The 54,139-nt window shown below is 62.3% G+C and carries 58 protein-coding genes, 4 tRNA genes and 1 pseudogene (2 of these 63 only partly in view); 41 read left to right on the top strand and 22 right to left on the bottom strand.

What is annotated here, in order from left to right; translation table 11 throughout:
- Window positions 1–67, top strand: the 3' end of a protein-coding gene (gene cysS, locus FHS78_RS02280) for a cysteine--tRNA ligase (protein ID WP_167089838.1). The gene continues 1,343 nt to the left of window position 1, outside the view; the window shows 67 of its 1,410 coding nt (coding positions 1,344–1,410); its start codon lies off the left edge, out of view; it ends in the stop codon at window positions 65–67.
- Between the two features lie 12 nt (window positions 68–79).
- On the top strand, window positions 80–532 hold the full coding sequence (locus FHS78_RS02275) for an iron-sulfur cluster assembly scaffold protein (RefSeq protein ID WP_167089836.1): 453 nt from the start codon (window positions 80–82) through the stop codon (window positions 530–532).
- Between the two features lie 40 nt (window positions 533–572).
- Here FHS78_RS02275 and FHS78_RS02270 read toward each other — a convergent pair whose 3' ends face one another.
- The 3 genes from FHS78_RS02270 to FHS78_RS02260 all read right to left on the bottom strand — a co-directional run bounded on the left by FHS78_RS02270 (window position 573) and on the right by FHS78_RS02260 (window position 3,809).
- A complete protein-coding gene (locus tag FHS78_RS02270) occupies window positions 573–1,379 on the bottom strand; it encodes a hypothetical protein (RefSeq protein WP_167089834.1) in 807 nt (268 codons plus the stop codon).
- Window positions 1,380–1,503: 124 nt separating this feature from the next.
- Window positions 1,504–2,592, bottom strand: a complete 1,089-nt coding sequence (locus FHS78_RS02265) for a hypothetical protein (protein WP_167089832.1) — start codon at window positions 2,590–2,592, stop codon at window positions 1,504–1,506.
- Between the two features lie 128 nt (window positions 2,593–2,720).
- A complete protein-coding gene (locus FHS78_RS02260; protein WP_167089829.1) occupies window positions 2,721–3,809 on the bottom strand; it encodes a hypothetical protein in 1,089 nt (362 codons plus the stop codon).
- Between the two features lie 517 nt (window positions 3,810–4,326).
- Between FHS78_RS02260 and yidD the strand changes: the two genes are divergently transcribed.
- Together yidD and thrS are read left to right on the top strand one after the other, a co-directional pair.
- Window positions 4,327–4,695, top strand: coding sequence for a membrane protein insertion efficiency factor YidD (yidD, locus tag FHS78_RS02255; RefSeq protein ID WP_167089827.1), 369 nt, complete (start codon window positions 4,327–4,329; stop codon window positions 4,693–4,695).
- 34 nt (window positions 4,696–4,729) lie between these two features.
- Window positions 4,730–6,715: a threonine--tRNA ligase gene (thrS, locus tag FHS78_RS02250; RefSeq protein ID WP_167089825.1), complete on the top strand. Its 1,986-nt coding sequence runs from the start codon at window positions 4,730–4,732 to the stop codon at window positions 6,713–6,715.
- An 88-nt stretch (window positions 6,716–6,803) separates the two neighbouring features.
- On the opposite strand, the gene FHS78_RS02245 is transcribed toward thrS, so the two are convergent.
- From FHS78_RS02245 to FHS78_RS02225, 5 genes and pseudogenes are all read right to left on the bottom strand, one after another.
- Entirely contained in the window at window positions 6,804–7,202 is a 399-nt protein-coding gene (locus FHS78_RS02245; protein ID WP_167089823.1) for a VOC family protein, read from the bottom strand.
- Window positions 7,203–7,216: 14 nt separating this feature from the next.
- Window positions 7,217–7,435: pseudogene (locus FHS78_RS19640) on the bottom strand (SRPBCC domain-containing protein); the annotation flags it as partial.
- 27 nt (window positions 7,436–7,462) lie between these two features.
- Window positions 7,463–7,762 carry an SRPBCC family protein gene (locus FHS78_RS19635; protein WP_167089821.1) on the bottom strand — a complete coding sequence of 100 codons (300 nt, stop codon included), beginning with the start codon at window positions 7,760–7,762 and terminating at the stop codon, window positions 7,463–7,465.
- A 5-nt stretch (window positions 7,763–7,767) separates the two neighbouring features.
- Entirely contained in the window at window positions 7,768–8,280 is a 513-nt protein-coding gene (locus tag FHS78_RS02230) for an SRPBCC domain-containing protein (RefSeq protein ID WP_167089819.1), read from the bottom strand.
- A complete protein-coding gene (locus FHS78_RS02225) occupies window positions 8,277–8,597 on the bottom strand; it encodes an ArsR/SmtB family transcription factor (RefSeq protein WP_167089817.1) in 321 nt (106 codons plus the stop codon). Before FHS78_RS02225 ends, FHS78_RS02230 begins: the two co-directional genes overlap by 4 nt.
- Before the next feature lie 129 nt (window positions 8,598–8,726).
- On the opposite strand from FHS78_RS02225, the gene FHS78_RS02220 reads away from it, so the two are divergent.
- A complete protein-coding gene (locus tag FHS78_RS02220; RefSeq protein ID WP_167089815.1) occupies window positions 8,727–10,508 on the top strand; it encodes a hypothetical protein in 1,782 nt (593 codons plus the stop codon).
- On the opposite strand, the gene FHS78_RS02215 is transcribed toward FHS78_RS02220, so the two are convergent.
- Window positions 10,480–11,238, bottom strand: coding sequence for a hypothetical protein (locus FHS78_RS02215; protein ID WP_167089813.1), 759 nt, complete (start codon window positions 11,236–11,238; stop codon window positions 10,480–10,482). The genes FHS78_RS02220 and FHS78_RS02215 overlap by 29 nt on opposite strands.
- A 167-nt stretch (window positions 11,239–11,405) precedes the next feature.
- On the opposite strand from FHS78_RS02215, the gene FHS78_RS02210 reads away from it, so the two are divergent.
- Window positions 11,406–12,035, top strand: coding sequence for a nitroreductase family protein (locus FHS78_RS02210; protein WP_281356545.1), 630 nt, complete (start codon window positions 11,406–11,408; stop codon window positions 12,033–12,035).
- 13 nt (window positions 12,036–12,048) lie between these two features.
- On the opposite strand, the gene FHS78_RS02205 is transcribed toward FHS78_RS02210, so the two are convergent.
- Entirely contained in the window at window positions 12,049–12,336 is a 288-nt protein-coding gene (locus tag FHS78_RS02205; RefSeq protein ID WP_167089811.1) for a hypothetical protein, read from the bottom strand.
- Between the two features lie 107 nt (window positions 12,337–12,443).
- On the opposite strand from FHS78_RS02205, the gene FHS78_RS02200 reads away from it, so the two are divergent.
- Window positions 12,444–13,046, top strand: a complete 603-nt coding sequence (locus FHS78_RS02200; protein WP_167089809.1) for a flavin reductase family protein — start codon at window positions 12,444–12,446, stop codon at window positions 13,044–13,046.
- Between the two features lie 8 nt (window positions 13,047–13,054).
- Window positions 13,055–13,774 carry an HAD family hydrolase gene (locus FHS78_RS02195; protein WP_167089807.1) on the top strand — a complete coding sequence of 240 codons (720 nt, stop codon included), beginning with the start codon at window positions 13,055–13,057 and terminating at the stop codon, window positions 13,772–13,774.
- Here the strand turns inward: FHS78_RS02195 and FHS78_RS02190 are convergent.
- Genes FHS78_RS02190 through FHS78_RS02180 form a run of 3 tightly spaced genes read right to left on the bottom strand, consistent with a single transcriptional unit; the run spans window position 13,771 to window position 16,546 of the window.
- Window positions 13,771–15,195 (bottom strand): tetratricopeptide repeat protein, encoded by a 1,425-nt coding sequence (locus FHS78_RS02190; protein ID WP_167089805.1) that lies wholly within the window; start codon window positions 15,193–15,195, stop codon window positions 13,771–13,773. The genes FHS78_RS02195 and FHS78_RS02190 overlap by 4 nt on opposite strands.
- 13 nt (window positions 15,196–15,208) lie before the next feature.
- Window positions 15,209–16,081, bottom strand: coding sequence for an HpcH/HpaI aldolase/citrate lyase family protein (locus FHS78_RS02185; RefSeq protein WP_167089803.1), 873 nt, complete (start codon window positions 16,079–16,081; stop codon window positions 15,209–15,211).
- 3 nt (window positions 16,082–16,084) lie between these two features.
- On the bottom strand, window positions 16,085–16,546 hold the full coding sequence (locus tag FHS78_RS02180; RefSeq protein WP_167089800.1) for a MaoC family dehydratase: 462 nt from the start codon (window positions 16,544–16,546) through the stop codon (window positions 16,085–16,087).
- A 99-nt stretch (window positions 16,547–16,645) separates the two neighbouring features.
- Here FHS78_RS02180 and FHS78_RS02175 point away from each other — a divergent pair, with 99 nt between their 5' ends.
- From FHS78_RS02175 to FHS78_RS02160, 4 genes are all read left to right on the top strand, one after another.
- Window positions 16,646–17,815, top strand: coding sequence for an acyl-CoA dehydrogenase family protein (locus FHS78_RS02175; protein WP_167089798.1), 1,170 nt, complete (start codon window positions 16,646–16,648; stop codon window positions 17,813–17,815).
- An 11-nt stretch (window positions 17,816–17,826) separates the two neighbouring features.
- A complete protein-coding gene (locus tag FHS78_RS02170) occupies window positions 17,827–18,078 on the top strand; it encodes a hypothetical protein (protein ID WP_167089796.1) in 252 nt (83 codons plus the stop codon).
- Window positions 18,075–18,488 (top strand): HIT domain-containing protein, encoded by a 414-nt coding sequence (locus tag FHS78_RS02165; protein ID WP_167089794.1) that lies wholly within the window; start codon window positions 18,075–18,077, stop codon window positions 18,486–18,488. Before FHS78_RS02170 ends, FHS78_RS02165 begins: the two co-directional genes overlap by 4 nt.
- A gap of 82 nt (window positions 18,489–18,570) precedes the next feature.
- Complete coding sequence (locus FHS78_RS02160) at window positions 18,571–18,915, top strand: response regulator (protein WP_167089792.1); 345 nt, start codon at window positions 18,571–18,573, stop codon at window positions 18,913–18,915.
- A gap of 43 nt (window positions 18,916–18,958) precedes the next feature.
- On the opposite strand, the gene FHS78_RS02155 is transcribed toward FHS78_RS02160, so the two are convergent.
- The gene (locus FHS78_RS02155) at window positions 18,959–20,377 is read right to left on the bottom strand and encodes a spinster family MFS transporter (protein ID WP_167089790.1); all 1,419 of its coding nucleotides are present in this window, start codon (window positions 20,375–20,377) and stop codon (window positions 18,959–18,961) included.
- Between the two features lie 161 nt (window positions 20,378–20,538).
- On the opposite strand from FHS78_RS02155, the gene FHS78_RS02150 reads away from it, so the two are divergent.
- Window positions 20,539–21,498: a hypothetical protein gene (locus FHS78_RS02150; protein ID WP_167089788.1), complete on the top strand. Its 960-nt coding sequence runs from the start codon at window positions 20,539–20,541 to the stop codon at window positions 21,496–21,498.
- 37 nt (window positions 21,499–21,535) lie between these two features.
- Here the strand turns inward: FHS78_RS02150 and FHS78_RS02145 are convergent, their stop codons facing one another.
- Complete coding sequence (locus tag FHS78_RS02145) at window positions 21,536–22,117, bottom strand: TetR/AcrR family transcriptional regulator (RefSeq protein WP_167089786.1); 582 nt, start codon at window positions 22,115–22,117, stop codon at window positions 21,536–21,538.
- A gap of 110 nt (window positions 22,118–22,227) precedes the next feature.
- Between FHS78_RS02145 and FHS78_RS19735 the strand changes: the two genes are divergently transcribed.
- Entirely contained in the window at window positions 22,228–22,347 is a 120-nt protein-coding gene (locus tag FHS78_RS19735) for a twin-arginine translocation signal domain-containing protein (RefSeq protein WP_167089784.1), read from the top strand.
- Between the two features lie 28 nt (window positions 22,348–22,375).
- The gene (locus FHS78_RS02135; RefSeq protein ID WP_167089782.1) at window positions 22,376–23,467 is read left to right on the top strand and encodes a saccharopine dehydrogenase family protein; all 1,092 of its coding nucleotides are present in this window, start codon (window positions 22,376–22,378) and stop codon (window positions 23,465–23,467) included.
- On the opposite strand, the gene FHS78_RS02130 is transcribed toward FHS78_RS02135, so the two are convergent.
- The gene (locus FHS78_RS02130) at window positions 23,464–24,663 is read right to left on the bottom strand and encodes a CaiB/BaiF CoA transferase family protein (RefSeq protein WP_167089780.1); all 1,200 of its coding nucleotides are present in this window, start codon (window positions 24,661–24,663) and stop codon (window positions 23,464–23,466) included. The genes FHS78_RS02135 and FHS78_RS02130 overlap by 4 nt on opposite strands.
- 258 nt (window positions 24,664–24,921) lie before the next feature.
- Between FHS78_RS02130 and FHS78_RS02125 the strand changes: the two genes are divergently transcribed.
- Together FHS78_RS02125 and pcaF are read left to right on the top strand one after the other, a co-directional pair.
- Window positions 24,922–26,067: a DUF2336 domain-containing protein gene (locus FHS78_RS02125; protein WP_167089778.1), complete on the top strand. Its 1,146-nt coding sequence runs from the start codon at window positions 24,922–24,924 to the stop codon at window positions 26,065–26,067.
- 97 nt (window positions 26,068–26,164) lie between these two features.
- Complete coding sequence (pcaF, locus tag FHS78_RS02120) at window positions 26,165–27,367, top strand: 3-oxoadipyl-CoA thiolase (protein WP_167089968.1); 1,203 nt, start codon at window positions 26,165–26,167, stop codon at window positions 27,365–27,367.
- A 10-nt stretch (window positions 27,368–27,377) separates the two neighbouring features.
- On the opposite strand, the gene FHS78_RS02115 is transcribed toward pcaF, so the two are convergent.
- Window positions 27,378–28,946 (bottom strand): EAL domain-containing protein, encoded by a 1,569-nt coding sequence (locus tag FHS78_RS02115; protein WP_167089776.1) that lies wholly within the window; start codon window positions 28,944–28,946, stop codon window positions 27,378–27,380.
- A 209-nt stretch (window positions 28,947–29,155) separates the two neighbouring features.
- Here FHS78_RS02115 and FHS78_RS02110 point away from each other — a divergent pair, with 209 nt between their 5' ends.
- Together FHS78_RS02110 and FHS78_RS02105 are read left to right on the top strand one after the other, a co-directional pair.
- Window positions 29,156–29,986, top strand: coding sequence for an NUDIX hydrolase (locus FHS78_RS02110; protein ID WP_167089774.1), 831 nt, complete (start codon window positions 29,156–29,158; stop codon window positions 29,984–29,986).
- A 5-nt stretch (window positions 29,987–29,991) separates the two neighbouring features.
- Complete coding sequence (locus FHS78_RS02105) at window positions 29,992–30,627, top strand: hypothetical protein (protein ID WP_167089772.1); 636 nt, start codon at window positions 29,992–29,994, stop codon at window positions 30,625–30,627.
- Window positions 30,628–30,639: 12 nt separating this feature from the next.
- Here the strand turns inward: FHS78_RS02105 and FHS78_RS02100 are convergent, their stop codons facing one another.
- Complete coding sequence (locus tag FHS78_RS02100; protein ID WP_167089770.1) at window positions 30,640–31,407, bottom strand: NAD kinase; 768 nt, start codon at window positions 31,405–31,407, stop codon at window positions 30,640–30,642.
- 63 nt (window positions 31,408–31,470) lie between these two features.
- On the opposite strand from FHS78_RS02100, the gene cutA reads away from it, so the two are divergent.
- Entirely contained in the window at window positions 31,471–31,815 is a 345-nt protein-coding gene (gene cutA, locus FHS78_RS02095) for a divalent-cation tolerance protein CutA (protein ID WP_167089768.1), read from the top strand.
- A gap of 9 nt (window positions 31,816–31,824) precedes the next feature.
- Here cutA and moaA read toward each other — a convergent pair whose 3' ends face one another.
- On the bottom strand, window positions 31,825–32,853 hold the full coding sequence (gene moaA, locus FHS78_RS02090) for a GTP 3',8-cyclase MoaA (protein WP_425500283.1): 1,029 nt from the start codon (window positions 32,851–32,853) through the stop codon (window positions 31,825–31,827).
- Window positions 32,854–32,996: 143 nt separating this feature from the next.
- Between moaA and FHS78_RS02085 the strand changes: the two genes are divergently transcribed.
- The 9 genes from FHS78_RS02085 to FHS78_RS02045 all read left to right on the top strand — a co-directional run bounded on the left by FHS78_RS02085 (window position 32,997) and on the right by FHS78_RS02045 (window position 43,820).
- Window positions 32,997–33,620, top strand: coding sequence for a DUF2628 domain-containing protein (locus FHS78_RS02085; protein WP_167089765.1), 624 nt, complete (start codon window positions 32,997–32,999; stop codon window positions 33,618–33,620).
- Between the two features lie 62 nt (window positions 33,621–33,682).
- On the top strand, window positions 33,683–35,188 hold the full coding sequence (glpK, locus tag FHS78_RS02080) for a glycerol kinase GlpK (RefSeq protein WP_167089762.1): 1,506 nt from the start codon (window positions 33,683–33,685) through the stop codon (window positions 35,186–35,188).
- A 177-nt stretch (window positions 35,189–35,365) separates the two neighbouring features.
- Window positions 35,366–36,781 carry an FAD-binding oxidoreductase gene (locus FHS78_RS02075; RefSeq protein ID WP_205305152.1) on the top strand — a complete coding sequence of 472 codons (1,416 nt, stop codon included), beginning with the start codon at window positions 35,366–35,368 and terminating at the stop codon, window positions 36,779–36,781.
- A gap of 121 nt (window positions 36,782–36,902) precedes the next feature.
- Window positions 36,903–37,679 (top strand): class II aldolase/adducin family protein, encoded by a 777-nt coding sequence (locus tag FHS78_RS02070; RefSeq protein ID WP_167089760.1) that lies wholly within the window; start codon window positions 36,903–36,905, stop codon window positions 37,677–37,679.
- 104 nt (window positions 37,680–37,783) lie between these two features.
- Window positions 37,784–40,126 carry a xanthine dehydrogenase family protein molybdopterin-binding subunit gene (locus FHS78_RS02065; RefSeq protein ID WP_167089758.1) on the top strand — a complete coding sequence of 781 codons (2,343 nt, stop codon included), beginning with the start codon at window positions 37,784–37,786 and terminating at the stop codon, window positions 40,124–40,126.
- 104 nt (window positions 40,127–40,230) lie between these two features.
- Window positions 40,231–40,905, top strand: a complete 675-nt coding sequence (locus tag FHS78_RS02060; protein WP_167089756.1) for a TetR/AcrR family transcriptional regulator — start codon at window positions 40,231–40,233, stop codon at window positions 40,903–40,905.
- 43 nt (window positions 40,906–40,948) lie between these two features.
- Entirely contained in the window at window positions 40,949–41,983 is a 1,035-nt protein-coding gene (locus tag FHS78_RS02055; protein ID WP_167089754.1) for a hypothetical protein, read from the top strand.
- Window positions 41,984–42,017: 34 nt separating this feature from the next.
- Window positions 42,018–43,283 carry an LLM class flavin-dependent oxidoreductase gene (locus FHS78_RS02050; RefSeq protein ID WP_167089752.1) on the top strand — a complete coding sequence of 422 codons (1,266 nt, stop codon included), beginning with the start codon at window positions 42,018–42,020 and terminating at the stop codon, window positions 43,281–43,283.
- Between the two features lie 105 nt (window positions 43,284–43,388).
- Window positions 43,389–43,820, top strand: coding sequence for a Rap1a/Tai family immunity protein (locus tag FHS78_RS02045; RefSeq protein ID WP_167089750.1), 432 nt, complete (start codon window positions 43,389–43,391; stop codon window positions 43,818–43,820).
- A 515-nt stretch (window positions 43,821–44,335) separates the two neighbouring features.
- Here the strand turns inward: FHS78_RS02045 and FHS78_RS02040 are convergent.
- Entirely contained in the window at window positions 44,336–44,488 is a 153-nt protein-coding gene (locus FHS78_RS02040) for a hypothetical protein (protein ID WP_167089748.1), read from the bottom strand.
- Between the two features lie 195 nt (window positions 44,489–44,683).
- Here FHS78_RS02040 and FHS78_RS02035 point away from each other — a divergent pair, with 195 nt between their 5' ends.
- Window positions 44,684–46,036: a glycosyltransferase family 4 protein gene (locus FHS78_RS02035; protein ID WP_167089746.1), complete on the top strand. Its 1,353-nt coding sequence runs from the start codon at window positions 44,684–44,686 to the stop codon at window positions 46,034–46,036.
- A gap of 18 nt (window positions 46,037–46,054) precedes the next feature.
- Here FHS78_RS02035 and FHS78_RS02030 read toward each other — a convergent pair.
- A tRNA-Thr gene (locus FHS78_RS02030) sits at window positions 46,055–46,130 on the bottom strand.
- Window positions 46,131–46,208: 78 nt separating this feature from the next.
- Window positions 46,209–46,889, bottom strand: a complete 681-nt coding sequence (locus FHS78_RS02025) for a TrmH family RNA methyltransferase (RefSeq protein ID WP_425500279.1) — start codon at window positions 46,887–46,889, stop codon at window positions 46,209–46,211.
- Between the two features lie 464 nt (window positions 46,890–47,353).
- Between FHS78_RS02025 and FHS78_RS02020 the strand changes: the two genes are divergently transcribed.
- The 11 genes from FHS78_RS02020 to rpoB form a co-directional block, all read left to right on the top strand.
- Window positions 47,354–47,438: transfer RNA gene (locus tag FHS78_RS02020), tRNA-Tyr, on the top strand.
- A 126-nt stretch (window positions 47,439–47,564) separates the two neighbouring features.
- Window positions 47,565–47,638, top strand: a tRNA-Gly gene (locus FHS78_RS02015).
- 111 nt (window positions 47,639–47,749) lie between these two features.
- On the top strand, window positions 47,750–48,940 hold the full coding sequence (tuf, locus tag FHS78_RS02010; RefSeq protein ID WP_167089719.1) for an elongation factor Tu: 1,191 nt from the start codon (window positions 47,750–47,752) through the stop codon (window positions 48,938–48,940).
- Between the two features lie 97 nt (window positions 48,941–49,037).
- Window positions 49,038–49,113: transfer RNA gene (locus tag FHS78_RS02005), tRNA-Trp, on the top strand.
- A gap of 107 nt (window positions 49,114–49,220) precedes the next feature.
- A complete protein-coding gene (gene secE, locus FHS78_RS02000; protein WP_167089742.1) occupies window positions 49,221–49,421 on the top strand; it encodes a preprotein translocase subunit SecE in 201 nt (66 codons plus the stop codon).
- Window positions 49,422–49,435: 14 nt separating this feature from the next.
- The gene (nusG, locus tag FHS78_RS01995) at window positions 49,436–49,966 is read left to right on the top strand and encodes a transcription termination/antitermination protein NusG (protein ID WP_167089740.1); all 531 of its coding nucleotides are present in this window, start codon (window positions 49,436–49,438) and stop codon (window positions 49,964–49,966) included.
- Between the two features lie 111 nt (window positions 49,967–50,077).
- Entirely contained in the window at window positions 50,078–50,506 is a 429-nt protein-coding gene (gene rplK / locus FHS78_RS01990; protein ID WP_167089738.1) for a 50S ribosomal protein L11, read from the top strand.
- Between the two features lie 4 nt (window positions 50,507–50,510).
- Complete coding sequence (rplA, locus tag FHS78_RS01985) at window positions 50,511–51,212, top strand: 50S ribosomal protein L1 (protein WP_167089736.1); 702 nt, start codon at window positions 50,511–50,513, stop codon at window positions 51,210–51,212.
- A gap of 391 nt (window positions 51,213–51,603) precedes the next feature.
- Complete coding sequence (gene rplJ, locus FHS78_RS01980) at window positions 51,604–52,122, top strand: 50S ribosomal protein L10 (RefSeq protein WP_167089734.1); 519 nt, start codon at window positions 51,604–51,606, stop codon at window positions 52,120–52,122.
- A 49-nt stretch (window positions 52,123–52,171) separates the two neighbouring features.
- Window positions 52,172–52,549: a 50S ribosomal protein L7/L12 gene (gene rplL, locus FHS78_RS01975; protein ID WP_167089732.1), complete on the top strand. Its 378-nt coding sequence runs from the start codon at window positions 52,172–52,174 to the stop codon at window positions 52,547–52,549.
- Window positions 52,550–52,746: 197 nt separating this feature from the next.
- A protein-coding gene (rpoB, locus tag FHS78_RS01970; RefSeq protein WP_167089730.1) for a DNA-directed RNA polymerase subunit beta crosses the window boundary here: on the top strand, window positions 52,747–54,139 show its 5' portion. The gene runs 2,696 nt beyond the window's last position; 1,393 of the gene's 4,089 nt are visible here — the first part of the coding sequence; the start codon lies at window positions 52,747–52,749; its stop codon lies beyond the right edge, outside the window.

Below are 54,139 nucleotides of genomic sequence, written 5' to 3'. Positions count from 1 at the left end.
GCTGGTGGAAAACGGTATCCAGATCGAGGATGGGCCGCAGGGCACGAGCTGGCGGGTCGCCGGCTGAGGTTTTAGACGCATGCTGAACGACATCTACAACAAGCGCATTCTGGAACTTGCGGCGGATATTCCGCTTTGCGAGCGTCTCGACGCGCCGGATGCGTCCTCGACGCAAGTGTCGAAGCTTTGCGGTTCCAAGGTGACGGTCGATGTGAAGATGGAGGGCGACAAGGTGGTCGCCTATGGCGCGGATGTGAAGGCCTGCGCGCTGGGGCAGGCTTCATCCTCCATCATGGCGCGGCATGTGATCGGCTCGACCGCCGAAGAACTCCACGAGGTCGGCGCGGCCATGCGGGCCATGCTGAAAGAGGGCGGTGAGCCGCCGCGCGAGATTTATGGCGGCAAGTGGAAGGATCTCGAAGTCCTCGAGCCCGTCCGCGACTACAAGGCCCGCCATGCCTCCACGCTTCTCGTCTTCGACGCGGTGGAAGATGCCGTGGACAAGGCGATGGCCGGGACGGAGAAGGTTTGAAAAGCTTTCCTATCGACTCATGATCATGGCCCGGCTGCGTCTATTTGTGTGGCCGGGAGCCGGTGTAGGTCTCGAGAAGATCGAAAACCGATTTTGGTTTCGATGAGAGGTAGGTCTTGTCCGTTTGGTCCGGAGGAATCCTGCTGAGTACCCAGCGTTCGATATTCTCGACCAGCAGGTTCCACTCCTGATATGGGGCGCGGGCTGCAAAAAACAGGGCTGAGATCCGAAGGTTTTTTGCTATCGGAATAAAGGCGACGCACCACTTGGTGGTGTCCCCTTTCACGTCCGACATGAAGTTGGACACTATGCGGCATTGAAACGCCGCCGGGCGTCCGAACAGTCCCGGTTTTTCCGTGGCATACCATTGCTCCCGGGATGCGCCTTTTGCTTTCTCCTTTGCCAGCAGGAGATTCTGAGCTTCTACAACCGGTTCCAGCCTGCCGCCCGACGCAAGGGCCAACTCGATGTTGTGAAGAAGGTAGGCATCGGATTCATCGGTGCTTTGATCGATGGAAATATAACCGAGGCGATAAAGGAGGTCGTTGTGTTTGAACGTCGGGTGAGGCCGTAGGTGAGCGGAAGATATGATGAATGGCGCTTCGCTTGTCCCTTGGCAGTAATCCGTAATAGCACCGGGTGCGCGATCTGGGGCCATCTCCCCGTGAAGGTCGATATTGCGGGGAGACGGGAAGTGAAATTCAACTCCGGCAATCGAAACGCGGAGGGACTCTGCTTTAGCGCAGGTTTCTTCTTTCAAAGCTGGCGGGTCCAGGACAAAAAGGAAGAGGCTCACAGCGCCCACGCCCAAAATGCCGCCCGCCCATTTTAAGCTTGTATCGATCATGGCTCCATCTCTCCGCTTGGGGAATTTTCAATCCAGAAACTTGGGCAATGAGATCGAGTAGACGATATCTTTGTTTCTCGGTTCTGCTCTGAATGCGCGCTCAAGCTTGCCTTTGTCATTTGGCCTAGTTTGACTTGAGAATTCTGTTCGATATGGCGCAAGCGCTGCCGATTTCGATCAGTAGTCCGGTGTTCGGATCGAATGCCATCCCACCGCCCTTAGGGATTTCTTTCGCCACCAGCTCTCCGTTCACCTCCAGAGCGTGCGGGGGCGAGAAATTGTAGTGTTTCTTGAAGTTTTCAGTCAGGCACAAGCCGGGCACCCCTTTGTAGTCGAGCCTGTCAGCACGTCTCAGCGTAATCCACCAGGGGGGCGTGTCGGACGAAAGACGGACCACACCATCCTCAGCGACCACATCAATCTTTCGCCAGTTTTTATATGAAGGGAGCCCCTTCATATTCAGGTGTCCGAACTTCTTGCGAATGTCCTCTTCCATGTTTGCGGAAGGGGTCGTCCTGCCCCGGAACACGTCCGGTATCTGTGCGACTTGCTCCCAGGTTTCTCGTGGGAGCACCGAGGCATATAATCCAATCCAAAGTTTTTCCGCCTTCACCTTTTTGTGGCGTTTTTCGTTCTCGTCGGGCCATTCCAGCCAGCCGACCTCTCGTGTTGGATCGGTAATTTTCGGGACTGAAGGCTTGCGGTATTCGACACTATGAACGACTAGCCGTGCGCCAGGTTGGTTGGGATAATGCGGCAGGATCGGCATTTCGATTGTTTGCGGCGCGTCGGCATCGTCCAGAAGCAGGAAATTGAATCCGCGTAGCGGATTACCCAACAGACGCTGCCAGGTATTCCCTTTGAGCCCTGCTAGTCCGAGGTAGCCACAAAACGAGCGTGGTACCACCACCAGCCCACGACCATCGGATAGCCGTTTGGCCAAGGCACCGCCTGTCAGGTAGAAACCTGTTTTCCCGTCGAACTGACCTTGAATGTTCGTGCCCTGCCGCCAACGACAGCGCCCAACGGCGCTGATTTCCATTCGCTCGCCATCAAGCGTGAGGTCGACTTTCGCTTCGATGTATTGGTAGTCGGGAACGACCGAGTACCAGATGGCTTTGTGACCATCGACAGCAAAGAAGACAAGGAAAAGTACGCTCGTTGCAAGCATTGCGGCGGTGACGCCAATCCATTTCAGAGACTTGCCGAACATCGCTGTCTCCTGTCAAAGGTCCCTAGTCGGACCGAACGCGGAAGGGGCGGGTGAAGCTTCGGCAGCATTGATGATCTTCCAGATTTGGTTCGATGTTCGAATGTCAATTTGACAGAATGCTGGGAGCTTTATTTCAGCAATCTCGTTGAAACCATGCAATAGCTTCCAATTTCTATGAGAAGCCCTGTGACAGGATCAAAAGCAGGTCCAGAAGAAGTTTTGAGTTTGTCGGCTGTCAGTCTTCCGTTCACCTGAAGCGATGGCAAGGGAGGCAGGTGGAATCCAAAATGCCGATTAAGCTGCGAACCGCACGCCCAGTCCGACTTCATGTAAGCAACTCGGTCTACTCGTTCGAGGTTTACCCACCACGGAACCGTTGCGGTAGACACCTCGACCACATTCCCAACGAAACTTGCAGATACTTTCTTCCAATCCTCAAAAAAAGGGAGGCCGTCAAAGTCGAGATTTTCATAGTGCTCGCGAACGGTTTCGTGGATATCGGCTGACGGTGTCTTACGGCTCCCGAGAACTTTTGAGATCTGTTCGACCTTCGACCACTCTTCCCTCGGCAAAAGGGATGCGAACAATCCAACCCACTTTTTTGTTCCACTGATGGGAGCAAATGGTCGGATGTCGTCATTCTCGGGCCATTCCAGCCATCCAACTTCCTTCGTCGGGTCTGTGGGGTCCGCCTTGGTCGGTTCCCGGTACCTGATTGATTGGATCTTTATCCTCGCGTCCGGCTCTTCGAGATATTGCGGTAGGATTGGATAGCCGATGACCTTTGGGTTATCGGCGTCGTCCAGCAGGTAGATATGGAAGTCTCGGAATGCATTGATCGTCAGCTCGTGCCAGCGGTCCTTTTCTCCGTAGAGAATGCCGAACCTCTGACAAATGGCGCCGGGCATGATCACCAAGCCGCGCCCGTCGGAAAGACGCTTGGCAAGCACTCCACGGCTCGGTCGAAATCCCGTTCTGAAGTTTACTGCCAGCGGACCATGCGGCTCGTAGTGATAACGGCAGCGCGTGACGGACCTCATTTCGACGGGTTCACCGTCCAGGGTGAGGTCGATCTTTACCTCCATGTAGCGGACATGGGGCACGACCGAATACCAGATCCACTTGTGGTATCCGAAGACGAACATGACGAAGAAGATCAGGCCCAGAACGGCCAGTCCAATTCCGGCGCCACCCCATCTGAAAAATCTCCCGAGCATCCGAATGCCCTTTTACTCCGCAAAATAGAGAGTTCACTTAAGGGAAGGCTGCGCTGATTTGATTAAGGTTCGGCCAACAAATCCAAAACAGCAGATCAAAGCCGGATTGACGGTGGGCTCCGCGCGGGAGCGGTTCCGTAACCCCTTCTCAACCATAAGTGCCTACGCTATATCCATTACATCGGCGGGCGATGCTGCCCGCGAAACGGATTAGCAGATACGTGTTTCAGGACGCGCAAATCATCGACCTGAGGAGTGGGACTGTCTCGCAGCCCGATACCCTCACTAGCACCGGCCCGGCGGACTGACCCCGGGCCCGGCCGCTCCTGCGCGCCTGACTGTCGTCCGGGCGGCTTCATTTTCCTGATTTTTCATCGTTTTCCGGAAGGTTCCGGCCTCACTCCGTCCGTGCGGAGCGCCGGTTGTGCCCCCCGGAAATTAGGGCTAACAAGGTCCGGTTCCGCCCGCATTTCGCGGGCGAATCGGGATTGGATGCCAAAGTACGCAAGAGTGGCGCATGACAGCCGACCGCCCGGTTGGAAAGGCCGTTTCCTGGCTGATGCGGGGCATGATCCGGGCTTACAGCCTGATCGTGTCACCGCTTCTGGGGTCGAATTGCCGGCATCTGCCGACCTGTTCGGCCTATACGGCGGAGGCGATCGACCGCTTCGGGCCGTGGCGCGGCTTCTGGCTCGGCCTGTCGCGCATCCTGCGGTGCAGGCCGGGCGGCAGCCATGGCTTCGACCCGGTGCCGCTGACGCTGGAGCCTGCGCCCTTCTGGGCCCCCTGGCGTTACGGCATCTGGACCGAGCGTGCGATGAAGAAGATGGCCGCCGAGACCATGAAGGCGCATGAGGCGGATAAGGACGCTGCACGGACTGTTTGAGAAACGACCCGCGTGACGGGCATGAGAGACGACAATGATTGCACTGAAAATGCCGGACGGCTCGGTCCGTGAAATCGAAAAACCGATGGATGGCTTCGCCTTCGCCGAAAGCATCTCCAAGTCGCTCGCCAAGAAGGCGGTTGCGCTGAAGATCGACGGCGAGATGAAGGACCTCTCTGCGACCATCGACAAGGATTGCGCCATCGAGGTGGTGGTGCGCGACAGCGACGACGGGGTGGACCTGCTGCGCCATGATGCTTCGCATGTGATGGCCGAAGCGGTGCAGGAACTGTTCCCCGGGACGCAGGTCACCATCGGGCCGGTCATCGAGAACGGCTTCTATTACGACTTTGCGCGCGAAGAGCCCTTCCGCATGGAAGACCTCGAGAAGATCGAGGCGCGGATGCGCGAGATCGTGGATCGCGACGAGAAGATCCAGCGCGAAGTCTGGGACCGCGACGAGGCCATCGAGCATTTCAAGAGCATCGGCGAGGTTTACAAGGCCGAGATCATTTCCGACCTGCCGAAGGACGAGGAAGTCTCCGTCTACCGGCAGGGGAACTGGAAAGACCTTTGCCGGGGGCCGCATCTGCCGTCCACGGGCATGCTGGGCAAGGCGTTCAAGCTCACCAAGCTCGCCGGTGCCTATTGGCGCGGCGACAGCCGCAACGAGATGCTCCAGCGCATTTATGGCACGGCCTGGGCGAACGAGAAGGACCTCAAGGCCTATCTGACGATGCTTGAGGAAGCGGAGAAACGCGACCACCGCAAGCTCGGCCAGGAAATGGATCTCTTTCATTTCCAGCCGGAAGCGCAAGGGTCCGTCTTCTGGCACCCCAAGGGCTTCCTCATCTGGCGGGAGCTCGAAGCCTATATCCGCCGCCGGCTCGATGCGGATGGCTATAACGAGGTGAAGACGCCGCAGCTGATCGACAACAAGCTGTGGGAGCAGTCCGGCCATTGGGGCAAGTTCCGCGAAAACATGTTCGTCGTGCCGGACGAGATTCCGTCCACGGAAGAAGAAGCTCCGGTCATTACGGGCGAGGCGAACCTGCTGGCGCTGAAGCCGATGAACTGTCCGGCGCATGTGCAGATCTTCAAGCAGGGCACGAAGTCCTATCGCGACCTGCCGCTGCGCATGGCCGAATTCGGCTGCTGCCACCGCAACGAGCCGCATGGCGCATTGCACGGGCTGATGCGCGTGCGCCAGATGACGCAGGACGATGCGCATATCTTCTGCCGGGAAGACCAGGTGACGGACGAAACGCGCCGGTTCCTCGATCTCTTCTCCCGCGTCTATAACGACATGGGGCTGACGAAGATCTCCTACAAACTTGCCACGCGGCCGGACGTGCGCGCAGGCGACGACGCGACATGGGACCGGGCGGAAAAGTCGCTCGCCGATGCGCTGACGTCGGCCGGGCTCGATTTCGACTTCGCGGAAGGCGAGGGCGCGTTTTACGGGCCGAAGCTCGAATTCCACCTGACGGATGCCATCGGTCGGACCTGGCAGGCGGGCACGTTGCAGCTCGATTATGTGCTGCCGGAACGGCTTGATGCGAGCTATGTGGGCGAAGACGGCAACCGCCATCGCCCAGTCATGCTGCATCGCGCTGTCTTCGGCACGTTCGAGCGCTTCATGGGCCTTCTGATCGAGCATTATGCGGGCCGCTTCCCGCTCTGGCTCGCGCCGGTGCAGGTGGTGGTCGCGACGATCACCTCCGAGGCGGACGAGTATGCCGGGGAAGCCGTGCGCCAGCTTCGCGAAGCGGGTGTGCGCGCCGAGCTCGACACGCGCAACGAGAAGATCAACTACAAGGTCCGCGAGCATTCGGTTGCCAAGGTGCCGGTGATCTTCGTGGCCGGCAAGCGCGAGGCGGAGGAGAAGACTTTCTCGATCCGCCGTCTCGGCACCAAGGAGCAGGTCTCCATGACGCTGGAAGATGCCATCCGCCACATGGTGGATGAAGGCACACCGCCGGACCTTCTGCCTGAGGCGAGGAAGGCGGCGGCGGAGTAGCGTCAACGAATGAGTTGTGAGCCGGTCAATCGGCTCACAACGTTTGATGTCGCCACAGCTTCGCGCAGCAATTCGCTACGGGCATCTTCTATGGCAGGTTCAGTTGCCAGGAGACGCCGAAGCGGTCATTGAGCCAGGTGAATTTCCGGCTGAAGCCGTAATTGTCGAGCGGCATGAGGACTGTTCCGCCTTCGCCGAGCGCCGCTGCGAGGGCAGAGAGCTCTTCTTCGGAAGCGACATCGACGAAGAAGGAAAAAGACGGCGTGAAGCCGAAATCATGCGACACATGGCTGTCGATGCACATGACAGGCTGGTCCGCCACGGTAAAGGCCGCGAGCTGTACCGAGCCTTCGGGGCCGGGGCCTTCCGGCCCGTAGCGGGTGATGCCGTCGACACGGGTGCCGGGGAAGAGGGACAGATAGAGGTTCATCGCTTCCTCGGCCTGTCCCTCGAACATCAGGAAGGGCCTTATCGTCGTTTCCGCCATGTTTCCCTCTCTCGCTATTTGTCCGCATAGCGGCGGCGATATTCGTCTTCCACGCCGTCGAACGCCGTCCAGAAGGGCGTTCCGGGGTTGCCTTCGAGCTGTTCGACAAGCATTCGCAGATGCGTGTGCCAGCCGCCCGACACATTGATCGCGCCGTCGACGTCCGACAGCCGGCGATGGGTGAGGACGAGACGGACCTTGTCGCCTTCCTCGGTCAGTTCGAATTCGACGACGCAGCCTTCCGGATCGAGATCGTCGCCCTAGGTGAAGCCGAGCCTGTGCGGCGGCTCGTAGATGGTAACCACATGTTTGCTCTCGAAACGGCCGCCATACTGCTTGAAGCGCTCGGGCGGTTCGGCGGGATGGGGGCCGAGATGGCTGTTGTCGAAGACGATGTCCATCTTTCCGCCCACGCGGGGCTCCATCGGGCCGCCGGCGAACCATGTGCCGCGCAGCTCCGCATCGGTCAGATATTTCCAGACGCGATCGATGGGGCCGGGAAGTAGGCGCTCGAAACGCACCGTATGCCGGTCGATCAGCCTGCCGTACTCGTCGCTCATGATGATCACCTTGCGAGATTGTCGAGGTCGACGCCGTAGAGCGCAGCGTTGCGGGGCATGAGGTCGCTCCGGGCGGGTACCGGCCCGCCCTTCACGCTCGCCTCCACGAGGTCCAGAAATGTGTGCCAGCCCATGCAGGTCTGTTTCCGGAACGGTTCCGGGATCGGGAAGTGGGTGAGGGTGAGAACGGTGTCGTTGTTGTCCTGCATCCCGAGTTCGAGCTGCAGGTAGGATTCAGGATGGGAGGAGACGTCCTCTCCCGGGTCGAAGACATTCCAGGTGTAGGCGAGGAAATGCGGGGGCCGAAACTGGGTGACGGTTCCCCTGATATGGCCGTCCATCAGTCTCACCGCGCCGCCGGCATGCGGTTCGATCTCGCCATTGCCGAACCAGCTCGGCAACATCTCGGTGCGGGTCAGGTAGTCCCAGACGCGTGTGGGCGGGGCGGGCAAGGCGCGTCGGAATCTTGCGGCATGGAACGCCACGATCTCTCCCTTGTCCGCATCTGTCCCGCTCATGATTTGCCCTCCCGGTCGGTGTCCGCGCGGAGCGCCCGCTCCAGCGCGTCGAGTTTCGGATTCCAGAACTGCCGGATGCGCTGCAGCCATTGCTCCACTTCGGAAATCCCTTGCGGGTCCAGCGAGTAGATCCGCCGTTGGGCATCCACACGCGTGCGGACAAGATGCGCCTTCTTCAGCACCTTCAGATGTTGCGAGATGGCGGGTGCGCTCATCTCGAAGCGGCGCGATATTTCTCCCGAGGAGAGCTCGCCCTCGCTCAGCATTTCAACGATGTGCCGCCGTGTGGGATCGGCGAGTGCCGTGAAGATTTCCATGCGCCATATTGTTTTCGTTACTTAATTAAGTCAATGCTTAAAATAAAGGCGATAGGGCGAAAGACATGTCCTCCCGACTTATGGTTAGCTGTGTGAGCGGGGTACTTAGCGAGAGGGAGGGGGCTTCCCATGAAGCTGCAGGCAATGCTTTGCGTGGCAGCGGTTGCGATGCTGACCGGTGCCGGGCCGGCGCGCGCGGATTCAGCTGCCATGGCGCCTGTGGGCACGGCGCTGGACGGGCCGGATTATGCCGCGGGCCGTGCGCCCGTCGACACGCAGGCACCGCGCGATTTTCAATGGCGGATCACCAGGACGGCCTGGACCGAGAGCGACGAGCGCGCCTTCGGCGACTTCGTGACGGCCATCGGCGAGAGCGGCTGCCGCAGTTTCGACGAATGCCTCAAGGGACCGTGGAACATCTATCGCGCCTCCGACCCCAAGGGGCTCTTCTTCTATGCGGATTGCGCGGACCTGCCTTACATGCTGCGCGGCTATTTCGCCTGGAAGAACGGGTTGCCGTTTTCCTATGCCGATGGCGTGGCGGCGGTGGGGCGCTCGCGCGATCTGCGCTATTCGCGGCACGGCAATTACGTTTACAGCCGCCGCGATTTCGTATCTTCCGTGTCGGGAAATTATCCCAATGGTTATCAGGCGATGCGCGAAATGGCGAACAGGGTTTCAACCGCCATGTATCGCTTCGAGCCGGGCATCGCGCGCGGGGAGCCTTTCGATTTCTACCCGGTGGAGATTTCCCGGGCCGCGATCCGCCCGGGCACCGTGATTTACGATCCGAACGGGCATGTCGCCGTCGTCTACAAGGTGACGGCGGATGGGCGCATCCGTTTCATCGACAGTCATCCGGATAACTCGCTGACGCGGGGAAGTTACGGCCAGCGCTTCGTGCGCGCCTCGCCCGGCATGGGGGCGGGGTTCAAGAATTTCCGTCCGCTGACGCTTGTCGGCGCGTCGCCCGGCGAAGACGGGGCGCTGATGGGCGGGCATGTCGTGCCAGCGTCCAATGTCACGCTCAAGGACTGGTCGGCCGAGCAGTTTTACGGCAATGCCGACACCCGCAACCGGAGCTGGCATGCGGCGCGCTTCCTCTTCAAGGGGCGGGCCATGGGGTATTACGACTATGTGCGTCAGGCCGTCGCCGCGCATAATGTCGTCTACGATCCCATACGCGAGACGCGCCTGATGATGCGCGAGCTCTGCGACGATCTTCATTATCGTGTGCAGGCGGTGGATATCGCCTTGCGCGCGGGGATTCAGGAGCGTGCCCAGCCTTCGCGCCTGCCGCGGAATATTTACGGCACGTCGGGCGACTGGGAGACCTATTCCACACCGTCGCGCGATGCGCGGCTCAAATCCTCCTTCGTCGAGTTGAAGGAGCAGCTTGCCCGCTTTCTCAAAATGGAGAAGGAGGGAAGCGAGAGGCTCGACTATGCGGGCGGCAACCTCGCCGCCGATCTTGCCGTGCTCTATGAGGGCGAAGCGGATCTGTGCCGGATCGCCTATACGAGAAGCGACACGTCGCGCCGTGTGCTGAGTTTCGAGGATGTGCGCCAGCGTCTTTTTCGCCTGTCCTTCGATCCATATCATTGCGTGGAGCGGCGGTGGGGCGCGCAGGGAGCGGAACTTGCCAGTTGCCGCGACGGCACGATGAAACGGGCCTGGTACCGCGCGGAGCAGCGGCTGCGCAACCAGATCGAGCGAAGCTATGAAACGCGGATGGATTTTACACTGACGCAACTTGAGGGGAGCGCGCCGGGATCGGGCGTCGATACCCCGCCGGATACGGATGTGCTTGCCATGCTGCGCGTTGCGGCGGGCGCGGTCGAGGCACCGGTGGTCGGCGCCATTTCCGATGACGAGGCGTGGCTCAGAAGCGGTGCCACAGACCCAGAGTGACGCCGCTTTCATCCAGCGCATTGCGGCCGAACACGGTTTTCAGTGCGCCCAGTTCCAGCGACCAGTTTTGCGTTACGTCATAGACGAGCGAGACATAGAGCTTCGATTCCTGCGTGCCCTGGCGGCGCAGATCGCCAAGATTGGCGGCATTGCGGCTTTCGATCAGCAACATCACGTCGCGCAGGGGCTTCAGGCCCAGCGTGACGTCGGCGCGAAGCCTGTCGGGACGGCCGCCGCCGGAGAAGCTGTAGCCGATCTCCTGGACGCTGAAGATTTCCATACCCAGCAATGTGTCGCTGCTGGCGAGCGTTCCACCCGCTTCGATATCCGTGTCGCCCGGGCCGGGCATGGACGGGTCGTCACCGGATTTCATCAGATGGACGGTTGCGACAGGCTGGAACGAAAACTCAGTACCCTGCCATTCTCCCAATGCGTAGCGGATGCCGAGCTTGGCCCGTGAAAAACCTTGATCGATGAAACGGGCCCCGGCATGCCAGTTCTTGCGGTCCTGTTTCCAGGCCAATTCCCCCAGCAGGGTAAGGTCTTTGAAAAGGCCGTGTTCTCCATAAGCCGCGATTTCGCGTTTCCGGTAGGGAAGAATGTCGCGCCGCTCGCCATCATGGCTGAATTGCGTGTCGGCACTGGATTGTGTTGCGCGAATGACTATCTGTGAGGTGTCGGGCGGCAGGGGCCAGCCACCGGCCCGAGCGCCCGGCGCAAATACCGTCATTGCGGCGCATGCCAGCATGGCTGCCCGTGAAATATGCGGTCCCACCAGCCGCACCCCCCCGCCCAATTTGAAATTCAAGTTTCAGACAGGGGCTTGCGCCTGTAAAGCGGCAATGCATATTTGCCTGATGCCCGCTCGAAAAGCCGAATGATCGAAAGGAAGCGTCCTTGTCAGAGTCTGCCTCTCCCAAAACCGTGGATGTCGCCAGCGAGTGGCTCCGTTCGCCCGAAACGGTCGAACTGTTGCTGAAGCGCCGCTCCGCCAAGGCGCTCACCATGAGCGAGCCGGGCCCGAGCGAGGCCGAGATCGAGACGATCCTGCGCGCCGGTGCGCGCGTGCCCGATCACGGCAAGCTAGCGCCGTGGCGGTTCATCCTTTTTGAAGGCGAGGCGCGGCGGCAGTTCGGGACGCATCTGGCCGACGCCTATTCGAGAAACGAGCCGCGCGCGGGCGAGGACCAGCTTGAGGTGGAGGCGAACCGCTTCACGCGGGCGCCGCTCGTCATTTGCGTGGTCTCGCGCGTGGACCCCGACCATCCGAAGATTCCGGCCTGGGAACAGACGCTCTCCGTGGGCGCGGTTTGCCAGAACATGCTGATCGCGGCGACGGCGCTCGGCTATGCCTCGCAATGGTTGACGGAGTGGTACGCCTTCGACGCGGAGATCGACAAGGCGCTGGGTCTCGGCGAAAAAGAGCGCGTGGCCGGTTTCCTCTATTTCGGCACACCGACCCAGCCCAAGGACGAACGTCCGCGTCCGGAGCTTTCCGATATCGTTACGCGCTGGGTGGCGGATTAAGGGCTGAAGGGGTCTATCCCGCGGAGCCGGGCGGGGCACCGCGTACTTCGCCGGACTGGAGGCGCGACATGGCGTGAACATGGCCAACGGCGGCGCGCTGCGCCTCTCTGCTTGCCTTTTTCGCTTTTGCTTCGCCGCCGAACAGGCCCTGCCGGTTGTCGTAGACGAAGGCGATGAAGCACAGTGTGGCCAGCGTACCGACCGAGATGCCCGCGCCCCGGTTCTGCAAGAGGATCAACAGGGTCAGGGCCGCGCCGCCTATCGCGAGGACGCCTGCCGTGAACATTCGCAACATACGCATGGTGCCACCTCCCATTTCGTCGTGCCGCATGGCGCCTTGGCGCCGGATTGGGGCATTATAGCCTCTCATAAGGCGACATTGCGACGAGTTGCTATACGGGAGGCATAATGTTTTACGACGCCGAGAAGAACGAACACGGCTTGAAGCACGACCCGTTCAAGGCCTTGGTGGTGCCGCGGCCCATCGGCTGGATCTCGACGCTGGACGGGAACGGTGTCGCCAATCTTGCGCCCTACAGCTTCTTCAACGGCGTGGCGACCGATCCGCATATCGTCATGTTCGCCAGCGGGCTTCGCAAGGACAGCCAGCGCATTGCCGAGGAGACGGGCGAGTTCGTCTGCAATTTTTCCGGCTGGGAGCAGCGCGAGGCGATGAACGCTTCATCCGCCTCGGTCGGACCGGAGGTCGACGAGTTCGAGCTGGCCGGGCTTGAAAAGCTGCCGTCGAAACTGGTGAAGCCGCCCCGCGTGAAAGGCGCGCCCGCGCATTTGGAATGCGTCTATCTCGACACGATCCGACTGAAAGACAGGCACGGGGAAAAGCACCCTTTCTATGAAGTGGTTCTGGGGCAGGTGGTCGGCATTCACATCGACGACCGTTTCATTGCCGAAGGAATGGTCGACAGCGCCGCGATGAAGCCCGTCTCGCGGCTCGGCTATATGGATTATGCCGTGGTGGACGAGGTCTTCCAGATGCAGCGGCCGAAATAGGCGGGGCGATGGGACAGGCAGTGGATATCCGGGGAGTGCTGTTCGACAAGGACGGTACGTTGTTCGACTTTCATCGAAGCTGGACATCGGTCTTCGGCGAGGCGGCGAACCGGCTCGCCCGCGGCGACGAGGCGCTTGCGCGGCATTTGATGGTGGCGGCGGGATATGACGTTTCCTCGGGCCGGATCGCCGCAGGCAGCATCTTCGCCGCGGGCGATACGCAGGACCTGGCCGATGCCTGGCGTCCTCACCTTTCTGCTTGGGAGAATGACGATCTCGTTCGCTGGCTCGATGCGCTCTTTGCCGAAATGGGGCCGGTTGCGTCGGTACCCGTGACCGATCTGGCCGTTTTCTTTGCGAGGCTCAAGGAAAGAGGGCTCGTCCTCGGCATTGCGACCAATGACAGCTATGCGTCGGCCATTGCGGCGGTGGCGCGTTTCGATTTCGGGCCACAGCTTTCCTTTTGCTGCGGATATGACAGCGGGCACGGCTCGAAGCCGGGACCGGGCATGGTGCAGGCCTTTTGCCGGGAAACCGGACTGGAGGCGTCATCCGTCGCGGTCGTGGGCGATAATACGCATGACCTTGAAATGGCGCGCGCGGCGGGCGCCGGGCTTGCCGTCGGGGTGCTGACGGGGGCGAGCGGGCGCGACGACCTCATGCCGTTTGCCGATATGGTGATCGACAACATCGCCGTTCTGCCCGACAGCCTCGAAGACTATCTCTAGCGCCGCCAGCTCATCGGTTTGACGTCGAAGGCAAGGCTGATGCGCGGCGTCTCGCCCTTGAAGGGCAGGGTGCGGTGGAAGAGATAGGAGGGGAAGAAGAAGGCGCTGCCCTGCTGGGGCTCGAAAGCGACCGTCTCCACATCGAATGACGGCGTGAAGTCCGGCGGCGGGGCGCCGAATTCGATCCAGCCTTCCTTCGTCTCCTTGTTGGCGGTGTCGTTCACGACAGGAGGAAGCGCCACGTAATAGACGCCGCTCATCCAGCCGCCGGTATGGATATGCGCATGCTGGTGACCGCCTTCGGCAAGCAGCGTGCCCCACATGTCGATCTGGTAGCTTTCCGGCACCTGGCCGAAAAAGGGGTGACCGGCCTCGCGCCTGATGGTGTCGAAATGCGCGTCGATCGCCTTGCGCAGCATTTTTTCGAAAGCGATGAAGGGTTCGCGGGGCTTGTCGAGAAGGAGGCCCGTCTGGCCGCCGCCGCGCGTGGCCTTGCCCGCCGGTTCCCAGACGGTGGAGCTGTCTTCGCTCAGCGCCTCGGCCAGCGCGGCGTTGAACTCGTCCATGGAGGCATAGCCTTCGGGCACCTCCAGCGCGGCGCGCGCTACGATACGGCCGATTTCGGCGCGGTAACCGGCGGGAAGCTGGCCCAGCTCCTGCGCCCGGACGAAGGGCAGCCAGGCGGCGGCGCGTCGTTCCGGCCCGTAGCTGCCCAGGACTTCCTCGAATATGTCGGCGGCTTCTTTCCAGCGTTCGAGCTTCATCAGCGCCATGCCGCGGCTGACGAAGGGGAGCACGTCCTTCGGGCTCAGCTCGTGGCAGCGCTCATAGGCGTCCGCCGCGGCCTCGAAATTTCCGCGTTTCTGTTCCGCATTGCCGAGATTGCCATAGGCGGCAGCGTTTTGCGGATCCATGGAAATCGCCTCGTTGAAACAGGCGATGGCGTCTTCCACCCGGTCCTGCCGCAACTGCGCCATGCCGAGCATGTTGTAGCTCTGCGAGCCGGGATCCAGCTCCACGGCTTTCCGGTAGGCGGCTTCCGCTTCTGCGAACTTGCCCATGCGCTGGAGAAGCTGGCCGAAGGTCATGATGACCTGCGGTTCGCCGGGAAAGCTGCGTACCGCGTTGGCGTAATGCGTCAGCGCATCGCCCCAGCGGTTCGTCTGTTGCAGGAAGCGTCCGTAATTGAGCCAGGGCGTGACTTCATGCGGCCTCAGCTCGATGCATTTGCGCAATTCCTTTTCGGCGATGTCGAACTTGCCCATGGGCAAGAGTGCGCTGGCGCGCAGGGCGTGCAGGTCCGGATCGTCAGGGGTCGAGGCGATACGCGCCCGCGCTTTCCGGTCGGCCTCCGCGAATTTGCGGGCCTCTATCAGTTCCTGGATTTCCTGGGTCGGGGACGGGCCAAAGGGATTCGACAAGGGGTATTCCGTTCTAGTTCGAGGCTTGGGCGGCGCGCTCGACGAGGCGGCGCGCCTGTTTCAGATGGGGCATGTCGAGCATCACGCCGTCAAGCGAGACGACGCCGACATCGCCAGCGTCGTCAAACGCCTTGATGACGGCGCGCGCATGGGCGAGGTCGTCGTCGCTCGGCGTGAAGATGCGGTTGATGACGGGCACCTGTGCCGGGTGGATCGCCATCTTGCCGGTGAAGCCGTCGCGCGCGGCGGCGCGGGCATCCGCTTCGAGGCCTGCCTCGTCGCGGAAATCGGCATAGATGCTGTCGACCGGATCGACGCCCGCCGCGACCGCGCCGAGCAGGGTCAATGTGCGGGCGAGGCGATAGGGGCCGGTATAGAGGCCGTTATCGTCCTTGTTCGAGCGTGCGCCGAGGTCGGCGGCGAGGTCTTCCGCGCCCCAGGTCATCATGGAAAGGCGGGGCGAGGCATCCTGATAGGTGCCGAGGGTGAAGAGCGAGGCGGCGGTTTCCGTCGCCACGCAACAGAGCTTGGTTGCGCCGGTGGCGATGCCCGCTTCCTGCTCATGCTCGGTGAGGGCGAAGGCGACCGTCCTGATGCAGTCGCCGGATTTCGACTTCGGCACCATGATGCCGTCGGGTTTGGCCTTTACCACGGCCGCAAGGTCGTCTTCCCAGAAGGGGGTGTCGAGCGCGTTCATGCGCACGAAGAGTTTCGGGCCTGAACGGTCGGCGCCTGCCAGATAGTCGGCGGTGATCCTGCGGGCGGCTTCCTTGTTGGAGAGCGCGACGGAATCCTCCATATCGAGGATCAGCACGTCGGCACCGCTCAGATGCGCCTTCGACTGTTTCTTCTCGCTGTCGCCGGGGACGAAGAGCCAGGAACGCATCGCTTATTCGCCTTCCGTCTTGGCATGCATGAAGGCCTGCCGCGTACAGGAGGCGACTTCCTCGCCATGCTGGTTATAGGCCTTGTGCTCGAAGGTCACGATGCCCGCTTTCGGCCGCGATTTGGACCGGCGCTTGCCCATCACTTTCGTCTCGATCCTCAGCGTATCGCCGTGAAAGACGGGCTTGGGAAAGACCACATCCGTCATCCCCAGATTGGCGATGGTCGTCATATGGGTCGTCTCATGCACCGAAATGCCGATCATCATGCCCAGCGTCAGCAGGCTGTTCACCAGCGGCTTGCCGAACTCCGTCTCGCGGGCGGCATAATCGTGGTCGATATGGAGCGCGGCCGGGTTCATGGTCATGGTCGAGAAGAAGGTGTTGTCGGCCTCCGTCACCGTGCGGGTGATGGCGTGCCTGATAAGCTGGCCTTCCTCGAATTCCTCGAAATAGAGTCCCGGCATTTCGTCCTCGGTTATGCGGTCTTGATTGGCTACCTTATAGCCCTGAAAACACGCAGTAAAAAAGGGACGGCCCGGAAGAAGGCCGCAGGGAGGCGCTTCATGGATTTCACCTTCACGCCCGAACAGGAGGCGATTCGCGACGCGGTGGGCCGCATTTGCGCCAAGTACGATGACGCCTACTGGCTGGCGCATGACCGGGATGGCGGCTTTCCGGAGGATTTCGTGAGTGAAATCGCGGCGGGCGGCTGGCTCGGCATCGCCATGCCGGAGAATCTTGGGGGCGCGGGGCAGGGCGTCACCGAGGCGGCGATCATCGCCCAGACCATTGCAGAGTCCGGGGCCTGTCTCTCCGGGGCGTCGGCCATCCATATCAATCTTTTTGGGCCCATGCCGCTCGTCGTCTTCGGGACCGACGAGCAGAAGGAGCGGAACCTGCCGCCGCTCATCCGGGGCGAGGACCGCTGCTGCTTCGGCGTGACGGAGCCCGATGCGGGTCTCAATACGACCTCGATCAGCACCAAAGCCGAGCGGGACGGCGATCATTATGTGGTCCATGGGCGAAAAATGTGGACCTCGACGGCGCAGACGGCGAACAAGATTTTGCTGCTGGCGCGCACCACGCCGAAGGAGCAATGCGCCAAGCCCACCGAGGGGCTTTCGCTCTTCTATACCGATCTCGACCGGGGCGGGGCGACCGAAGTACGCGAGATCGAGAAGATGGGCCGCAAGGCGGTCGACTCCAATGCCGTTTTCTTCGACGGGCTTCGTATACCGGCGGGCGACCTGATCGGCGAGGAGGGGAAGGGGTTCCACTACCTGCTTCACGGGCTCAATCCGGAGCGCGTGCTGATCGGCGCGGAAGCGGTGGGGGTAGGCCGCGCGGCGCTGCGCAAGGCGGCAGACTATGCCCGCGACCGCGTCGTCTTCGGGCGGCCCATCGGTCAGAACCAGGCGATCCAGCATCCGCTGGCTGCCTGCTGGGCGGAGCTGGAAGCCGCCAATCTGATGGTCTTCAAGGCGGCCTCGCTCTACGACTCGGGCGCATCCTGTGGCGCGGAGGCCAATGCGGGCAAATATCTCGCCGCCGAAGCGGGCTTCAAGGCCTGCGAAACGGCCATCATGACCCATGGCGGCATGGGCTATGCCAAGGAATTTCATGTCGAGCGCTATATGCGCGAGGTGATGATCGCCCGCATCGCGCCGGTGAGCCGGGAGTTGATCCTGAGCCATATCGCGGAGAGGGTACTGGACCTGCCGAAATCCTACTGAGGGAGGAGGATATGAAGCTGTTGGAGCGTTTGACGCAACGGGATGACCGGTTGAGCTTTTCCCTGTTAGCCGCCGGGTTTGGCGGTACGGGGATTGCCGTGCTGGCGGTGGTATGCGCTTCCCTTCCCGGTCTGCAATGGGACCGGCCGTTCGGACCGTTGGCGATGATCGGCCTTGTCGATCTCAGTTCCGGTATTTTCTTCGCCGGCGCGTTGTTCGGCATGCGCCGGGAACGGCTGTCGGCGCATGAGGATCCGCAATGAGTTTCGCCCTCCACGAACGCCTTGCCGCCGATACGGTGCCGGTGATCGATCTTGCGCTCTGCCGTGTGCTGTTGATGAAGGACCGGCGCTATCCGTGGCTCATCCTCGTACCCCGGCGGGAGGGCTTGCGGGACTTCGACGGGGTGCCGCCGGCGGACAAGCACAGCTTTTATGAGGAGATCGAAAGGGTCAGCCAGATTCTCCGGGAGGAGACGGCCGCGGAAAAGATGAACGTGGCCGCGCTGGGCAATATGGTGCCGCAGCTTCACGTCCATATCATCGCCCGCTTCGCGCGGGATGCCGCCTGGCCGGGGCCGGTCTGGGGCGTTGGGGAGGCTGAGCCTTATGGAGCGGATGAGGAAGAGGCGCTGATCGAGCGGCTTCGGGGCCGGCTCGGCGCTCATGGTTAACCTTTGATTTATTTCTTCGGGCGAGGGTTGTTCGAAAGCGGGACAGGTGAGTCGTCCCGCAGGACCCGGAACCTCGAAAACCATGATCACAGCCCGGATTACAGGCCCGAAGGGCCCCACGAAAAGCGGGATCGCCTCGATCCTGATGCGGTTGCGCGTCGAGCTGGTGCCGGCGTCCGGGCAGGCGCAGCTTTACCTCGTGGCGGATGAACCGGACGAGCAGGCTGCCGTCATCCGGCAGATCAGGACATCGCCCGCGAGCCGCCACGCGCTGGTGCTGGCCATTGCCGACAATGCCTCGCCCGCCCATGTGCGCGAGGCGCTGGCGGCGGGTGCGGACGACTATCTCGTCTGGCCCTTCGATCCGGAGCTTCTGCTCTTCAAGCTGGAGCAGGCCAGCGCCCGAGGGCGCCTCCGGGCCGGCTGACAGAAAGAGTCCGGTTCTTCTTCCAACTCATTGAAATGAGACTCTATTTCTCGTGCTCCTTACTCCATGTCTCAAGATAGGTGAGACTGGCGAGATAGGGTTTGAGCGCGAGGAAACCGGCGAGCACAGCCAGCGACAGGATGACCGCGGGCGCCCAGACGAGCGAATAGCGCAGCATCATTTCGTCGCCATAGACGAAGTCCGTCACCAGTGCGATGGAGGTGGGGCCGAGGCCAAGACCGATGATGTTCACCACGAAGATCAGGGCCGCCGAGGCGAAGCCGCGCATCTGGTTCGGCATCAGCTCCTGCAGGGCCGAGGGCCCGGCGCCGGTGGAGAAGGTGGCAAAGAAGGTCGAGGGACACAGCAGGACGAGCGCCCAATAAGGGTCGTTCATCAGCGGATAGCCGAGCGTGAAGGGCATGGCGGCAAGGCCGGTCACCGCGCAGACCAGCATTCGGCCATTGCGGATGCCCTTGTCCGTCAGCTTATCGGCCAGCCAGCCGCCGGCGACGACGCCGGATGTGCCGAAGACGACGATGATCCAGCCATACCACCGCCCGGCCTCGACATAGCTCCAGTCGAACGAGCGAACGAAGAAGCTGGGGATCCAGGCGGCCACGCCATAAGCCATCATGGCGCACAGGGCGTAGCACAGGCTAAGGGGAGCCAGGGTCTTCCAGTTGTCCCTGAAATATCCGAGAACCTCGCCGAGCGGCACATCGACCTGCTTCTCGACGCCGTCCGCGCCGATTTCCTTGCGCATATGACCGCGCCGGGTCGGTTCCTTCAGGCTGAGCGTCCAGAGCGCGATGAGCACGCCGGGCAGGCCCACGACGAGGAAGACGACCTGCCAGGCGAAGACGTCGCCGACGATGGGCAATGTGAGGTCGCCGCCATTGGAGACGAGGCCGATCACCTCGGCGCCGATGACGAGCGCCAGCCCCGCGCCGATATAGACGCCCATACCATAGACGCCGAGCGCGAAGCCCAGCCGCTTGGGCGGGAAGTAGTCGGCGATCATGGAATAGGCCGATGGCGTCAGCGCCGCTTCGCCTACGCCGACCCCCATGCGGAAGATGAAGAGTTGCCAGTAAGCCTTTGCCAGGCCACAAAAAGCGGTCATCATGCTCCACACGAAAACGCCGGCTGAAATGATGCGGACGCGGTGGCTGCGATCGACCATGCGGCCGATGGGAAGCCCCATCAGCGTGTAGAAAATGGCGAAGGCCAGACCTTGCAACAGGCTCATCTGGGTGTCGGTGATTGCGAGGTCGCGTTTCATCGGGCCGACGAGCAGGCTCAGGATCTGCCGGTCGATGAAAGAGAAGGTGTAGGCGAGCACCAGTACGCCGACCACATACCAGGCATAAAGCTGGTTGGGATAGGGCAGCTCGATCCGGTCCCTGTGGGGGTGATGAAGTTCTTCCTCGACCTCGGCGGCGATTTCTGTTTCGGCCATTCCGCAATTCCTCCCTCTTGCAGCATGTCCGCACGATTCTTTTGTGCTTGGCCGGGAGCTTACAGCCAATCTCCCGGCGCGGTCGTGAAATCGCTAGTTTTCCGTCATATGGAATGGCACGGGGATTGCTCCTTTCTCGTCGGAATTGGAAAGGAAGTCCCATGTCGCTCGTAGCCGCGCTCACTGCGCGTCCCGACATATCCGCCGCCCTGCAGCAGGCAAGCCGGAAGACCGGTGCAGATTTCGACTATCTGCTGCAAACGGCCATGCGCGAGTCGAGCCTCGATTGTTCCGCGAAATCAGGGACTTCGAGCGCGACGGGGCTTTTTCAGTTTACCGAGCAGAGTTGGCTTTCGACGCTCAAGACTTACGGCGGAGAGCTGGGCCTGGGCCAGGAGGCGGCCAGGATCACCCGGGGCGCGGACGGCAAATACTGCGTGGCAGATCCTGCCGACCGGGCGGAAATTCTTTCCCTGCGCAAGGATCCGGAAGTGTCGGCGCTGATGGCCGGCGCCTATACGCAGGAAAGCGCCAACATTCTTCAGTCGCGTCTGGGGCGCGAGCCGGTGGGCGGCGAACTCTATATCGCGCATTTCCTCGGCGCGGGCGGGGCGTCGAAACTGATCTCGACCGCCGAGAACGATCCGGGGATGCCGGCGGACAGACTCTTCCCCGCGGCGGCGAAGGCGAACAGATCGATTTTCTACGAGGCGTCGGGCCGTGCGCGCACGGCGAACGAGGTCTATCAGCAGCTCATCAGCAAACATGCGGTTGCCGGCACGGGTGGCGGTGCGGCAAGCATGGCGGCGGCCATTCCTTTCGACGTAAAGGGTGGTACGGGAATGGCCGCCAGCCATGCGGATGGAGAGGCTTCGCCCGGGAGGCGCTACGTACCGTCTTCCGGGCAAGCCCGTCCGTTCAGGCCCGATACCGCGCCCGGCAGCGGGGCGCTGAAGCTCAGCCCCGCTGTGGTGCAGATCCTCGCCTCGCTCGATCCGCCGCAGGCGGTCGATAATGATGCGGCGAAGGACAAGGATGAGCCGCGCGCCCGGCATGGCGCCATCGGGACCTGGCAGGACCTTGCCCGACCGCCCCATGAGGCCGTCAACGCCATGGCCTGACGGGCCTAGCCGATGGCGCCGGCCTTTGTCGGCCGGGTCAGCTTTGCGCGAGGATGGCGCGAACCGCTTTCACGATATCCTTGTCGAGCTCGCGCCGCGATACGGCGATCCGGCCTTCGACGCCCCTGAAAAGCGACAAGCCCTCGAACAGGCTCATCAGGATGACGGCGCAGCGTTTGAGCTGTGCCGGTTTCGCCTGGGGATATTCCGAGGCGACCATGCTCTCCACATAGGACTGATAACGCGCGTAATAGCGGGCAAGGACAGCGTTGGCCTTCATGTCGCGCGCGGCGAGCGCCCATAGTTCGAAGAACAGCCGGCAGTAGCTCGTGGAAAGCTGATCTTCGAGCACGAAGGCGACCATGGCCTCGATCCCTTCGCGTTTCGGGCGGTGTTCGAACGCCTCGATCGAGCGTGTGAGCGAGCGGTCGAAAATCGCCTCCAACAGAGCGTCGGGCCCGCCGAAATAGTACTGAACATGCGAAAGGCGCAAGCCGAGCCGGTCGGCAACACCGCGCATGGACAGGCCTCCATACCCCACCTCGACCAGTATTTCCTCCGCTGCATCGAGAATTTCTTCGATGCGTCGCTGGCCCTTGGCGCCGGTCCTTCTCACCATCTTCCCTCGCCGTCTCCGGTCATTCGCGGACATGCCGCCTTTTATCCCGAAAATGGTCTCTTGACCAAAAAATATAAACATGGTCATGTGACCAAAAGTGAGGTGGCCGAATGCAGCGACGTGCACGTCTTTCAAGGCGGGGTTTTCTGAAAGCGGGTGGGGCGAGCGCGGCAGGCATGGCGATGCCGGGGCTCGCGGGCATGTGGTGCCGCCCTTCCATCGCACTCTGATTCATTCTCTACAATCAGGTAGATTCCAGTGACCAATGAAACTGTGCTCATTGCCGGCGGCTATGGCGTTGTCGGCACGCAAATCGCCCGGCTTCTGAGAAAGCGCTATCCGGAAATCGAGATACTGCTGGGCGGACGATCGCCGAGGCAGGGAGAAGAGCTTGTCGAAGAGCTGGGCCGCGCGGCGGTCGTGCGGCTGGATATCTCCGCCCGCAATCCGCTGGCCGGGCTCGAAAGGCAGCCCGCCCTCGTGCTCGGGGCGGTCAACGACATCGACGACAATCTGATGCTCGACGCGATCCGCGCGCATATTCCCTATATCGACATCACGCGCTGGACCGAACGGATGCGGGGCTCGATTCTGCGGGCGGCGATGGAAGATACCTCCAGGGCTCCGGTCGTCTTCGCCTCCTCCTGGATGGCCGCGACGGTCGGCATACTGGTGCGTGAGATGGCGGCCGGTTTCCGGCAGGTCGATCGGATCGAAGTCGGCATCCTCTATGCGGCACAGGACAAGTCCGGTCCCAACTCGGTGGAATATATGGACAGGATGGCGCTTCCCTTCGAGGTCCGTGAAGAAGGGCGGGCGGTGATGGCATATCCCTTTCGCAAGGGGATCAAGACGGAATTTCCGGGAGTGGGGCGCTTTCCGCTCTATCGCTTCGATACGCCGGACCAGATGACGCTCCCCATCGTCACGGGGGCGAGAAGCGTGGCGGCGCGTATCGGTTTCGACGACCGAACTTCGGGCCCGCTTCTGAGTGTTCTCGTGCGTTCCGGCTTGTGGGGGCTCATCAGTGGCGAGCGGTTCCGCAAGTTGCGGCATGGGCTGATGCACAATCCCGGAGAAGGCGGGGCGCATCGGGTTCGTATCGATATCGAAGGCGAGGGCGCAAACGGAGCCATGCGGGAGAGCTGGATCGTCACGGATCCGCAGGGCCAGACACATCTGACTGCGACGGGCGCCATGATCCAGCTCGACCGGCTGATCCGTCAGGGGACGCCGTCAGCCGGGATTCAGGTCGCTGAAACGGTTACCGACATTGAGACGGCGAGGCAGATCATGAATGAGGAGGGCATCTCCATCGACCGCCTCGCGCAGGTGGAGGATGCAGCCTAGCCGATGGCGCCGGCTTTCCTCAGCCCTTCGATTTCCTCGTCGCTGAACCCGGATGCCTTCAGCGTGTCGATGGTGTGTTCGCCGAGAACGGGCGCCGGGCCCTTGGGGCCGTCATCGGCGCCGGGGAAACGGATGGGCGAGGCCGGCGAAAGATAGGTTCCTTCGCCGCCGCCTTCTTCGGGCACTTCCACATAGGCGCCGGCGGCCCTGGCCTGCGGATCGGCGAAGACATCGGCCGGACGCAGAAGCGGGGCCCAGATCATGTCCTCGGCATCGAGCTTCTCGCGCCAATGGGCGAGATCGTGCTGGATGAAGGCGGCGTCCAGAATATCCACCAGTTCGGCAGCGTTGGCGCGTCGGTTCTTCGGGGTGTCGAAACGGGGATCGGTTTCGAGTTCGGGCCGGCCGATCACCTTGCAGATCGCCGTCCAGTCGGTCGACCCCTGACGCGGGACGATCACGATCCAGGTATCCCGGGTCTTGAAGAAATTGCTGATGGGCTGGATGGCCTCATGGCGCGTCTTGGTGGAGCCGAGCTTACCGTAGCGGAGCTGGACGGCGGTGTCCGACCCGGCCGCATAGATGCCCGCGCGCAGGAGCGAGGCTTCCACCAGGCGGCCCTTGCCGGTCGTCTGGCGTTCGAAGACGGCGGCGAGAATCCCGCCCACCGTCGCCATGCTGGTGGTGTGGTCGCCGATGCCGGTCCGCAGCGAGACGGGTTCGCCGCCCTTGACGGTCTGCAGCCAGCCCACGCCGGACCGGGCATAAAAGGCGGCGATGTCGAAGCCGGGACGGTCCCTGTCGGGGCCTTCCAGCCCGTAGCCGGTGACGCTGGCATAGATGAGGCGCGGATTGATCTCTTTCAGGGAGTCGTAATCCAGCCCTGCGCGTTCCAGCCCGCCGGGGCGCACATTGGTGATGAAGACGTCGGCATCCTCGACCAGCCGTTTCACCGCGGCCACGCCCTCCGGCGTCGCGGTGTTGATGGCCAGGCCCTTCTTGCCGCGATTGTCGAGATCGAAGATCGGGCTGCCCTTCAGATGGTCCGCGCCGACATTGGCCATGGTGTAGCGCATCGGGCATCCGCTCAGGGGCTCGATCTTGATGACCTCCGCCCCCCAGTCGGCAAGGATGCCGCCCGCGCCCGGCGCGGCGATATAGGTTGCCATTTCCACGACTTTGAGACCTTCCAGCATCAGGGTTCCCCGTCCGATTTCTTGTGTTTCCGGTTGCGGCGATCATCCATGAAAAGCGGGGGGAGTCAAAAGCGCGGTTTCGCCGCCGCCTGCCCCGGAAGGGATCGGCCGGCAAGGTAAATCCGGGCGTTCGGCGCGGAAGCGGGCATCATCGTAAACCCGTCCTTAATCGTATCGCTCTAAGTTGAGCGATGCAGATACAGACGGGCGAGGTGGGATTTGCCCGTTGCTTCTCGATGATTGGGTCAAGGCGGGGCAATGCGTAGGAAACTCAGCATACAGGATGTGCAGCGTCTGATGGCGCACCCATCCGGCACGGCGCGTGCGGAGGTGGCCGAAAAGGTGGCGCAGCAGTTCGAGAGCGTCGATCTATCGCCGCGCGAACGCGAACTGGCCCGGGAAGTGCTCGGCTATCTCGTTCACGATGTCGCGATTACCGTTCGGGAAGCGCTGTCCGACAGCCTGAAAGACATGCCCGGCGCGCCGCGCGGCATCGTATTGGAGCTGGCGCGCGATCTCGATGAGGTCGCCATCCCCGTTCTGAGGAATTCACCCGTTCTTACCGACGAAGATCTGGTCGGCCTCGTCACCTATGGCAGTCCCGCCAAGCAATGCGCCATTGCCAGCCGCCCCTCCGTCAATTCGGCGGTTTCGGAAGCGATCGTTTCGCAAGGCGACCGAACCGCGGTGCTGACGCTGGTCGCCAATGAAGGCGCCATCATCGACGAAGCGGCCGCAGGGATGCTGGCCGAGCGGTATCCGGACGACCGAGAAGTCGTGGAGCCTGTCGTTGCACGCAGCGACGTACCGGCTCTGCTGATCGAGAAACTCATCTCGCAGGTCTCGGAAAATCTGAGGGATTATCTCGTCAACACTCATTCCCTCGACACGCGCACGGCCGGGATGCTGGAGGCGCAGGCGCGCGAGCGCAGCACGGCGGAAGCCGTCACGCGGATGAGCGATATCGACCTGCGCAAGCTGGTGGACCAGCTCGCCGCAAACCAGCGGCTGACGGGAAGTCTCATTCTGCGTCTGGGCTGCCAGGGCGAGATGCGTTTCGTGGAAGCCTCCATGGCCCGGCTCACCGATGTGCCCGAGGTCCGGATCTGGCGCCTGATCCACGATGTGGGGGCGCTGGGCTTTCGCGCCGTCTATGCGCGGGCCGGAATGCCCGAAGCGCTCTATCCGGCCTTTCGGGTGATGCTGGATGCGTTCCATCGCGAAAAGGCGGCCTCGGTTTTCGATCAGGAACAGTACCGGGCCACGGTCGTGAAGGGGCTCCTTTCCAGCTACGACACGCTGCAAGGCGGGGATTTCGACGCGCTGATGGACCAGCTCGGCCGCCTCAGCGGGACGGGGCTGAACGTGGCGGAGCCGCTCAACGTTTCCGCGGGCGCGGCCTGACGCGAAGAACTTCCCGCTGAGAACCGCGTGAAAAGCTGCTAGTTTGCCGCCTCCAACGATTCAATTTCGCCCCCGGAGAGACGGCATGACCCATCAGATTCAGGAAGCCTTCATTTGCGACGGAGCCCGTACGCCGGTCGGCCGGTACGGCGGATCGCTTGCGCCCGTGCGGGCGGACGATCTGGGGGCGGTGCCTCTGATGGCGCTGATGGAGCGCAATCCGTCGGTCAATTGGGAGCGGGTGGACGATGTGATCTTCGGCTGCGCCAACCAGGCCGGTGAAGACAATCGCAATGTCGCGCGCATGTCGTCGCTGCTGGCGGGTCTGCCGGATGCGGTGCCGGGCGCCACGGTGAACCGGCTTTGCGGGTCGGGTATGGATGCCATCGGCACGGCGGGCCGGGCGATCAAATCCGGCGAAGCCGAGTTCGTCATTGCCGGCGGCGTGGAAAGCATGTCGCGCGCGCCTTTCGTCATGGGCAAGGCCACCAGCGCCTATGACCGGAATGCCGAGATTTACGATACGACGATCGGCTGGCGCTTCGTCAATCCGCTGATGGAAAGCCAGTATGGGGTCGACAGCATGCCGGAAACGGCCGAGAACGTGGCCGAAGACTTCCAGATTTCCCGTGAAGACCAGGACGCTTTCGCCTGGCGCAGCCAGCAGAAGGCGGGTGTTGCGCTGAAAAACGGGCGTCTGGCCGAAGAGATCGTTCCCGTCACCATCTCGACCCGCAAGGGAGAGACGGTGATCGATACGGACGAGCATCCCCGCCCGGAAACGACGCTGGAGGCGCTTGCGAAACTTCGCGCGCCGTTCCGCGAGGGCGGCTCGGTGACCGCCGGCAATGCATCGGGCGTGAATGACGGCGCCTGCGCCATGATCGTCGCTTCCGGCAACGCGGTGGAAGCGCACGGCCTGACGCCGCGCGCACGGATCGTCGCCATGGCGACCGCCGGCGTGCCGCCGCGTATCATGGGCATCGGTCCGGCGCCGGCGACGCGCAAGGTGCTGGAAAAGACGGGCCTGACGCTTGCCGACATGGATGTGATCGAGCTCAACGAAGCCTTTGCGAGCCAGGGCCTTGCGGTGATGCGCGATCTGGGGCTGCCCGACGATGCGGAACATGTGAACCCGAATGGCGGCGCCATCGCATTGGGGCATCCACTGGGTATGAGCGGTGCGCGGCTGGTGTTGACCGCCACGCATGAGCTGCACAAGCGCGATGGACGTTTCGCCCTTTGCACCATGTGCATCGGTGTGGGGCAGGGCATTGCGATGATTATCGAAAAAGTCTGATCGGGCGGGACTAAAGCCCGAGCGCGCGTTCCAGGAAAGACCGCTTCGGCGTCCCGCGGCGCTGCCGTTTGCGCGGCGGCGCGGGCCGACGGGATTTGCCGGGCGCAGCCTTTGCGCGGCGGCGGGCCGGTGTCTTGCCGCGCGCGGTCCGGGCGCGAGCGGGGGCGGGGCGTTTGCCCGCCGGCCGCCTGCGGCGTTTTCGAGCCGGTATGCGGCGAACGAGTTCCCGGCCCGGGAAGAGGCAGACGCGGTCGATGCGCCAGGCCATCATGCGGATTTCTTCGCCCGGCAAGTCGAAATCGAGCGCGGTATAATCGAGGATCAGCTCGTCGACGGCCTCCGTTTCTTCCGCGCGAGGCGAAGTTCCGGCAATGCGGGCGGGTTCATCCGGCCTGTACTCGATGGGCGCGGGGTCCATGACGGACAGGAACTCGGAGGTCTCTTCGGCTTCGTCGTCCGGCTCTTCCTCCAACTCATCTTCCAGTTGCGGTTCGAACAGGTCGGGAGGCGTTTCCGTTTCGTCATAGCCCGCCAGGCTCATGACTTCGCTGCGGATGGCTGCGAGGGTTTCCAGGTCGTCATCGGCGAGGGGGGCGCTCTCCAGCTCTTCATATTCGTCGAGCTCGATACTTGCCGGATCGAACGCGCTTTCTTCCGGCGCATCCATGTCGCAGGGCGTTTCGATCTCTTCCTCTTCAAGCGGCTCGGTCAGCTCAAGCGGTTCCTCGATAGTCTGGTGGAAGGTGCTTTCGCTCATCGGCTCCAGCAGCAGGATTTCGTCTTCTTCCTCCGCGGCGGGGGCGGCGTAGTGCCAGCCGACAAGCTCTTCCGGTTTCATGGGACGGCAGATATAGGCCCCTTGCGCGGCGGTGAAGCCGAGTTCGCGCAATGCGCCGAGTGTCGTTTCGTTTTCCACGCCCACGGCGGTCGCGTCCATACCTCGGCCGGCGGCGAGCGTGACGCGCTTGCCGACGAAACCGATGCCGGATTTTTTCACCCGCTTGGCGAACTGGATGATGGAGGCGCCGCCGATCTTCACTTCATTGAAGTAGTCGGTCGTGAGCAGCTCGTCGGGGACGATGACTGCGCCGCCGCCATCCAGCGCCGTTCGGAAGCCCATGCGCCGCAGCTCGCGAATGGTGCGGGTGGCGGTGTCGGGCGAGCGGGCAATGGCGCCTTCGGGAATTTCGATGGTGAGGCAGGAGGGATCGAGATCATGGGCCGCCATGATCCCGTCCAGGGCGCCGGCCAGTCCGGCATCGTTCACGTCCGAGGCGGAGAGATTGATGGAGATCGGCCAGTCCTGACCTTTTCCCTGCCAGAAGACCAGCGTTTCGGCGGCACGCGCGGCGACATAGCGTGTGAGTTCGCCTGCGCGTTCGCGCCTGTCGAAGAAGGAAAGGAAGAGGCCGGGCGGCAGCAGGCCATATTCCGGATGGGTCCATCTCACATAAGCTTCCGCGCCCAGAATCGTACCGTCAACCAGCGAAATCCGCGGCTGAAACACCAGAAAGAGGTGCTGCGCCTCAAAGGCGAGATCGATGTCCCGGTTGGTCAGACGAAACGAACTGCTGTACATCTTGAACCGATTGCTGACGGCGTTTCATGGTGGCGGGTCGTGGCGGTACTCGGGCACAAAACCTTCGCTGGGCACGTGTCCGCCCTGTGGCAGTTTCGGCGCAAGGTGGTTTCGGCACACTTAATCCGTTCCATCCATGCAGGATCAGCGTCGCCAAAGCGTTAATAAGAATGTCCGGATTTTAACCGGGCGGCTGGAGGGAGTGAGAAATGGCTGAACGACACGCGACGGGGGGCGATACGCTTATTCCCTCATCGACGATCCTGCTGCTGCGCGACGGCGCGGAGGGGCTCGAGGTCTTTATGGTGGTGCGCCATCACCAGATCGATTTCGCCTCGGGGGCGCTCGTGTTTCCCGGCGGCAAGGTGGACAAGGCGGATTATGCGCAGCAGGTGCGCGCACGCGTGGACGGGGCGGAGGCGTTCGACGACACGCTGCTGGCACTTCGGGTTGCGGCTATTCGCGAGGCGTTCGAGGAGGCGGGCGTATTGCTGGCGCGCAATGCACAGACCGGCGATGTGGTGGATGCCGCGCGGCTTGCCACGCTGGAGCCCTATCGCGATGCGCTCAACAAGGGCGAACTGGGCATTGCCGAATTTCTGGAGCGGGAGAACCTGCGTGTGGCGGTGGATATGCTGACGCCGTTCGCGCACTGGATCACGCCGAACATGATGCCGAAGCGTTTCGACACGCATTTCTATCTGGCCGAGGCGCCCGCCGATCATCTGGCGGTCCATGACGGTTCGGAATCGGTGGACAGCGTCTGGATCCGGCCGCAGATCGCGCTGGAAGAAGCGCAGGCGGGCAAACGCACGATCATTTTCCCGACCCGCATGAATGTCGAGAAGGTGGGGCGGAGCGCGAATGTCGCCCATGCGATCGAGGAAGCGCGCAACAGGCCCATCGTGACGGTGGAACCGCAGGTGACGAAGAACGATGCGGGCGAAGCCATTCTCCGCATTCCGGCGGAGGCGGGTTATTCGGTGACGGACGAGCCGCTGGACGCCGTCGCCAATGTCGCCAAGCCGAAAGCGAAGTAATCCCCATGACGAATACGCTTTTCGAAATCGTTCTCATGCTGGCCGCGCTGGTCGGCGCGGTGCGGCTGTTTGGGCACAGGGACAGGCCGGGGCTCGACTTTGCCTGCGCCGCCTTGCTGATCGTGGTGCCGGCGGCATTTTTCGGCGCTATCCGCTATGGGGGCTATCCGACGCATCTGGTCGTGCTGGCCAATGAAACCATTTCGCTTATGGCCATGATCCTCGGGCCGAGCTGGACCATTGCCGCCATCGTCATCCTGCTGCGCGGTCAACCCGGCAGGATGGCGCTCGGCGTGCTCTGGCTGTTGCCGGCGATCATCGTGCCGCTGGCTGTTGCGGAAGCGACTGCGCCGGTCGGCGACATTTATGCGCAGATGGCGAGCCTCGTCATGCTGGTGCTGATGCTGGCGGCGGGCATTGTGATCGCCATTCGCGGCAGCGTGGCAGCGGGCGCCGGGTTCATTGTCGGCGCGGCGGGCTATGCGGGCGCAGCGCTGGCGAGCATGGGATTCTACGGCCTGTCGGCCTCGACATCCATGGATGTCTTTCATATCGGCCTTGCCATCTGGGCGGCCGGCCTTGCCTATGGCGCGCTCGCAACCGATGCCGTCAAGAGGCGAGACGAAGCGCATTCCGTCTAGGCGGAGAAATTCCTAATACAGGAACTGTTCGCCCAGGATGCGTTCGTCCAGGCTGTGGTCGCTGTCGAACATCATCAGCAGGTTCACCGACTGGTCTTCCTTCACATCGACTTCCGCGACCTCGCGGAACTCGGTGTGGTCGGCCACGGCGGAGACGGGGCGCTTTTTCGGTTCGAGGATTTCGAATTTCACTTCCGCGCGATGCGAGAGCAGCGCTCCGCGCCAGCGGCGCGGGCGGAAGGCGCTGATGGGCGTGAGCGCGAGAAGCTGCGCGTCGATCGGGATGATCGGTCCCTGCACGGACAGGTTATAGGCCGTGCTGCCCGCGGGCGTTGCCACCAATACGCCGTCGCAGATCAGTTCCTGCATCCGCACCTTGCCGTCGATGGTGATGCGGATCTTGGCGGCCTGGCGGGTTTCGCGCAGCAGCGAGACTTCATTGATCGCAAGCGCCTCATGGGTCTCGCCATTGGCAAGCCGGGTTTTCATGCGCAAGGGGTGGAGGCGCGAGATCTCGGCGGCTTCGAGGCGCGAAATCAGATCGTCGTCCTTGTATTCGTTCATCAGAAAGCCGACCGAGCCGCGGTTCATGCCATAGATGGGGATGCCGCGATGGATGCTCTGATGCATGGTCTGAAGCATCAGACCGTCGCCACCCAGGGCGACGATGACGTCGGCATCGTCCGGCGCGGCGTCGCCATACCGGTTCCGCAGCTTTTCCAGCGCTTCCTGGGCTTCGGGCATCTCCGTCGCCACGAAGGCAATCTTCTCGAATTTCATCGGCTTGCGGTTCCTTTAGGGGAAGCAGGCATATTAGCCTCGGTGGAAACGGGAGATAAGCACATGATCGAAAAGACCGAAACCGGATCGGGGCTGGTTTTCATCTATACCACGCTGCCGGATACGGGTACGGCCGACCGGATCGGCCGGCAACTGGTCGAAAGCAGGCTGGCGGCCTGCGTGAACATCTACCCCGAAATCCGCTCGATCTATGAGTGGCAGGGCAAGGTGGAATGCGAAAGCGAAGTGGTCGCCTTCATCAAGACGCGGGCCGACCTTGCCGACCGGGCGATGGACGAGACGCGAAAGCTCCACCCCTATGAGGTGCCCGCGCTGCTGGTGCTGCCGATCGAGGGCGGGAACGAAGACTATATCGGCTGGGCGAAGGAGCAGGCGAAAGGCGGTTAGGCTTTCCGCCTATCCGCCGGTCAGCGACATGTGGCGAGAAACGGCCGGCCGCTCGTGCTCGCGGTCGATGATGAAGTCATGGCCCTTCGGCTTGCGGCCGATCGCTTCGTCGATGGCGCGGTCGAGCAATTCGTCGCCTTCGCTGGCGCGGAGCGGGGCGCGCAGGTCGGCGGCATCCTCCTGGCCGAGGCACATATAAAGCGTGCCGGTGCAGGTGAGGCGCACGCGGTTGCAGCTTTCGCAGAAATTATGCGTGAGCGGGGTAATGAAGCCGAGCTTGCCGCCGGTTTCCTCCACGCGCACATAGCGCGCCGGGCCGCCCGTGCGTTCGGGCAGATCGGTCAGCGTCCAGCGCTCCGACAGGCTTTCGCGCACCCGGCTCAGCGGCAGGTAACGGTCGGTGCGGTCTTCGTCGATCTCGCCCAGCGGCATGGTCTCGATCAGGGTGAGGTCATGGCCCTCGCCATGCGCCCAGTCGACAAGGGCGGGGATTTCCGCATCGTTCACGCCCTTGAGCGCCACGGCGTTGATCTTGACCTGCAAGCCGGCGCGCTTCGCGGCCTCGATGCCTTCCAGTACCTGGGGCAGGCGGCCCCAGCGGGTAATCTGCTGGAAGAGGTCTTCCTTCAGCGTATCGAGCGAGACGTTCACCCGGCGGACGCCCGCGGCATGGAGGTCGTCGGCGAAGCGGGCGAGCTGGCTGCCATTGCTGGTCAGCGTCAGTTCGTCGAGCGCTCCCGTCTCCAGATGGCGGCCGAGGCTTTTCACCAGCGTCATCACATCGCGGCGGACCAGCGGCTCGCCGCCCGTCAGACGCAGCTTCCTCACGCCCTTGCGGATGAAAGCGGAGCAGACGCGGTCCAGCTCCTCCAGCGTAAGCAGCTCCTTTTTCGGCAGGAACGTCATGTGTTCCGCCATGCAATAGGTGCAGCGGAAGTCGCAGCGATCCGTTACCGAGACGCGCAGATAGGTGACCGCGCGTCCGAAGGGGTCGATCATCTCGCTTGAGGGCGGGGCCGTGTCGATGCCGGTTTCCATGTCCATGACCGGAATATAGCAATGGGTCAGCCGATTTTCGCCCCCGTAAATGAGAGGGTTTTACCGGTTTCTAATAAAACCGAGGGTTTAATGATGCCGGATCGACCCTGATCGATATTGTCGGAGGCGGCGGGAGCGGAACCATGGCCGGCTACCCCAAGGAACTCAATCTGGCAGAAGCGGACCTCGTGGCCTTTGCGGGGCCCAACGCCGACACCTATCTCGATTACCTCCGGAAATGCCGCGCGGCCGGCAAGTTCAGGATGGGGTTCATCTGGACGGCGTTTTTCACGACCGCGATCTGGTTGGCTTATCGCAAGCTTTGGTTGTGGCTGTTTGTTTCGATCGGGATCAGCTTCGGCCTGCCCGAAATTCTGCCGACGGGCGGGGCGGGGGTGGCCACGGGTATCGGCATCGCCTTCGCCATGATGGGCAAGTCGCTGGTGGTGAAGGGTGCATGGAAGGCCGCGCAAAAGGCCGATGAGGAGGGGCTTAAGGGCGAGGGGCGCCGGTCCTTCCTCCGCCGCAAGGGCGGCGTTTCGACCCTTGCCGCCATCATCGCTTCCATCGTCGTGGCGTTGGCCGTTGCCATTGTCATCATCGCGATTGCCAATGACGATACGGCGACGGAGGCGGCTGCGCCGTCATCCCGGACGGAGAAAAGCGCCGCGCCTGCTTCCGGTGAAGACCCGTTCGACAATATCTACAAGCCGCAATCGGAAAAGAAGAGCGCGCCGCCCGACTGGCTGCGACATTCGGTCGAGTAGGGCTTTTGCGCGCGCGCGACTGCGGCTAGCCTCTGCCTCCACGCGAAGAGAGGGAGGCACGCATGGCGGCGGAAGAGGCCCGGTATATCCTTGCCATCGATCAGGGCACGACGAGCACGAGGGCGCTCCTGTTTGACAAATCCGGCTCGCCCATGCGGGTGCGGCAGCGTGAGCTGACCCAGCATTTCCCGCAGGATGGCTGGGTGGAGCACGATGCCGGGGAAATCTGGGAGGCGACGCTTGCCGTCTGCCGGGGGCTTCTGACGGGCGGAACCGTCGCGGCCAATATTGCAGCCATCGGCATCACCAATCAGCGCGAGACGACGGTGCTCTGGGACCGGGCAAGCGGCGAGCCGCTGCATCACGCCATCGTTTGGCAGGACCGGCGTACCGCCGGCATCTGTAGCGGGCTGAAGGCGGAGGGCAAGGAGCCCATCGTCCAGGAGAAGACCGGGCTGCTGCTCGACCCCTATTTCTCGGGTACCAAACTTGCCTGGCTTCTGGACAATGTGCCGGGTGCGCGACCCCGGGCGGAAGCGGGCGAGCTTTGCTTCGGCACGATCGATAGCTGGCTCATCTACAAGCTCACCGGCGGCAAGCGTCACGTGACCGATGCGACGAATGCCTCGCGTACCATGCTTTTCAACATCGACCGCCAGGACTGGGACGACGAAATCCTCGGCTGGTTCGACATTCCGCGCAGCGTCCTGCCGGAGGTGAAGGATTGTTGCGACGATTTCGGCGTCACGGCGGCCGATCTTTTCGGGGCGGAAATTCCGATCGCGGGCGTGGCGGGCGACCAGCAGGCCGCCACCGTCGGTCAGGCCTGTTTCGAACCGGGGTTGATGAAATCGACCTATGGCACGGGCTGTTTCGCGCTGGTGAATACGGGCGGAAAGCGCGTGCAGAGTCAGAACCGACTGCTGGGCACGGTGGCCTATCGTATCGGCGGCAAGACCACCTATGCGCTGGAAGGGTCGATCTTCATGGCGGGCGCCATCGTGCAATGGCTGCGCGACGAGATGGGGCTGATCGATACCTCGGAAGAGAGCGAGGCGATGGCGCGGGACGCCAACCCGATGAGCCATGTGATCCTCGTGCCTGCTTTCACCGGCCTCGGGGCGCCCTATTGGGAGCCGGAGGCACGGGCGGCGCTGTTCGGCATGGTGCGCGATACGGGGGCGCCGGAAATCGTGCGGGCGGCGCTTGAAAGCGTCTCCTTCCAGACGCGCGACCTGATGGATGCGATGGGCGAAGACATGCGCGAGGCGGGTCTTACGGCACCCAAGGCGTTGCGTGTCGATGGCGGCATGGTGATGAACGACTGGTTCGTGCAGAACATGACCGACATTCTGGGCCGTCCCGTGGAACGCCCGGAAGTGACGGAGACGACCGCGCTGGGCGCGGCTTATCTCGCCGGGATGCAGGTGGGCTTCTATGGCGGGACGAAGGATGTCGCCGACCACTGGCGCTGCGAAAAGGCCTTTGCGCCGGAAATGGCGGAAGAGGAGCGCAATGCCCGCTACGGGCGCTGGCAAGGCGCGGTGAAGCGGGTAATCGGGGGATGAGGGCATTTCCCCGGGCGTACCATTCGCGGCGCCGCCGATAATTTGAACGTGTTTCACCTGCCTTTTTCGCGCCTGTCCGGAAGACACCTGTTTTCCTGGCCGTCCGGGACGCCATGACGCAGCGTCCCCGCTGCGCTATATTGCGCTCCAATCAAATGCATATTCGGGAGAACACTCATGCCTGCCTCGATGGACGAACTGATTGCCAAGCTGAAATCGGCGCTGGGCGAGGGCAGTGTGCTCGAAGGCGAGGCCGCGCATGAAAAGGCGCAAGGGGCGTGGAGCCATCTCGGGACACCCCGCGCGGTGCTCCGTCCCGCCAGCACGGAAGAAGTGTCGAAGGCGCTTGCGCTTTGCCATCAGGCAGGCGTGGGCGTCGTGCCCTGGGGCGGCAAGACGGGTCTTGTGGAAGGCGCGGCCTGCGAAGGCATGATCGCGCTCTCCGTGGACCGAATGAACCGGATCGAGGAAATCGACGAGACGGGCGGCACGGCGACGGTGGAGGCCGGGACGATCCTGCAGACGCTTTGCGAAGAGGTGGAGACCAAGGGCTATTTCTTCCCGCTCGATCTCGGTGCGCGGGGCTCGGCCACCATTGGCGGCAACATCTCCACCAATGCGGGCGGCAATCGCGTGCTGCGCTATGGCATGATGCGCGACATGGTGCTGGGCGTGGAGGCGGTGCTGGCGGACGGCACGGTCATCTCCTCGCTCAACAAGCTCATCAAGAACAATGCGGGCTACGACCTGAAGCAGCTCTTCATCGGGTCGGAAGGGACGCTGGGTATCGTGACGCGCGCCGTGCTTCGGCTGCGCCCGAAGCCCGTATCGCAGGACACGGCGTTTGTCGCGATCGAGAATTTCGACAATCTGCCGAAGCTCCTGCGCCATATGGAGCGCGCGCTGGGCGGTACGCTCTCGGCCTATGAGGTGATGTGGGAGGATTTCTACAAGCTCGTCTCCAGCGAGCCGGCGCAGGGCCGTCCGCCCATTCCCCATGGTCATCCCTATTACGTGCTGATCGAATCCATGGGCGGCAACCAGGAGGAAGACAGTGCGCGCTTCGAGGCGGCGCTCACGCAGGCGCTGGAGCAGGGGGTGGCCTCCGATGCGGTGATCGCCAAGAATCAGGCTGAGCGCGACGGCATGTGGGCGCTGCGTGACGACGTCGCCCAGGTCGTGAACAATTATCCGATGTTCACCTTCGATGTGAGCCTGCGCATCGCCGATATGGAAAGTTACATCGCCGAAATCCGCGAGGCTTTCGCGGCCAAATGGCCGGATTATTCGCTGATGGTGTTCGGCCATCTGGGCGACGGCAATCTGCACGTCATTCCGGGCAGCTTTCCCGATGCGTCGCCGGAGACGCGCCGCGCCGTTGAAGAGATCGTCTATGGCGCGCTCCAGAAGCGGCAAGGCTCGGTGTCGGCCGAACACGGGATCGGGCTTGAAAAGCGGCCTTATCTCGGCTGGTCGCGCTCGCCGGAGGAAGTCGCGCTGATGCGGACGCTGAAGCACGCGCTGGACCCGAAGGACATCCTCAATCCCGGCAAGGTGCTGGAGCCCGTTCCACACGCGCAGGCCGCGGAATAGAGCGGCGGCGCAATCTGGCGGAGGAGGCGGATTTCAGCTCCCGGCTTGGCTGAGGCCCGGCGCCGTGTCACACTGACCGGAAACGCTATCCCAGTACAATGCCATTCGTGGAGGTGCCCCCATGTCCGTCGCAGAAGATTTCAGCGGCCTGTCGATGCGCGAGCAGGTTTCCAGGGAGGAGTGGGAGGTCCGCGTCAACCTTGCGGCGACCTACCGCCTCGTTGCGCATTACGGCTGGAGCGACCTGATCTATACGCATATTTCGGCGCGCGTGCCGGGGCCGGAGCATCACTTCCTCATCAATCCCTATGGAATGACCTTCGACGAGATCACGGCATCGAGCCTTGTGAAGATCGATCTCGACGGCAACATCGTGCAGGAAACGGATTACATGGTGAACCCGGCGGGCTTCACCATTCACTCCGCGGTGCATTCCACCGGCAGCGATGCCAATTGCGTGATCCATACGCATTCCGATGACGGGGTTGCCGTGTCCGCGCAGGCCGACGGCCTTTTGCCGCTGAGCCAGACCGCGATGATCGTGCTCGGCGATCTCGCCTATCACGACTATGAAGGCATTGCGCTGGAACTCGACGAGCGCGAAAGGCTGATCCGCGATCTCGACGACAAGCATTGCATGATCTTGCGCAATCACGGCCTGCTGACGGTCGGCGCGAGCTGTGCGGATGCGTTTCTTCGGCTCTTCTTCCTCGAACGCGCCTGTTCCATCCAGGTGCGGGCGCTGTCCGGCGGGCGGGCCCTGACCATGCCGCACGACGGCGTGCCGGAGAAGACGGCGGATCAGGGACAGTTCCACAAGCGTCATGGCATCGGCAAGCTGGCCTGGCCGGCGCTTCTGCGCACGCTCGACAGGGTCGATCCGTCCTATCGCGACTGAACGGCGTTCGCCGTCCGGTCCATCCATATATTTTCCACTTGAGATGCGGTGCGGCGCCGCATCTTCTTTCCGTTCCAATGCGTCTTCGTTCGAGAGGGTTTCCCATGGTCAAGTTCGGTGTCGGGCAGTCGGTGCAGCGTGTCGAGGATGAGCGCCTCGTTACCGGGCATGGCCGCTATACGGGCGACATATCGCTGGAAGGGCAGGCCTACGCCTTTATGGTCCGTTCGCCCTACGCCCATGCGAAAATCGGCAATATCGACACGGAGGATGCGAAAGCCGCGCCCGGCGTACTCGCCATCTATACCGGCGAGGATGCGAAAGCGGCGGGGCTGGGGATCATCGGCAGCCCCGCGGCCGACATGATCAAGAACCGCGACGGTTCGGACATCTACAAGACGACGCGCCATCTCATTGCGCAGGACCGTGTGCGCTATGTGGGCGATACCGTGGCGGTTGTCGTCGCCGAGACGCCGGACCAGGCGCGCGACGCGGCCGAATTCATCATGGTCGATTATGACGATCTGCCGGCAGTTGCCGATACGGAAGGAGCGGCGGATCCGTCTTCGCCGGTCATCTGGGAAGAGAATGGCAGCAATATCGCCTATGACTGGGATCTGGGCGACGAAGCGGCGGTGAATGAAGGGTTCGACAAGGCGCATCATGTGACGAAGCTGCGTCTTATCAACAACCGGATCGTCGTCAATGCGATGGAGCCGCGCGCGGCGCTGGGCGAATACGATGCCTCGCGCGACCATTACACGCTTTATACCGGCTGCCAGGGCGTGCACGGGCTTCGCAATTTCATCGCCAGCTATTCGCTCGGTATCGACCCGACGCAGCTTCGCGTCGTCAGCGACGATGTGGGCGGCGGTTTCGGCATGAAGACCTTCAACTATGCGGAATATCCGCTGGTGCTGTTCGCCGCCAAGCAGCTCGGTCGTCCGGTGAAATGGGTGGCGGACCGTTCCGACAGCTTCATCACCGATACGCAGGGGCGCGACCATGTGACGGAAGCCGAGATCGCGCTCGATGCCGACGGCAAGATCCTCGGGCTGCGGGTGGAGACGATCGCCAATCTCGGCGCCTATCAGGGACAGTTCGGTCCGTTCATCCCCACATTGGCGCCGCGCGGTATGCATGTGGGCGTCTATATGGTGCCGGCGCTCTATAATCGCGTCCGCGCCGTCTATACGAACACGACGCCGGTCGATGCCTATCGCGGGGCGGGGCGGCCGGAGGCCTCCTATGTGATCGAACGCCTGATGGAAAAGGCTGCGAAGGAGTTCGGCGTGGCGCCCGCGGAGCTTCGCCGCCGCAATTTCGTACCCTCCGACATGATGCCGATCGACCAGAAGCCGGTGCTGCCCTTCGACTCCGGCGATTTCGACCGCAATCTGAGCGATGCGCTGGCGCATTCCGAGTATGACGGCTTCGAAGCGCGCCGCGCGCAGGCCGCAAGCGAGGGCAAGCTGCGCGGTATCGGCATCAGCTATTATGTCGAGCGCACGGCGGCGGGTATGTCCGATTATGCGCGTGTCGCCGTCGACCCGGAGGCGGGAACGGTTCATGTCTGGACGGGGCAGCAGACCAACGGGCAGGGGCACGAGACCGTCTGGACGCAGCTCATCTGCCAACGTCTCGGCCTCGATGCGGAGAAGGTGAAAATCCATCTCGGCGATTCCGACGTGCTGCCGGGCGGCGCGGGCACGGGCGGCTCCAAGGCCGTCTATATGGTCTCCGGCGCGATCTCCAGCGCATCCGACGATCTTATCGACAAGGGCCGGGAGATTGCAGCCAACGAGCTGGAAGCGGCCAAGGCTGATATCGAGTATCGCGGCGAATATGGCGAGCCGGTCTTCGCGGTGGCCGGCACGGACAAGTCCATCGACCTGTTCGATGTCGCACGCAAGGCGAGCACGCAGGCCGATCTTGGCGAACTCTCGGGCGATGGCGAGTACAGCCAGAAGGAAAATACCTTCCCGAACGGTGCGCATATCTGCGAGGTGGAGATCGACGCGGATACGGGCCGCTACCGCATCGTCAAATTCACGGCGGTCGACGATTTCGGCCAGATCCTGAACCCGCTCATCGTGGCGGGGCAGGTGCATGGCGGTATCGCGCAGGGGCTCGGTCAGGCCATGGGCGAACTCGCCAAGTATGACGAGAACGGGCAGCTCATGACCGGTTCCTTCATGGATTACTGGATGCCGCGCGCCGACGATATGCCGAGTTTCGACATCAGCTGGAACGAGATTCCCTCCCGTTCCAATGCGCTGGGCGTGAAGGGCGCGGGCGAGGCGGGCACGGTCGGTGCGCCGGCGGCCTTCATCAATGCGATCATCGATGCGCTGAAGCCCTATGGGGTGGAGGCGATCGACATGCCGGTGACCCCGCTCAAACTCTGGGAAATCATTCAGGCCGGCGGGGCGAAGGCGGCGGAGTAACCCCCGCGCCTACTGCTAACTTGTTGCAGTGCACATACAAAAATGTCAGCGAAACGGACTTGGCCTAATTGACAAAATGTCATTTTAGGCCAAGCCTGTTCCCCATGACGCATGAGGAAACGACATCAGGTGTCGGTGAAGACGTTGCCGAAGCGACGCAGGCCGACAAGGCAGACGAAGACAGCAAGCCTGTGACGGCCGCGGTTCGACGCAAGCAGGAGAGCCGCCGCAAATTGCTGGCGGCGGCGCGGAAGCTCTTTGTCGAGCGCGGCTATCACGAGACGCGGCCGCAGGATATTTCCAAGGCCGCCGGTGTCGGGCATGGCACGTTCTATCTTCATTTCGAGGACAAGCTGGATTGCTTTCTCGCTTTCACCGAGGAGGCGGCGGGGGAGCTGGAACTCTTTCTCGAAAAGCACTTGGCCGAGGCCCATTCGCTGGAAGAAGGCGTGCGGGAAATCCTGAAGGCGATCTTCGAATACTCGGAAGCCAATCCGGCGGTGCTGGGCGCGGCGCTCACCGATATCGCCGTGCTTTCCACGGGCGATATGGGGCGCAAGATGCCGGCGGATCGCTGGGCGGATAGCTGGGCCGGCGTGATCGACCGCTGGAAGGAAGCGGGCGAGGCCGCCGCCGACGTCGACAGCAAGTTTGCCGGCTATCTCATTCTCGGCGCGGTGAAGCAAGGCGGCGCCTACGCCTATCGAAACAAGATACCCTATGACCGCGTCATCGATCAGACGACCAAGGTCGTCGTGCGCGCACTGGAGGCGAGGTAGCGCTGCCGAAATAAAATGAATTGCCACAGGGAGGAACCGGAGGATGGCAAAGCTTACTTACAGCCGCGACGAATTGATGGCGTCGCATGAGGCGGCCAGGCCGCATGAAGCGGCGGGTTATCTGTTGCATGGCGGGATCGCGGCCGATGGCAGCTATCTCTCGCCGCGGACGCTCCATCGCTGGCCCGCGGTTCATGCCTGGCAGGAGCAACTGACGAAAAGCGGCTGGCCGCTTATCGATGCGAGCGTGCAGCTCCTGAAGCGCGGCAATTATCCGAGCATCGAGCAGCAGCGACTTCTCCTGAAAAACGGGTATGGGGAGAGCCTGTGGAACTCGCTCACCATTACCGGAATCATCGAGGCGCGGGGCCGTGCATTGTGCGACCTGCAGGCCCCCGACTTTCAGCAGATCATCGCAGACGATATTTCGCAGACCTGCGCCGGCCATCTGCACAAGGGGCTTCTCTACGCCCATGGCGCGGATGAGGGCGGCGATCCGGATCACCCGGAATATGGCGCGCATGACGCGATGTGGTTTGCCGCGCGCGACCTTCTTTTCGGGGCGGATGCCTATCCCATTCCGGAGGTGCCGGAAAGCATCGGGCGGCCGGATCAGGGGCGGCTCATGCCGCAGCTTCCGGAAGGGTTCGAGCAGCTCATCCTTCTGCTGATGAATGTGCTGATGATCGAGGTGCGGGCGGAGAGTTTCTTCAGCTTCTGTTGCGAGATCATGCGGGATCCGGAACTTTTCACCGATCGCCGCGCCGATGCGGAAATGGCGGCGGAGATGGTCGAGCGCATCCGTGTCGACGAGGCCATCCATGTCGGTTATCTGCAGACGACGATTTCGGAGATGCGCAGCTTCACCTTCAAGGCCGTCGATGGCGGCACGGTGAAGGGCAAGGATCTCATCGATCCGATCTGGGAGGGCATGGTGGAGTGGCATGCCGTGACCCAGGCCGATTTCTCCCGACAACAAACGCATGACGCGATCGGGGCGCGGCTGGAAGCGACGCCGGAAGGCCGCAAACTCTTCGCCGAATTCGAAGCGCTCGAGACGAAGGCGCGCGCGGCCTGAGCGGCGGGAAATCGAAACAGGGGAGGAGAGTCCGATGAAGTTCGGGATCTTTTACGAACATCAATTGCCGCGGCCCTGGGCGCAAGGCGACGAGCAGAAGCTCATTCAGGAAGCGCTCGATCAGGTGGAGCTCGCCGACAGGCTCGGCATCGATTATGCGTGGGAAGTGGAACACCATTTTCTGGAGGAGTATTCGCACTCCTCTGCGCCGGAAGTGTTTCTCGCGGCCTGTTCGCAACGTACAAAGAATATTCGTCTCGGGCACGGCATCGTGCTGATGCCGCCCAAATACAATCACCCGGCCCGCGTGGCGGAGCGGATCGGCATGCTCGATCTCGTCTCCAATGGTCGTGTGGAATGGGGCACGGGCGAAAGTTCCTCCATCATGGAACTGGGCGGTTTCGGCATCGAGCCGTCCGAGAAGCGCGATATGTGGCGCGAGGGCGTGGAGCAATGCGCCAACATGATGGCGATGGACCCTTATCCGGGCTTCGAGGGGAAGTATTTCTCCATGCCTTGCCGGAACGTGGTGCCGAAGCCGGTGCAACGGCCGCACCCGCCGATCTGGGTCGCCTGCTCCAACCGCGAGACAATCAAGCTCGCCGCGCGGCTAGGCATCGGGGCTCTCACTTTCGCTTTCGTCGATACCGAAGAGGCGAAAAAATGGGTCGACGACTATTACCGCATCTTCAAGGAAGAATGCGTGCCCATCGGCCATAATGTGAACCCGAACATTGCCATGGTGACGGGCTTTTCCGTGCATGAGGACGAGGAAGAGGCCAAGCGTCGCGGCATGGATGGGTTCCGCTTCTTCAGCTACGGGCTCGGCCATCATTACATCTTCGGCGAACACAAGCCGGGCCGGACGGACATCTGGGCGAATTTCGAAGCCGCGCGAGACAATATTCCCGAAGAGGGAGCCAATCGCGGCATCGGGACGCCGGATCAGGTGCGGGAGCATTTGAAAGGCTTCCGCGACGCGGGCGTCGATCAGGTGATCTTCATCCAGCAGGGCGGGAAGAACCGTCACCGGCATATTTGCGAGGCGATGGAACTTTTCGCCGAAAAGGTGATGCCTGAGTTCAAGGCGGAAGAAGAAGAGCGCGAACGCCGCAAGATGGAAGAACTTGCGCCCTATATCGAGGCGGCGATGAAGCGGAAGCAGGCGATGAAGCCGCTCGCCGACGACGAGATTCCGACCTATCTCGCGCTGGGGCGCCAGATCACCGAAAACGACGAGAAAGCCAGGGCGGCGCAGGCGGCCGGCGCCCGCACGGCATCGGTGCGAAGCGGAGATTGATCTGACGCAAATTGCCGAATGTTCATCTCATGGCACATTGAAACGCACGATGCGTCAGCCGACATTGAACAAGAAACGCGTCGATCATCCAAAGGAGGAGCCCAGATGAAATATCTCGTTGTCCCGGCCGTCGCCGCATTCCTGCTTGCGGTGGGCGCCAGCCTGTCGGCCCCGGCTCAGGCCGCGGCGTCGCGCGTGGAAGCCGGCGCGGAACTGGTGCAGTCCTGCAAGTCGTTTTTGAAAGGCGAGGCGAATGTCGATGACGTGGTGGGGTCGGCGTCCTGCAAGAGCTATGCAGTGGGGCTGGTCAGCGCCGTCAATAATGGGCGCGAGCCGGGTGCGCCTTTCGAAGTCCATCGCCTCGGTCCGAATGAAGACGAGACCGTCTGTTTCGAGCCGCCCCAATTGATCCGGTTCGACGAGTTCGCAAAGCTCGCCGTCGGTTATGCCGAAGAGCACCCCGACCTTCTGGACAAGCCGGCGCTTGAACTTTCCGCCCGTGCGCTGGCGTCGAAATATCCTTGCTCGACGGAGTAATCTCCGGGGGACGAACCCGTTTCGACGGTGGACAAAAGGCAGTTTGCGTCTATCGATAAAATTTGTTTCGAAGTAGAATGGAGGCGCCGCCGAGGCCGCCTCCATTTTTGTGAGAACGGGTAAAGCGATCAAAAAATCCGTGCCGGGAGCGGATGAGGGGAAAACCGGGAATGGGTCGAGATGAATGGCTGCCGTTGAAAAAGCATGGCTCTTATTCTCTTTCTCCGTTTCTTTTCTCCATTTTCGTGGATGTGCGCGACGCAGCGTCGGAAGACATTTCGGATACGCTTCGTTCTCTCGAAAGCCAGACCTTTCGTAACATTGAAGTCTTTCTGCTGGGGTCTCCGGAAGGGCGGGTCGATCCGTCATGCGAGATTCTTTGCCGGACGCTTCGCGGCTGCAGTCATGTGGCGGACAGCGATGCGGGGGCGAAGCGTCTTGCAGATTGGCGCGGAGATTATGCTTGCGCCGTGAAGGCGGGAAAACGGTTCGACGCGGCCTGTTTTGCGCGTCTGTCAGCTGCGCTCGAAGATGGAGACGGGACAGTCGGGCCGGTTGCCGTCGAGGCCGAGGGGGATGAAGGCTTTGTCGCGCTCGGACGCGGCGATCTGACGGTCGATGGCCTTTCCGGTCCGTGCCCGCTCGATGATTTTCTCTCCCGTTTCCAATCCGTGCGGCCCGCCGAACTGATTGTCCCTTCCCCCGAGGGCGGTGGGTTATGGAAGTCCCGTAGCGACGGGAAAGGGCGATATGGAACGCCGAGGCGATCTTTTCCGCTTGCGGGGACGATCAGCCGTTGGACGCGACCTCTGAAAAAGCGTCGGAGCAAATATTCCCCGGTCCCGGATGAGACAAGGAACTGGATGCTGCAATCCGGCCTTTTCGACAGCGAGTGGTATCTCCGGGTCTATTCGGATGTGCGGCAGGCGGGGGTCGATCCTCTTCATCACTATTTGTTTCAGGGATGGAAGGAAGGCCGCTTGCCTTCGGCATGGTTTGTGCCCGAGTTGACCGGCGCCTTCGGCTTTGGAGCAAATCTCGGTCAAAGCCCGCTGGAGATCATTTCGGAATTGCCGCGGAAAGAGCGGGACGGTCTGGCAGGGCGGATGAAGGAATTCCGTATACGCATGAATGGCGGGCCGCCATTTTACCCGGGGATTTGTCTAATCGGGCATTTGCAGTCGGTCATCGGGCTCGGCCAGGCTGCGCGAAATCTGAGCTATGCCGCAGATGCGGCGCGTATTCCGCTCTCGCTTTACGATGCCCGCCCAACATCGAAAACGGCCTATGACGGAGAGTTTCACACGAAGTGCGGGCTGGCGACCGATCGGCAGGCGAGCATTCATGTCTTCGATGCGGTCAACTTCTTTCGCTATATGGGCAAGATCAACCCGGGGCGAACGGATATTCTCTACCCTTTCTGGGAGCTGGGCAGCTTGCCGGAGGGCACAAGTCACTTGGTGAGTGCCTATGACGAGGTTTGGGCGCCGTCCAATTTCGTCGCCGATGCGTTTGCCAAATCTTGCGACGCGCCCGTCTTCGTCCTGCCACAGCCCGTGCGTATCCCCCTGCTACAGCCGCATGAGGAGGCCGGACTGTTCAGGTTCCTAGCCTATATGGACTTCGATTCCTTTGCCTCCCGGAAAAACCCGGAAGGCCCCGTCAGGGCGTTCACCAGTGCCTTTGCCGGCGGGCGACAGGATGTCCGCCTCAGCGTGAAAGTCAGGGGAGGTAACGATGACGGACGCCGCCGATGGCTCCTCGAGGCGGCCCGTCAGGACCCGCGGATCGAGGTGATCGACAGGACGCTGACGCGCGAGGAAATGGATCGTCTCGTGATGTCATGCGATGCGTTTATTTCGCTGCATCGTTCGGAGGGGTTCGGCTTCGGGCCGGCAGAGGCGATGGCGGCGGGCAAGCCTGTGGTCTCTACCGATTTTTCCTCGACCACGGATTTCGTCGATGAAGAAACCGGCTATCCGGTTGCATATCGGCTCGTCCCGCTGGAGCCGGACAGTTATGTCGACTGGAAGGGGCAGGTTTGGGCGGAGCCCGATATCGAGGATGCGGGGCGTGCCTTGCGGGAAATCGTGGACGATCCGGAAGCCGCCCGGCTGAAGGGAATGCGGGGGCGGCAGACGATGATCGAGCGATATTCGCCCGAAGCGGTGGGGCAGCAGATGCGGCGGATGCTTATTGACAGGGGCCTACTCTGAAAGGCTTTCAGGGCGGGCTGGTGCCGGCTGCAGGATTCGAACCCGCGACCCCCTGATTACAAATCAGGTGCTCTACCAACTGAGCTAAGCCGGCAATCTGCGCGCAAGATAGTGGCGGGCGTCGGGCCGGGCAAGGCGGGAATCGAGGCCCGTTTCGCGCATTTCATGGAAGTTACAGGGTGCGGCGGAAAAGTTCGTAGAGGGCGACGGCGGCGGCGTTGGAGACGTTGAGGCTGCGCATGTCGCCGGAGGCGGGAAGTTTCGCCAGCAGGTCGCAATGTTCCCGTGTGAGGCGTCTGAGGCCGGCGCCCTCCGCGCCCAGCACGAGGCCGACCCGCTCGCCGAGGTCGAGGGCGGGGAGGGTGGCGTCGGCATCGCCGTCGAGGCCGATCAGCTCGAAACCGAGATCCTGCAATTCTTCCATCGCCCGGGCGAGATTGGGAACCCGGGCGATTTTCACCTTCTCGAGCGCGCCGGAGGCGGCCTTGGCGAGGACGCCGCCCAGAGGCGGGGAATGGCGGGCCGTCGTCACGAGGGCTGTGGCGCCGAAAACGGCTGCAGAGCGCAGGATGGCCCCGAAATTATGCGGATCGGTCACCTGGTCGAGGATCACGACACTGCGCGCCTCTTCGCTGGCCTCCGGCAGGTCGTAATCGGGCAGAGGGCTTGCCTGCAGGGTTATTCCCTGATGAACGGCCCCGGGCGGCAGAAGGAAGGCGATCTCCTCGCCGGAGGCCGGTTCGGGCGTCAGCGGCAGGGCGGCGCGCCCCTGGCGGTGAAGTTCGGCGCTGGCGTTTTTTGTCAGAAGGAGGCGTTTGGGGCTGCGGGCCGGGTTTTCCAGCGCCGCCAGCACGGCGTGGAAGCCGTATAGCCAGTTTTCATCCGGGGACGCCCCCTGAGAGCCGCCCCTTTGACGCCTTTTGGGAGGAGCGGACCGATCGGGACGGGGCGCGCGGGGAGAAGAATCGGCCTCGCTGGCCCTTCGGGAGGACGAATCGGGCCGATTTTGCTTCCGGGATTGCTTGCGCCTGCTCATAGGCGCGCTTATATTGCGCCACTCAGGCTCTTGCAATCGCCTCTGCATCAGTGCCTTCGGTTGGCTGAAAAGCTGGACAGAAGACGCTGCGGAGGCGTTTCAGCATTTGCCAAGCGGGATAACTCAACGGTCACGCCAGCTTTTCTGCGGGATTTCTGTTGACACAAGCCCGGCAAAGCTCAATAAAGCCGCCCGGGCGCAAGCTGGCGGTGCTCGAAAGAAACGCGCGAACTCATTGGGATTTCAAGAGATTTAGCATCGGACATATCTCGTCGGAGAACGGAGGGGTGCCCGAGTGGCTAAAGGGGGCGGACTGTAAATCCGCTGGCTATGCCTACGTTGGTTCGAATCCAACCCCCTCCACCACCGACGGATATATAGATGTGGCGTGGCTCGCGCGCCGGCTCTGAGGGTAGAGCGCCGTGACCGGCAGCCCCCGAAGCGCCTCATGCGGGACAGGAGCGGCCTCGATCAAGGGGCATCAGGATTCGGGCGGGTGTAGCTCAATGGTAGAGCAGAAGCCTTCCAAGCTTACGACGAGGGTTCGATTCCCTTCACCCGCTCCAGAGTGTTTCGACGCCGGTTGTCGTGGCGGCGAAGGAAAAGTGGAAGAGTTCGACGCGCCGGGTCTTCCGGCGGCTATGGACTGATCGATCAACTGAAGGTGACGTGAGCCGATGGCTAAAGAGAAATTTGAGCGCAGCAAGCCGCACTGCAATATCGGAACGGTTGGTCATGTTGACCACGGCAAGACGACGCTGACGGCGGCGATTACGAAGGTTCTGGCCGAGACGGGCGGGGCGACGTTTTCGGCGTATGACGCGATCGACAAGGCGCCTGAAGAGAAGGCGCGCGGGATCACGATTTCGACGTCGCATGTTGAGTACGAGACGGAGAACCGTCACTACGCGCATGTGGACTGCCCCGGCCATGCGGACTATGTGAAGAACATGATCACGGGCGCGGCGCAGATGGACGGCGCGATCCTGGTGGTTTCGGCGGCGGACGGCCCGATGCCGCAGACGCGCGAGCATATCCTTCTTGCGCGCCAGGTCGGCGTGCCGGCGCTTGTGGTGTTCATGAACAAGGTGGACCAGGTCGACGACGAGGAGCTTCTCGAGCTCGTCGAAATGGAAATCCGCGAGCTTCTCTCGGCTTACGAGTTCCCGGGCGACGAAATCCCGATCATCAAGGGCTCCGCGCTTGTGGCGCTTGAGGGCGGCGATCCGAAGATCGGCGCGGAAGCGATCCTGGAGCTGATGCGGGCGGTGGACGAGTACATCCCGCAGCCGGAGCGTCCGGTTGACCAGCCGTTCCTGATGCCGATCGAGGACGTGTTCTCGATCTCGGGCCGCGGCACGGTTGTGACGGGCCGCGTTGAGCGCGGTATCGTGAAGGTCGGCGACGAGCTTGAGATCGTGGGCATCAAGGACACGCAGAAGACGACCTGCACGGGCGTCGAGATGTTCCGCAAGCTTCTGGACCAGGGCGAGGCGGGCGACAATGTGGGCGTTCTGCTTCGCGGTACGAAGCGCGAGGACGTTGAGCGCGGCCAGGTTCTTTGCCAGCCGGGCTCGATCACGCCGCATACGCGCTTCGAGGCTGAAGCCTACATCCTGACGAAGGACGAAGGCGGTCGTCATACGCCGTTCTTCACGAACTATCGTCCGCAGTTCTACTTCCGGACGACGGATGTGACGGGTGTTGTGACGCTTCCGGAAGGGACCGAGATGGTCATGCCGGGCGACAATGTGAAGATGGTGGTGCAGCTGATCGCGCCGATCGCGATGGAAGAGAAGCTGCGCTTCGCCATCCGCGAAGGCGGCCGTACCGTCGGCGCCGGCGTCGTCTCCAAGATCATCGAGTGATCCTGGAACCGGCCCTTCGCGGGGAACCGCGGAGGGCTTTGGCGTCTCGTAAGGTTCTGGACCGGATTTAAAGGTTCAGGTGCTGCAGGGCGCGCCTAGGAGTGTAGCTCAACTGGTAGAGCACCGGTCTCCAAAACCGGGGGTTGGGGGTTCGAGCCCCTCCACTCCTGCCAGCGCCGGCAGTCGGGTGGCGGGGTCAGGAAAACCCGGTCGGACCCGGCAGAAGGACAGGATGGCCGGCGCAGTCCGGTCAGGCGCGCAATAGAGGATTTAGGCAGGAATGGCGAAGACCAATCCGCTCCAATTTTTGCAGCAGGTTCGTTCGGAGGTCATGAAAGTGACCTGGCCGACGCGCCGGGAAACCGTGATCACGACCGTCATGGTGTTCATTATGGTGGCGTTTGCGACGGTTTTCTTCTTTCTAGCCGATCAGGTGCTGAGCATGGGCGTATCTTTCGTGCTCGGGCTTGGCGGCAGTTGAGGCAATAGGGGCCCATGGCCAAACGCTGGTACATCGTTCACGCCTACTCGAACTTCGAGAAGAAGGTGGCCGAGGCGCTCCGCGAGCAGGCGGAGCAGCACGGGCTTGCCGACGAGTTCGAGGAGATTCTCGTGCCGACCGAAGAGGTCGTCGAGATGCGGCGCGGGCGAAAGATAAATGCGGAACGCAAATTCTTTCCCGGCTATGTGCTGGTGAAGATGGAGCTGACGGACCAGACCTATCATCTGGTCAAGGAAACGCCGAAGGTGACGGGTTTCCTGGGCGCGGACAACAAGCCGATGCCCATCAGCCAGGCGGAAGTCGATCGCATCCTGCATCAGGTGCAGGAAGGCGTGGAGCGTCCCAAGCCGTCGATCACGTTCGAGATCGGCGAGCAGGTGCGCGTCGCGGATGGACCTTTCGCCTCGTTCAACGGTTTCGTCGAGGAAGTCGACGAGGAAAAGGCGCGGCTCAAGGTTGCCGTGTCGATTTTCGGGCGCGCCACGCCGGTGGAGCTCGAATATTCGCAGGTCGAGAAGCTCTAGGGCTTTTCCGCCTGTTGTCGTGTGTGGGAGGCGAGGGCCGGTATGCAATAGCCGGCCCGGACCGATGAACCACTAACCCACAGATCCGGCAGGTGCCGGAAGGGGATAGAGATGGCTAAGAAAATCGAAGGCTACATCAAGTTGCAGGTGCCGGCCGGACAGGCGAATCCTTCGCCGCCGATCGGTCCCGCGCTCGGTCAGCGTGGTCTGAACATCATGGAATTCTGCAAGGCGTTCAACGCGGAATCCCAGCAGATGGAGCAGGGCATGCCGATTCCGGTGATCATCACCGCTTATTCGGACCGCTCTTTCACGTTCGAGATGAAGACCCCGCCCGCCTCCTTCTTCCTGAAGAAGGCAGCGAAGATCAAGTCCGGTTCCAAGACGCCGGGCCGCGACAGCGCAGGCACCGTCACGATGGCGCAGTGCCGCGAAATCGCAGAACAGAAGATGAAGGATCTCAACGCCAACGATCTCGATCAGGCGACGAAGATCATTGCCGGTTCCGCCCGTTCCATGGGCCTTCAGGTGACGGAGTAAGGCCATGGCGAAAGCAGGAAAACGCATCGAGAACGCCCGTGAGGGCATCGACCGCAAGGCGACCTATTCGCTCGACGAAGCTGTGAAGCTCGTCAAGTCGAAGGCCGGCGCGAAATTCGACGAGACGGTGGAAGTGGCCATCGCGCTCGGCGTCGATCCCCGCCATGCCGACCAGATGGTCCGCGGTGTGGTGACGCTGCCGAACGGTTCCGGCCGTTCCGTTCGTGTGGCGGTTTTCGCCAAGGGCGACAAGGCGGAGGCGGCCAAGGCCGCGGGTGCCGATGTCGTCGGCGCGGAAGATCTCGCCGAGGAAGTTCAGGGCGGCAAGATCGACTTCGATCGCTGCATTGCGACGCCGGACATGATGCCGCTGGTCGGCCGTCTGGGTAAGGTGCTGGGTCCGCGCGGCCTGATGCCGAACCCGAAGGTCGGTACGGTAACGCCGGATGTCGAGGAAGCCGTGAAGGCCGCCAAGGGCGGCGCCGTGGAATTCCGCGTCGAGAAGGCCGGTATCGTGCATGCCGGCGTCGGCAAGGCGAGCTTCACCGAAGACCAGATCGCTGGAAATATCCGCGCCCTGGTCGATGCCGTGAACAAGGCCAAGCCGACAGGCGCCAAGGGCACGTATATCAAGCGCATCGCGATCAGCTCGACCATGGGCCCCGGGGTCAAGGTCGACACGGCGACGGCGCTGCAGCCGGCCTGAGGCCGGTAACGAGTTTCCGTCCGCAGGGCTCTCGGAGTCCGCGGACGGTTGAAACGGACGGGACGCAGGCACTCTGGCTTTACCTGATGGTGAACCGGGGTGGCTGCGCCATCGTCCGTTTACCTGTCCGAGACTGCAGGTGCCCGATCCCCTTTCGGGATGACGGCTAAGCGCCAGTTAAGAGGCGGCCGGCACAGACGGGAGCTGAAACGGTTTTGAAGGTCGGCATGGTCCGGTCTTCGGGATCGGTTGGAGCCCGGGACAGGCAAGTGAGCGCCGTGTGATGCGGAGGTGCGGCTTGGCTGCCGAACCGAAGCGACGCACGGCATTTGCCAAAGACGGGTAACCGTCCCCAAGCGCACAGGGGTTGTGCGCGAAGGAGAGAGCTTAAGTGGATAGAGCGGAAAAATCCGAGCTCGTAACGCAGCTCAATGGCGTGTTCAGCACGACCGGCGTGGTTGTCGTTGCCCACTACACCGGCCTCACCGTGACGGAGATCACAGACCTCCGTTCACGCATGGGTGAGGTGGGGGCCTCGTTCAAGGTAACGAAGAACAGGCTCGCCAAGCTCGCTCTTGATGGCACCCCGATGGCAGGGATCTCCGATCTCTTCACGGGGCCGACGGCCATTGCCTATTCGGACGATCCGGTCGCAGCACCCAAGATTGCGGCCAAGTTCGCCAAGGAAAACCAGAAGCTGGTGATCCTGGGCGGCGCGATGGGCGAGACCGTACTGGACGCGGACGGCGTGAAGCAGCTTGCTGACATGCCGTCGCTGGATGAGCTGCGCGCCAAGATCGTGGGCATGATCAACACGCCCGCCACGCGTATTGCCGGTGTCGTTCAGGCGCCTGCCGGCCAGCTCGCACGCGTGCTGAATGCCTATGCCACCAAGGACGAAGCGGCCTGAGGCCGATCCGGTGAAATCGAAACCAACCGAATCCAAGAGAGATTGAAAAATGGCTGATCTGGAAAAGATTGTTGAAGACCTGTCGAACCTGACCGTCCTGGAAGCCGCCGAGCTTTCCAAGATGCTCGAAGAGAAGTGGGGCGTCTCCGCCGCTGCGCCGGTTGCCGTCGCAGCTGCCGGTGGTGCCGCCGCGGGTGGCGAAGCCGCTGCCGAACAGAGCGAGTTCGACGTGATCCTGGCCGACGCGGGCGACAAGAAGATCAACGTGATCAAGGAAGTCCGTGCGATCACCGGCCTTGGCCTCAAGGAAGCCAAGGACATGGTGGAAGGCGCTCCGAAGCCCATCAAGGAAGGTGTGGAAAAGGAAGAAGCCGAAAAGCTCAAGGCGCAGCTCGAAGGCGCCGGCGCCAAGGTCGAACTCAAGTAAGACCTTACGACTACGCGGTCCGGGACGGAGCTTCGGCTTCCGTCCCGGCCGATCCCTCAGCGGCCGCCCCTTGAAACGGGATATTGGCGCGAGGACTACCGGAGATACCGGGAGAGAAGGGCATGAGACCGGGCGGCCCTTCTTCCGGACAAAACGCCCGGCCGCCGTTCTTAGACAGAGCGTTGCGAGGAGCACATATGACGCAGTCCTTCACGGGTCGCAAGCGAGTTCGCAAGACATTCGGCCGCATCCCCCAAGTGGCCGCCATGCCGAACCTCATCGAGGTTCAGAAGTATTCCTATGACCAGTTCCTGCAGGTAGAGGAGCTGGAAGGTGGCCGCGAAGAGCAGGGCCTTCAGGCTGTTTTCAAGTCGGTCTTCCCGATCAGCGATTTTTCGGAAACGGCGACCCTCGAATTCGTGCGCTATGAATTCGAGCAGCCCAAATACGATGTCGAGGAATGCCAGCAGCGCGGCATGACCTTCGCCGCGCCGCTGAAGGTGACGCTGCGCCTCATCGTGTTCGAAGTCGATGAAGATACGGGTGCGAAATCGGTCAAGGACATCAAGGAACAGGATGTCTATATGGGCGACATGCCGTTCATGACCGAGAACGGCACTTTCGTGGTCAACGGCACGGAGCGCGTCATCGTCTCGCAGATGCATCGCAGCCCCGGCGTGTTCTTCGACCATGACAAGGGCAAGACGCATTCGAGCGGTAAGCTCCTCTTCGCTGCGCGCGTCATTCCCTATCGCGGTTCGTGGCTCGACTTCGAGTTCGACGCGAAGGACATCGTTTATGTGCGCATCGACCGCCGCCGCAAACTGCCGGTGACGACGCTGCTTTATGCGCTCGGTCTCGATTCGGAAGAAATCCTGTCGACCTTCTATAACACCGTGCCCTTCACCAAGAGCAAGGATGGCTGGCGTGTGCCGTTCGATGCGGAACGCTGGCGCGGTGCGAAGCCGGAGCGCGACCTCATCGACGCCAAGACCGGCAAGGCCGTGGTCGAGGCCGGCAAGAAGGTGACGCCGCGCCTGGCGCGCAAGCTCGCCGAAGAAGGCCTTCAGGAGCTTCTCCTGCAGGATGAGGATCTGTTCGGCCGCTTCCTCGGCGAGGAAATCGTCAACACGGAAACCGGCGAGATCTACGCCGAAGCCGGCGACGAAATCACGCCGGAGCTCCTCGAGCAGCTTCTCGAGGGCGGCTACAAGGAAATCAGCACGCTCGACATCGACAATGTGTCGACGGGGCCGTTCATCCGCAACACGCTGGCGCTCGACAAGTGCACCAATCGCGATCAGGCGCTGATCGACATCTATCGCGTGATGCGTCCGGGCGAGCCGCCGACGCCGGAAACGGCCGAAGCGCTGTTCGGCAGCCTGTTCTTCGATTCCGAGCGCTACGACCTTTCCGCTGTCGGCCGCGTGAAGATGAACATGCGCCTGAACCTCGATGCCGAGGACACGGTGCGCGTGCTGCGCAAGGAAGACATTCTGGCGGTCATCAAGACGCTGGTCGGCCTGCGCGACGGCAGGGGCGAGATCGACGACATCGACAATCTCGGCAACCGCCGCGTGCGTTCGGTCG

It is taken from the genome of Parvibaculum indicum, from assembly GCF_011762095.1.
Lineage (GTDB): Bacteria > Pseudomonadota > Alphaproteobacteria > Parvibaculales > Parvibaculaceae > Parvibaculum > Parvibaculum indicum.
The sequence above is the reverse complement of the archived record's forward strand: the minus strand, read 5'-3'. Positions and strand labels throughout refer to the sequence as shown.

What these genes read in the sequence shown, in the direction of transcription:
- FHS78_RS02170 (WP_167089796.1), top strand. Translation starts at nt 17,827, where the DNA reads ATGAAGCTGTTGGAGCGTTTGACGCAACGGGATGACCGGTTGAGCTTT.
- FHS78_RS02180 (WP_167089800.1), bottom strand. Translation starts at nt 16,546, where the DNA reads ATGCCGGGACTCTATTTCGAGGAATTCGAGGAAGGCCAGCTTATCAGG.
- FHS78_RS02075 (WP_205305152.1), top strand. Translation starts at nt 35,366, where the DNA reads ATGCCTGCCTCGATGGACGAACTGATTGCCAAGCTGAAATCGGCGCTG.
- FHS78_RS02050 (WP_167089752.1), top strand. Translation starts at nt 42,018, where the DNA reads ATGAAGTTCGGGATCTTTTACGAACATCAATTGCCGCGGCCCTGGGCG.
- FHS78_RS02045 (WP_167089750.1), top strand. Translation starts at nt 43,389, where the DNA reads ATGAAATATCTCGTTGTCCCGGCCGTCGCCGCATTCCTGCTTGCGGTG.
- yidD (WP_167089827.1), top strand. Translation starts at nt 4,327, where the DNA reads ATGACAGCCGACCGCCCGGTTGGAAAGGCCGTTTCCTGGCTGATGCGG.
- secE (WP_167089742.1), top strand. Translation starts at nt 49,221, where the DNA reads ATGGCGAAGACCAATCCGCTCCAATTTTTGCAGCAGGTTCGTTCGGAG.
- FHS78_RS02270 (WP_167089834.1), bottom strand. Translation starts at nt 1,379, where the DNA reads ATGATCGATACAAGCTTAAAATGGGCGGGCGGCATTTTGGGCGTGGGC.
- FHS78_RS02035 (WP_167089746.1), top strand. Translation starts at nt 44,684, where the DNA reads ATGCTGCAATCCGGCCTTTTCGACAGCGAGTGGTATCTCCGGGTCTAT.
- FHS78_RS02175 (WP_167089798.1), top strand. Translation starts at nt 16,646, where the DNA reads ATGGATTTCACCTTCACGCCCGAACAGGAGGCGATTCGCGACGCGGTG.
- FHS78_RS19735 (WP_167089784.1), top strand. Translation starts at nt 22,228, where the DNA reads ATGCAGCGACGTGCACGTCTTTCAAGGCGGGGTTTTCTGAAAGCGGGT.
- FHS78_RS02230 (WP_167089819.1), bottom strand. Translation starts at nt 8,280, where the DNA reads ATGAGCGGGACAGATGCGGACAAGGGAGAGATCGTGGCGTTCCATGCC.
- FHS78_RS02225 (WP_167089817.1), bottom strand. Translation starts at nt 8,597, where the DNA reads ATGGAAATCTTCACGGCACTCGCCGATCCCACACGGCGGCACATCGTT.
- FHS78_RS02275 (WP_167089836.1), top strand. Translation starts at nt 80, where the DNA reads ATGCTGAACGACATCTACAACAAGCGCATTCTGGAACTTGCGGCGGAT.
- moaA (WP_425500283.1), bottom strand. Translation starts at nt 32,853, where the DNA reads ATGGAAACCGGCATCGACACGGCCCCGCCCTCAAGCGAGATGATCGAC.
- FHS78_RS02125 (WP_167089778.1), top strand. Translation starts at nt 24,922, where the DNA reads ATGCGTAGGAAACTCAGCATACAGGATGTGCAGCGTCTGATGGCGCAC.
- tuf (WP_167089719.1), top strand. Translation starts at nt 47,750, where the DNA reads ATGGCTAAAGAGAAATTTGAGCGCAGCAAGCCGCACTGCAATATCGGA.
- FHS78_RS02060 (WP_167089756.1), top strand. Translation starts at nt 40,231, where the DNA reads ATGACGCATGAGGAAACGACATCAGGTGTCGGTGAAGACGTTGCCGAA.
- FHS78_RS02165 (WP_167089794.1), top strand. Translation starts at nt 18,075, where the DNA reads ATGAGTTTCGCCCTCCACGAACGCCTTGCCGCCGATACGGTGCCGGTG.
- FHS78_RS02130 (WP_167089780.1), bottom strand. Translation starts at nt 24,663, where the DNA reads ATGCTGGAAGGTCTCAAAGTCGTGGAAATGGCAACCTATATCGCCGCG.
- FHS78_RS02055 (WP_167089754.1), top strand. Translation starts at nt 40,949, where the DNA reads ATGGCAAAGCTTACTTACAGCCGCGACGAATTGATGGCGTCGCATGAG.
- cutA (WP_167089768.1), top strand. Translation starts at nt 31,471, where the DNA reads ATGATCGAAAAGACCGAAACCGGATCGGGGCTGGTTTTCATCTATACC.
- FHS78_RS02105 (WP_167089772.1), top strand. Translation starts at nt 29,992, where the DNA reads ATGACGAATACGCTTTTCGAAATCGTTCTCATGCTGGCCGCGCTGGTC.
- FHS78_RS02215 (WP_167089813.1), bottom strand. Translation starts at nt 11,238, where the DNA reads ATGACGGTATTTGCGCCGGGCGCTCGGGCCGGTGGCTGGCCCCTGCCG.
- FHS78_RS02265 (WP_167089832.1), bottom strand. Translation starts at nt 2,592, where the DNA reads ATGTTCGGCAAGTCTCTGAAATGGATTGGCGTCACCGCCGCAATGCTT.
- FHS78_RS02155 (WP_167089790.1), bottom strand. Translation starts at nt 20,377, where the DNA reads ATGGCCGAAACAGAAATCGCCGCCGAGGTCGAGGAAGAACTTCATCAC.
- FHS78_RS19635 (WP_167089821.1), bottom strand. Translation starts at nt 7,762, where the DNA reads ATGAGCGACGAGTACGGCAGGCTGATCGACCGGCATACGGTGCGTTTC.
- FHS78_RS02185 (WP_167089803.1), bottom strand. Translation starts at nt 16,081, where the DNA reads ATGCGTTCCTGGCTCTTCGTCCCCGGCGACAGCGAGAAGAAACAGTCG.
- FHS78_RS02150 (WP_167089788.1), top strand. Translation starts at nt 20,539, where the DNA reads ATGTCGCTCGTAGCCGCGCTCACTGCGCGTCCCGACATATCCGCCGCC.
- FHS78_RS02145 (WP_167089786.1), bottom strand. Translation starts at nt 22,117, where the DNA reads ATGGTGAGAAGGACCGGCGCCAAGGGCCAGCGACGCATCGAAGAAATT.
- FHS78_RS02100 (WP_167089770.1), bottom strand. Translation starts at nt 31,407, where the DNA reads ATGAAATTCGAGAAGATTGCCTTCGTGGCGACGGAGATGCCCGAAGCC.
- nusG (WP_167089740.1), top strand. Translation starts at nt 49,436, where the DNA reads ATGGCCAAACGCTGGTACATCGTTCACGCCTACTCGAACTTCGAGAAG.
- FHS78_RS02200 (WP_167089809.1), top strand. Translation starts at nt 12,444, where the DNA reads ATGTTTTACGACGCCGAGAAGAACGAACACGGCTTGAAGCACGACCCG.
- FHS78_RS02245 (WP_167089823.1), bottom strand. Translation starts at nt 7,202, where the DNA reads ATGGCGGAAACGACGATAAGGCCCTTCCTGATGTTCGAGGGACAGGCC.
- rplL (WP_167089732.1), top strand. Translation starts at nt 52,172, where the DNA reads ATGGCTGATCTGGAAAAGATTGTTGAAGACCTGTCGAACCTGACCGTC.
- FHS78_RS02195 (WP_167089807.1), top strand. Translation starts at nt 13,055, where the DNA reads ATGGGACAGGCAGTGGATATCCGGGGAGTGCTGTTCGACAAGGACGGT.
- FHS78_RS02220 (WP_167089815.1), top strand. Translation starts at nt 8,727, where the DNA reads ATGAAGCTGCAGGCAATGCTTTGCGTGGCAGCGGTTGCGATGCTGACC.
- thrS (WP_167089825.1), top strand. Translation starts at nt 4,730, where the DNA reads ATGATTGCACTGAAAATGCCGGACGGCTCGGTCCGTGAAATCGAAAAA.
- FHS78_RS02065 (WP_167089758.1), top strand. Translation starts at nt 37,784, where the DNA reads ATGGTCAAGTTCGGTGTCGGGCAGTCGGTGCAGCGTGTCGAGGATGAG.
- rplA (WP_167089736.1), top strand. Translation starts at nt 50,511, where the DNA reads ATGGCGAAAGCAGGAAAACGCATCGAGAACGCCCGTGAGGGCATCGAC.
- glpK (WP_167089762.1), top strand. Translation starts at nt 33,683, where the DNA reads ATGGCGGCGGAAGAGGCCCGGTATATCCTTGCCATCGATCAGGGCACG.
- FHS78_RS02260 (WP_167089829.1), bottom strand. Translation starts at nt 3,809, where the DNA reads ATGCTCGGGAGATTTTTCAGATGGGGTGGCGCCGGAATTGGACTGGCC.
- FHS78_RS02160 (WP_167089792.1), top strand. Translation starts at nt 18,571, where the DNA reads ATGATCACAGCCCGGATTACAGGCCCGAAGGGCCCCACGAAAAGCGGG.
- rplK (WP_167089738.1), top strand. Translation starts at nt 50,078, where the DNA reads ATGGCTAAGAAAATCGAAGGCTACATCAAGTTGCAGGTGCCGGCCGGA.
- FHS78_RS02085 (WP_167089765.1), top strand. Translation starts at nt 32,997, where the DNA reads ATGGCCGGCTACCCCAAGGAACTCAATCTGGCAGAAGCGGACCTCGTG.
- FHS78_RS02110 (WP_167089774.1), top strand. Translation starts at nt 29,156, where the DNA reads ATGGCTGAACGACACGCGACGGGGGGCGATACGCTTATTCCCTCATCG.
- FHS78_RS02115 (WP_167089776.1), bottom strand. Translation starts at nt 28,946, where the DNA reads ATGTACAGCAGTTCGTTTCGTCTGACCAACCGGGACATCGATCTCGCC.
- FHS78_RS02070 (WP_167089760.1), top strand. Translation starts at nt 36,903, where the DNA reads ATGTCCGTCGCAGAAGATTTCAGCGGCCTGTCGATGCGCGAGCAGGTT.
- FHS78_RS02205 (WP_167089811.1), bottom strand. Translation starts at nt 12,336, where the DNA reads ATGCGTATGTTGCGAATGTTCACGGCAGGCGTCCTCGCGATAGGCGGC.